51 protein-coding genes, 1 tRNA gene, 1 other RNA gene and 2 pseudogenes (1 of these 55 running past the window's edge) are annotated in these 56,843 nt (G+C 57.5%); 24 read left to right on the plus strand and 31 right to left on the minus strand.

Annotated elements, in window-relative coordinates; translation table 11 throughout:
* Positions 1-171: 171 nt before the first annotated feature.
* On the minus strand, positions 172-921 hold the full coding sequence (locus NW830_RS09425; protein ID WP_414362515.1) for a HEAT repeat domain-containing protein: 750 nt from the start codon (positions 919-921) through the stop codon (positions 172-174).
* 542 nt (positions 922-1,463) lie between these two features.
* Entirely contained in the window at positions 1,464-2,267 is an 804-nt protein-coding gene (locus NW830_RS09430) for an RNA methyltransferase (RefSeq protein WP_414362514.1), read from the minus strand.
* A 58-nt stretch (positions 2,268-2,325) separates the two neighbouring features.
* On the opposite strand from NW830_RS09430, the gene NW830_RS09435 reads away from it, so the two are divergent.
* The 6 genes from NW830_RS09435 (at position 2,326) to NW830_RS09460 (ending at position 8,286) form a co-directional block, all read left to right on the plus strand.
* Positions 2,326-2,859 (plus strand): hypothetical protein, encoded by a 534-nt coding sequence (locus NW830_RS09435; RefSeq protein WP_414362513.1) that lies wholly within the window; start codon positions 2,326-2,328, stop codon positions 2,857-2,859.
* Positions 2,860-2,873: 14 nt separating this feature from the next.
* Positions 2,874-3,785, plus strand: a complete 912-nt coding sequence (gene lpxC, locus NW830_RS09440; protein ID WP_414362512.1) for a UDP-3-O-acyl-N-acetylglucosamine deacetylase — start codon at positions 2,874-2,876, stop codon at positions 3,783-3,785.
* A gap of 127 nt (positions 3,786-3,912) precedes the next feature.
* Positions 3,913-4,413 carry a 3-hydroxyacyl-ACP dehydratase FabZ gene (fabZ, locus tag NW830_RS09445; protein WP_414362511.1) on the plus strand — a complete coding sequence of 167 codons (501 nt, stop codon included), beginning with the start codon at positions 3,913-3,915 and terminating at the stop codon, positions 4,411-4,413.
* A gap of 8 nt (positions 4,414-4,421) precedes the next feature.
* Entirely contained in the window at positions 4,422-6,053 is a 1,632-nt protein-coding gene (locus NW830_RS09450) for a CocE/NonD family hydrolase (RefSeq protein WP_414362510.1), read from the plus strand.
* Positions 6,054-6,127: 74 nt separating this feature from the next.
* On the plus strand, positions 6,128-6,385 hold the full coding sequence (locus NW830_RS09455) for a DUF6761 family protein (RefSeq protein WP_414362509.1): 258 nt from the start codon (positions 6,128-6,130) through the stop codon (positions 6,383-6,385).
* Between the two features lie 65 nt (positions 6,386-6,450).
* Positions 6,451-8,286, plus strand: coding sequence for a glycosyltransferase family 39 protein (locus NW830_RS09460; RefSeq protein WP_414362508.1), 1,836 nt, complete (start codon positions 6,451-6,453; stop codon positions 8,284-8,286).
* 263 nt (positions 8,287-8,549) lie between these two features.
* Here the strand turns inward: NW830_RS09460 and NW830_RS09465 are convergent, their stop codons facing one another.
* Together NW830_RS09465 and NW830_RS09470 are read right to left on the minus strand one after the other, a co-directional pair.
* The gene (locus tag NW830_RS09465) at positions 8,550-10,346 is read right to left on the minus strand and encodes a hypothetical protein (RefSeq protein WP_414362507.1); all 1,797 of its coding nucleotides are present in this window, start codon (positions 10,344-10,346) and stop codon (positions 8,550-8,552) included.
* A 184-nt stretch (positions 10,347-10,530) separates the two neighbouring features.
* Complete coding sequence (locus tag NW830_RS09470; RefSeq protein ID WP_414362506.1) at positions 10,531-11,022, minus strand: Tic20 family protein; 492 nt, start codon at positions 11,020-11,022, stop codon at positions 10,531-10,533.
* 249 nt (positions 11,023-11,271) lie between these two features.
* Between NW830_RS09470 and NW830_RS09475 the strand changes: the two genes are divergently transcribed.
* The 3 genes from NW830_RS09475 to NW830_RS09485 all read left to right on the plus strand — a co-directional run bounded on the left by NW830_RS09475 (position 11,272) and on the right by NW830_RS09485 (position 14,341).
* Positions 11,272-11,742 carry a hypothetical protein gene (locus NW830_RS09475; RefSeq protein WP_414362505.1) on the plus strand — a complete coding sequence of 157 codons (471 nt, stop codon included), beginning with the start codon at positions 11,272-11,274 and terminating at the stop codon, positions 11,740-11,742.
* Positions 11,743-11,882: 140 nt separating this feature from the next.
* Positions 11,883-12,905 carry a ferrochelatase gene (hemH, locus tag NW830_RS09480; protein ID WP_414362504.1) on the plus strand — a complete coding sequence of 341 codons (1,023 nt, stop codon included), beginning with the start codon at positions 11,883-11,885 and terminating at the stop codon, positions 12,903-12,905.
* A gap of 98 nt (positions 12,906-13,003) precedes the next feature.
* Entirely contained in the window at positions 13,004-14,341 is a 1,338-nt protein-coding gene (locus NW830_RS09485) for a CCA tRNA nucleotidyltransferase (protein WP_414362503.1), read from the plus strand.
* On the opposite strand, the gene NW830_RS09490 is transcribed toward NW830_RS09485, so the two are convergent.
* Entirely contained in the window at positions 14,338-15,081 is a 744-nt protein-coding gene (locus NW830_RS09490; protein ID WP_414362502.1) for a response regulator, read from the minus strand. The genes NW830_RS09485 and NW830_RS09490 overlap by 4 nt on opposite strands.
* A 211-nt stretch (positions 15,082-15,292) precedes the next feature.
* Between NW830_RS09490 and NW830_RS09495 the strand changes: the two genes are divergently transcribed.
* The gene (locus tag NW830_RS09495; protein WP_414362501.1) at positions 15,293-16,210 is read left to right on the plus strand and encodes a 4-hydroxybenzoate solanesyltransferase; all 918 of its coding nucleotides are present in this window, start codon (positions 15,293-15,295) and stop codon (positions 16,208-16,210) included.
* Here NW830_RS09495 and NW830_RS09500 read toward each other — a convergent pair.
* The 3 genes from NW830_RS09500 to ndhN are packed head-to-tail and all read right to left on the minus strand — an operon-like array spanning position 16,207 to position 19,617.
* A complete protein-coding gene (locus NW830_RS09500) occupies positions 16,207-18,054 on the minus strand; it encodes a R3H domain-containing nucleic acid-binding protein (protein WP_414362500.1) in 1,848 nt (615 codons plus the stop codon). The genes NW830_RS09495 and NW830_RS09500 overlap by 4 nt on opposite strands.
* Before the next feature lie 19 nt (positions 18,055-18,073).
* A complete protein-coding gene (locus tag NW830_RS09505; protein WP_414362499.1) occupies positions 18,074-19,102 on the minus strand; it encodes an LdpA C-terminal domain-containing domain in 1,029 nt (342 codons plus the stop codon).
* A 59-nt stretch (positions 19,103-19,161) separates the two neighbouring features.
* Positions 19,162-19,617 (minus strand): NAD(P)H-quinone oxidoreductase subunit N, encoded by a 456-nt coding sequence (gene ndhN / locus NW830_RS09510; protein WP_414362498.1) that lies wholly within the window; start codon positions 19,615-19,617, stop codon positions 19,162-19,164.
* Positions 19,618-19,774: 157 nt separating this feature from the next.
* On the opposite strand from ndhN, the gene msrB reads away from it, so the two are divergent.
* Together msrB and NW830_RS09520 are read left to right on the plus strand one after the other, a co-directional pair.
* Positions 19,775-20,185, plus strand: coding sequence for a peptide-methionine (R)-S-oxide reductase MsrB (gene msrB, locus NW830_RS09515; protein WP_414362497.1), 411 nt, complete (start codon positions 19,775-19,777; stop codon positions 20,183-20,185).
* A 44-nt stretch (positions 20,186-20,229) separates the two neighbouring features.
* Positions 20,230-21,033 (plus strand): FTR1 family iron permease, encoded by an 804-nt coding sequence (locus NW830_RS09520; protein WP_414362496.1) that lies wholly within the window; start codon positions 20,230-20,232, stop codon positions 21,031-21,033.
* Between the two features lie 125 nt (positions 21,034-21,158).
* Here NW830_RS09520 and NW830_RS09525 read toward each other — a convergent pair whose 3' ends face one another.
* The 8 genes from NW830_RS09525 to NW830_RS09560 form a co-directional block, all read right to left on the minus strand.
* Positions 21,159-21,371, minus strand: a complete 213-nt coding sequence (locus NW830_RS09525) for a CP12 domain-containing protein (RefSeq protein ID WP_414362495.1) — start codon at positions 21,369-21,371, stop codon at positions 21,159-21,161.
* A gap of 213 nt (positions 21,372-21,584) precedes the next feature.
* Entirely contained in the window at positions 21,585-22,295 is a 711-nt protein-coding gene (locus NW830_RS09530; RefSeq protein WP_414362494.1) for an energy-coupling factor ABC transporter ATP-binding protein, read from the minus strand.
* A gap of 25 nt (positions 22,296-22,320) precedes the next feature.
* On the minus strand, positions 22,321-22,590 hold the full coding sequence (locus NW830_RS09535; protein ID WP_414362493.1) for a hypothetical protein: 270 nt from the start codon (positions 22,588-22,590) through the stop codon (positions 22,321-22,323).
* Positions 22,591-22,666: 76 nt separating this feature from the next.
* On the minus strand, positions 22,667-23,551 hold the full coding sequence (locus NW830_RS09540; protein ID WP_414362492.1) for a hypothetical protein: 885 nt from the start codon (positions 23,549-23,551) through the stop codon (positions 22,667-22,669).
* Positions 23,552-23,660: 109 nt separating this feature from the next.
* Positions 23,661-26,864 (minus strand): AAA family ATPase, encoded by a 3,204-nt coding sequence (locus NW830_RS09545; protein ID WP_414362491.1) that lies wholly within the window; start codon positions 26,862-26,864, stop codon positions 23,661-23,663.
* A gap of 2 nt (positions 26,865-26,866) precedes the next feature.
* Positions 26,867-27,514, minus strand: coding sequence for a hypothetical protein (locus NW830_RS09550; RefSeq protein WP_414362490.1), 648 nt, complete (start codon positions 27,512-27,514; stop codon positions 26,867-26,869).
* A 21-nt stretch (positions 27,515-27,535) separates the two neighbouring features.
* Positions 27,536-28,555, minus strand: coding sequence for an endonuclease domain-containing protein (locus NW830_RS09555; protein ID WP_414362489.1), 1,020 nt, complete (start codon positions 28,553-28,555; stop codon positions 27,536-27,538).
* Positions 28,556-28,626: 71 nt separating this feature from the next.
* Positions 28,627-28,698: transfer RNA gene (locus NW830_RS09560), tRNA-Lys, on the minus strand.
* A 100-nt stretch (positions 28,699-28,798) separates the two neighbouring features.
* Between NW830_RS09560 and ssrA the strand changes: the two genes are divergently transcribed.
* The 6 genes from ssrA (at position 28,799) to NW830_RS09590 (ending at position 32,442) form a co-directional block, all read left to right on the plus strand.
* Positions 28,799-29,196, plus strand: a transfer-messenger RNA (tmRNA) gene (ssrA, locus tag NW830_RS09565).
* Between the two features lie 166 nt (positions 29,197-29,362).
* On the plus strand, positions 29,363-29,881 hold the full coding sequence (locus tag NW830_RS09570; RefSeq protein WP_414362488.1) for a DUF4330 domain-containing protein: 519 nt from the start codon (positions 29,363-29,365) through the stop codon (positions 29,879-29,881).
* Between the two features lie 15 nt (positions 29,882-29,896).
* The gene (lpxD, locus tag NW830_RS09575; protein ID WP_414362487.1) at positions 29,897-30,928 is read left to right on the plus strand and encodes a UDP-3-O-(3-hydroxymyristoyl)glucosamine N-acyltransferase; all 1,032 of its coding nucleotides are present in this window, start codon (positions 29,897-29,899) and stop codon (positions 30,926-30,928) included.
* On the plus strand, positions 30,918-31,325 hold the full coding sequence (locus tag NW830_RS09580) for a hypothetical protein (RefSeq protein ID WP_414362486.1): 408 nt from the start codon (positions 30,918-30,920) through the stop codon (positions 31,323-31,325). The genes lpxD and NW830_RS09580 overlap by 11 nt, the downstream gene beginning before the upstream one ends.
* A 144-nt stretch (positions 31,326-31,469) precedes the next feature.
* Entirely contained in the window at positions 31,470-31,721 is a 252-nt protein-coding gene (locus tag NW830_RS09585) for a hypothetical protein (protein WP_414362485.1), read from the plus strand.
* Complete coding sequence (locus NW830_RS09590) at positions 31,696-32,442, plus strand: Uma2 family endonuclease (RefSeq protein WP_414362484.1); 747 nt, start codon at positions 31,696-31,698, stop codon at positions 32,440-32,442. The genes NW830_RS09585 and NW830_RS09590 overlap by 26 nt, the downstream gene beginning before the upstream one ends.
* Before the next feature lie 42 nt (positions 32,443-32,484).
* Here the strand turns inward: NW830_RS09590 and NW830_RS09595 are convergent, their stop codons facing one another.
* The 3 genes from NW830_RS09595 to NW830_RS09605 form a co-directional block, all read right to left on the minus strand.
* A complete protein-coding gene (locus NW830_RS09595; protein WP_414362483.1) occupies positions 32,485-35,178 on the minus strand; it encodes a class I SAM-dependent methyltransferase in 2,694 nt (897 codons plus the stop codon).
* Positions 35,179-35,214: 36 nt separating this feature from the next.
* The gene (locus NW830_RS09600; protein WP_414362482.1) at positions 35,215-36,852 is read right to left on the minus strand and encodes an FkbM family methyltransferase; all 1,638 of its coding nucleotides are present in this window, start codon (positions 36,850-36,852) and stop codon (positions 35,215-35,217) included.
* Between the two features lie 152 nt (positions 36,853-37,004).
* Entirely contained in the window at positions 37,005-37,244 is a 240-nt protein-coding gene (locus NW830_RS09605) for a hypothetical protein (RefSeq protein WP_414362481.1), read from the minus strand.
* Positions 37,245-37,727: 483 nt separating this feature from the next.
* Between NW830_RS09605 and NW830_RS09610 the strand changes: the two genes are divergently transcribed.
* Together NW830_RS09610 and NW830_RS09615 are read left to right on the plus strand one after the other, a co-directional pair.
* A complete protein-coding gene (locus NW830_RS09610; protein WP_414362480.1) occupies positions 37,728-38,957 on the plus strand; it encodes a 2OG-Fe(II) oxygenase in 1,230 nt (409 codons plus the stop codon).
* A gap of 63 nt (positions 38,958-39,020) precedes the next feature.
* A complete protein-coding gene (locus NW830_RS09615) occupies positions 39,021-39,932 on the plus strand; it encodes a glycosyltransferase family 2 protein (protein ID WP_414362479.1) in 912 nt (303 codons plus the stop codon).
* A gap of 75 nt (positions 39,933-40,007) precedes the next feature.
* Here the strand turns inward: NW830_RS09615 and NW830_RS09620 are convergent, their stop codons facing one another.
* Positions 40,008-40,532 (minus strand): type IV pilin protein, encoded by a 525-nt coding sequence (locus NW830_RS09620; protein ID WP_414362478.1) that lies wholly within the window; start codon positions 40,530-40,532, stop codon positions 40,008-40,010.
* Positions 40,533-40,714: 182 nt separating this feature from the next.
* Here NW830_RS09620 and NW830_RS09625 point away from each other — a divergent pair, with 182 nt between their 5' ends.
* Positions 40,715-44,506, plus strand: coding sequence for an FkbM family methyltransferase (locus NW830_RS09625; protein WP_414362477.1), 3,792 nt, complete (start codon positions 40,715-40,717; stop codon positions 44,504-44,506).
* Positions 44,507-44,549: 43 nt separating this feature from the next.
* On the opposite strand, the gene NW830_RS09630 is transcribed toward NW830_RS09625, so the two are convergent.
* Both NW830_RS09630 and NW830_RS09635 read right to left on the minus strand, forming a co-directional pair.
* Positions 44,550-45,068: a phosphoribosyltransferase gene (locus NW830_RS09630; protein ID WP_414362476.1), complete on the minus strand. Its 519-nt coding sequence runs from the start codon at positions 45,066-45,068 to the stop codon at positions 44,550-44,552.
* A gap of 77 nt (positions 45,069-45,145) precedes the next feature.
* Positions 45,146-46,066: a branched-chain amino acid transaminase gene (locus NW830_RS09635; protein ID WP_414362475.1), complete on the minus strand. Its 921-nt coding sequence runs from the start codon at positions 46,064-46,066 to the stop codon at positions 45,146-45,148.
* Positions 46,067-46,203: 137 nt separating this feature from the next.
* Here NW830_RS09635 and NW830_RS09640 point away from each other — a divergent pair, with 137 nt between their 5' ends.
* Entirely contained in the window at positions 46,204-47,667 is a 1,464-nt protein-coding gene (locus tag NW830_RS09640) for a hemolysin family protein (RefSeq protein WP_414362474.1), read from the plus strand.
* 4 nt (positions 47,668-47,671) lie between these two features.
* Here the strand turns inward: NW830_RS09640 and NW830_RS09645 are convergent, their stop codons facing one another.
* A complete protein-coding gene (locus NW830_RS09645; RefSeq protein ID WP_414362473.1) occupies positions 47,672-49,207 on the minus strand; it encodes an aminotransferase class I/II-fold pyridoxal phosphate-dependent enzyme in 1,536 nt (511 codons plus the stop codon).
* Positions 49,208-49,333: 126 nt separating this feature from the next.
* On the opposite strand from NW830_RS09645, the gene NW830_RS09650 reads away from it, so the two are divergent.
* The gene (locus NW830_RS09650; RefSeq protein ID WP_414362472.1) at positions 49,334-49,909 is read left to right on the plus strand and encodes a DUF2854 domain-containing protein; all 576 of its coding nucleotides are present in this window, start codon (positions 49,334-49,336) and stop codon (positions 49,907-49,909) included.
* A gap of 75 nt (positions 49,910-49,984) precedes the next feature.
* Here NW830_RS09650 and NW830_RS09655 read toward each other — a convergent pair whose 3' ends face one another.
* The 8 genes and pseudogenes from NW830_RS09655 to pilM form a co-directional block, all read right to left on the minus strand.
* Positions 49,985-50,113: a hypothetical protein gene (locus tag NW830_RS09655; protein WP_414362471.1), complete on the minus strand. Its 129-nt coding sequence runs from the start codon at positions 50,111-50,113 to the stop codon at positions 49,985-49,987.
* 76 nt (positions 50,114-50,189) lie between these two features.
* A complete protein-coding gene (locus NW830_RS09660) occupies positions 50,190-50,330 on the minus strand; it encodes a hypothetical protein (protein ID WP_414362535.1) in 141 nt (46 codons plus the stop codon).
* Positions 50,331-50,423: 93 nt separating this feature from the next.
* Positions 50,424-50,678: pseudogene (locus NW830_RS09665) on the minus strand (Ig-like domain-containing protein); the annotation flags it as partial.
* 504 nt (positions 50,679-51,182) lie between these two features.
* Positions 51,183-52,334: a type II secretion system protein GspD gene (locus tag NW830_RS09670; RefSeq protein ID WP_414362534.1), complete on the minus strand. Its 1,152-nt coding sequence runs from the start codon at positions 52,332-52,334 to the stop codon at positions 51,183-51,185.
* A gap of 627 nt (positions 52,335-52,961) precedes the next feature.
* Positions 52,962-53,336, minus strand: a pseudogene (locus NW830_RS09675) (AMIN domain-containing protein); the annotation flags it as partial.
* Positions 53,337-53,603: 267 nt separating this feature from the next.
* Positions 53,604-54,353, minus strand: coding sequence for a hypothetical protein (locus tag NW830_RS09680; protein WP_414362470.1), 750 nt, complete (start codon positions 54,351-54,353; stop codon positions 53,604-53,606).
* Complete coding sequence (locus NW830_RS09685; RefSeq protein WP_414362469.1) at positions 54,353-55,054, minus strand: PilN domain-containing protein; 702 nt, start codon at positions 55,052-55,054, stop codon at positions 54,353-54,355. The genes NW830_RS09680 and NW830_RS09685 overlap by 1 nt, the downstream gene beginning before the upstream one ends.
* Positions 55,055-55,102: 48 nt before the next feature.
* Complete coding sequence (gene pilM, locus NW830_RS09690) at positions 55,103-56,260, minus strand: type IV pilus biogenesis protein PilM (protein WP_414362468.1); 1,158 nt, start codon at positions 56,258-56,260, stop codon at positions 55,103-55,105.
* 197 nt (positions 56,261-56,457) lie between these two features.
* Here pilM and NW830_RS09695 point away from each other — a divergent pair, with 197 nt between their 5' ends.
* A protein-coding gene (locus NW830_RS09695; protein WP_414362533.1) for an iron-containing alcohol dehydrogenase family protein crosses the window boundary here: on the plus strand, positions 56,458-56,843 show its beginning. 736 nt of this gene lie beyond the right edge of the window; only the first 386 of its 1,122 coding nucleotides appear in the window; its start codon is at positions 56,458-56,460; its stop codon lies beyond the right edge, outside the window.

The following is a 56,843-nucleotide window of genomic DNA, read 5'->3' on the forward strand; positions in this document are numbered from 1 at the left end:
CAACCGCTCCCCCCACCTCTGTTCTATTTGGGCTTGTTTCGCCCCCACGGGTGCATGGACCCTCCCAAAAAAGTGCCCCCCCCGCCCCCCCCACCCAGCACAGGATTCCCACCAGCTTGGCCACTTTGCCAAACCTAAAGCTTTTCATCCCCGCTCCCCCATCCGCCCGTTTTACCGCAGCAGTTGGGCAATGGAGGCAATGGCTGCCTCCTGAACCAGCTCGTCAGTCTCATGGGCTAGGAGATCATGCAAAGGTTGAAGGGCGCGCGGATCCCCAATCTGACCAAGGGCACGAGCTGCCGCCTCCCGCACTGCCGGCTCCCTATCCGAAAGCTTAGTGAGCAGAGCCGGCACCGCCTCAAGTGCCCGCATCTGCCCCAGGCGGTGAATGGTTTGCACTTGAGCTTCCAGGGGAGTTGCCGCTAGGCTAGGGGGCCCAGCGTAGTATCCAGAAGAAGAACCCTGACCTGTCGAAGCAATGGCCGAGAGAGCCTGCAGCGCCTCCAGAGCACGATACCGCTCTATCCCGTTCAAGTGGGGCAGTTGAGCCAACAGGTTGTCAAAAGCCTGCTGCACTGGATCGGCAGCCACTGCCTGTTCAGCAATGCGGGCAAGACTTTGGTCAGCCCGCAGCTGTTGCCAAGACTGGAACAGGGTTAGGCCGGCAACCACTAAAGCCGCATCGGCCAAAACCGCTAGCAGCGCCAGGCTGCCCCAGATTTTGCTGCGACGGCTGAGCTTGCGCATCTGCTTATCCACGTAGGCAAAAGCCTGGTGCTGCCGCTCCCAAAAGTCAGGGGCTACCTGCAGGGTTTGGGCGCTGAGATCAGGAGACAGAAGGTTTTCTTCGCGAGTCGCCTCCAAGCTTTGCAGCCTCTGGCTCAGGCGAGAAAAGTGTTGTGTCCAGAGCCACGTCAACATTGGATCCCTTCCTCTCTCCGATCCTGCCAGCAAAAGCCTGCCTGAGACCGCGATCCAGGGATCCCTGGTCGCATCCAGGGTCAGGGAAAGTTCGCCGCTTTCCCCCTGGCCACAGGAGAACTTAAGCGCCAGGATAACAAAAGCTTTTGCCCCTCGCCACCCATCTTCGCAAGTTGCAACCTTATTGGTTCAGAGGTGGCAGAATCCTACGTAGCCCGCAAGGAGTGGCAATTCCTTATTTCCCTGCCAAAAGAGCAGCTGGAGGGTCCTGCTTGCCCCCCTGGCCTTTGGGTTATCGTTTGGCCAGGAAATGCAGCCATCAGATCCCTGGCAGCCTCACCAGTTCACCAAGGGAGCCAAGTCCAGGAGTACATGTAACATCCTCCCGCCCTCAGGCCCAGAGTGCGGCCTTCTTGCTGCAACGGGATCTGGCAGTCCCTCTACGCGCAGATACAGGAACTGGACTAGACAGCCGAGACCAACCTACCCTCTCTTGGGGGGGTGTCTGGATCCCGGCCCTGAGGGGCACCCACCCCCAGCAGCTAAGATCTGCCCTTAGCAAGGTGGGGATCCTCCTTCGGGGGGTCTCGAGGAGAGGATTTTTGGCTCCACTCGAGCTGTCGCAGGATCCCGCGCAGTAGGGCCACCTCGGACACAGTCAGGCCGGTGCGGTGAAAGAGGGCGCGCAGCTTGAGCATCTTGCGGCGGGCAGTGTGGGGGTACAGATAGCCAATTTGCAGCAGCAGAGCCTCGAGCTGGCCGAAAAAGCCCTCTAGCAGCTCGAAAGGAGCTGGCTTTGAGAGCCCAGGTCCAGCTGGAAGCACTGGCTCTGGACAAAGGAGGGTACGCAGCTCGTAGCAACAAATGCCTACCGCCTGGGCCAAGTTGAGGGAAGGGTAGGCCGGATCGGTAGGGATCTGGATCTGGCGATGGCAGAGGGCCAGCTCTTCGTTGCTCAAGCCGCGATCTTCGGGGCCGAACACCAAAGCCGCGGGACCAGCGGCGAGGAGATCGGGAAAGGCTTGGCGAGGAGATTGAATTTGCCACTCAGGGGGGTAGGGCTCGCGACGGCCTACTGTCCCGAATACCTGCACACACCCCTGGAGGGCCTCGGCTAGGGTTGGCACCTGCCGGGCTTGGCAGAGTAAGTCGGCGCCGTGCACGGCCATGGTAACTGCTTCGGGATCAAGGGGGTCGCAGTGGGGATCTACCAAGACCCACTGCTGCAGGCCCATGTTCTTCATTACGCGGGCAATGGCGCCGAGGTTGCGCGGTCCTGCTGGCCGCACCAGCACAATCCGCACCTGGGCCAATCGCTCCTGAAGCCGGTGGGAGGGTGTCTGCATTGCTTGGAGCTACGAATCCTCTAAAGTAGAGGAACTAGATCCTGCCACAACTGGGCCTATGGGATCTGTTTACCGCTGCTGGCTATGCCTGCTGTGTCTTCTGCTGCTAGGGTTTTGCTGGGGATCGGCGGGGCTGGCTGCCCAGGAGAGCCCAGAGCCAGCCCAGTGGGTTTCCCTAGCGGAGGCGCAACAGCGCTTGGAAGCCATTGCTGAAGCCATGCACTCAATCCGCCTCTGCAACCGTCCCAATTGCCGCTACCGCGATATCTCCGTCGAGGTGCGGCCCATAGCAGGAGTCGAGCCACCGCAGTACGAAGGCAAGATCGAGGCCACCCTTGACCGTCCCTCTGGCAGCTTGGACAAGGCCCGCTACCGGCTGCAATTGCAGGGCGGACGGTGGCAGTTGCTGGGGGGCGAAGAGGTGTCCGATGTCTCCTCCTTCTTCTTCGAGGGAGATACCTACGAGGTGTTCAGCGCCTACGGCACTCGCAGTCGCAAGGCCAGATTGGCAGATGCCAGCAGTAACCTGCGCGTGGGCTACCGGGAGCTGTACTACCGTGTTTTCGACCAGGGCCAGGAGCGTCTGCGGTAGTTGTGAGGAGCGCCATGAGAAGTCACCAGCGCACCTTGGCCAGCTCTATTTCCCTAGAAGGCATTGGCCTGCACAGTGGCCTGCCGGTTCGCTGTAACCTCCGCCCAGCCCCTGCCAGCAGCGGTCGAGTCTTTGTGCGGGTGGACCAGCCAGGCTCCCCTCCCATCCCTGCCCAGTTGGGATCCCTGGCTCCTGCTGCCCTCTGCACCCGCCTACAGCAGGGATCTGCTCAGGTGCAGACGGTGGAACACCTCCTGGCTGCTCTTTACGTTCTGGGCATCGACAACTGCCGCATTGAGGTAGAAGGACCGGAGCTGCCGATCCTGGATGGCTCCGCGCTCCCCTTTGTGGAGGCGATTGTTCAAGCCGGGATCCTGGCCCAGGAGCAGCCGGCCCTAGTGGGCGTGGTTCAAGAGCCAGTTACCGTCTGGGCAGGGGAGGCTTTTGTTAGCGCTCTGCCCCACCCCGAAGCCCGCTTCACCTATGGCATCGAGTTTGCCAACTCCCCCATCGGCCAACAGTGGCTAAGCTGGCGGGAAGACAGAGCGGATTTTGTCCACTCCATCGCCCCGGCGCGCACTTTTTCCCGCCAACAGGATGCGGAGCTAGCCCGCCACCAGGGGCTGATCCAAGGTGGCAGCCTGGAAAACGCCATTGTCTGTAATGCAACCGAGTGGCTGGGCCCCCTGCGCTACCCCGATGAGCCAGTGCGCCACAAGCTGATAGATTTACTAGGAGATCTCAGCCTGTTGGGCTGCCGCCTGCGGGGGCACATCGTGGCCTACAAGGCGGGCCATTCCCTGCACCACCGTCTGGCCGAGCAGTTGCTAAGAAGTGGATCCCTGCGGATTCAGTCAGACTCAGGACAAGAGCTAGAAAGGGATCCGGTTTGCCACGCCAGGGTGACCTCTCCCCCGCCAGCTTGAGGGGAAACCCAGCTGCTTGCAGAAAGTTGCACTGCCCGCTATCGTGCGACTAGGCTAGCTCGGTGCAGCTTGGATCCTCTCTCCCCTCCAGGCTTTGAGGTTTGTCTTCCGGCTCTGTGGGTCTGCCATGTCCTCCGATGTCTCTCCTCCTCCCCCTCTCTCGGCTGAAGTAGCGGCTCAGTTGGCAGCCGCTCCCCCCGTTTTCACCACGGAGCAGATCCTGGAGATTCTGCCCCACCGCTATCCCTTCTTGCTGGTGGATCGCGTTGTGGAGTATCTCCCGGGGCAGCGGGCAGTGGGCCTTAAAAACGTCACCTTCAATGAGCCTTTTTTCCAGGGACATTTCCCCAATCGCCCCATCATGCCCGGTGTTCTCATCGTTGAGGCCATGGCTCAGGTGGGAGGGATCGTCCTAACCAAGCTGCCGGATGCAGCGGGGCGTCTGGCTCTTTTTGCCGGCATCGATGGGGTTCGCTTTCGCCGCCCTGTCTTACCCGGGGATCAGCTGCTGCTGTCGGCTGATCTACTCACCATCCGGCAAAAACGCATTGGCAAGATGTTCTGCCGGGCCCAGGTGGGGGGGCAATTGGTTACTGAAGGCGAGCTGATGTTTTCCCTAGTGGATTGAGTGAAACCATGCTGCCTGTGCGTCCCCGGGAAACCGTTTCCATGTTGACCCGCGACGGGATCCAACTGGATGCGGATATCTATCGCCCAGAAGGCGGGGGGAGCTACCCGGTTTTGCTCATGCGGCAGCCCTACGGGCGGGCCATTGCCTCGACGGTGGTGTACGCCCATCCGCGCTGGTATGCGGCCCACGGCTACATCGTGGTCATCCAGGATGTGCGGGGACGGGGCACCTCCAAGGGCTCCTTCTACCCTTTTCGCCATGAAGCCGAAGATGGGTTCGACGCGGTCAACTGGGCGGCTACGTTGCCAGGGAGCAACGGTGTGGTGGGCATGTACGGCTTTTCTTACCAGGGCATGACCCAACTCTATGCCGCCTCCAGCCGTCCCAGCGCTTTGAAAACCATCTGCCCGGCGATGTTGCCCTACGATCTCTACGCCGATGCCGCCTACCCGGGGGGAGCCTTTGCCTTCTCCAACAACCTCAGCTGGGCGCTGCAACTGGAAGCTGAGGGAGCCCGCCGGCGGGGAGAGGCCAACGCTTACCAGGCCCTCTTCAAAGCCTCCCGCAACTTGCCCCTCTACGATCCCATCCCCCTCAAGCCGGGCGTGCTGCAGCAATACGCGCCCCAGTCCTACTACTTCGACTGGCTGGAGCACAGCGAGCCCGACGACTACTGGCGCCAGCTCTCCCCCCGACTAGAGGCGGTGGATCTGCCGATGTTGCACATTGGCGGCTGGTTTGACAGCTACCTGAGTGGCAGCCTGCGCCTCTACAAGGAGATGAGTGCCCGCAGCCGCAACCCTCAGTACCTGGTTGTGGGGCCCTGGGCCCACCTGCCGTGGGGGCGCAAGGTAGGAGCGCTGGACTTTGGCCCCGAGGCCGTCAGCCCCATCGATCGGCTGCAGGTGCGCTGGTTTGACCAGTTCCTCAAAGGCAAGGACACCGGGATCCTCCAGGAGCTGCCGGTGCGCCTATTCGAGATGGGAGCCAACCGCTGGCGCAGCTTTGCAGCCTGGCCCAACCCAGAGCCAAAAGCTTTTTACCTGCACAGCACTGGCCTGGCTGCCCTTTCTGAGTTCGAGGGATCCCTCCGCCCGGAACCCCCACTGAGGCAACAGTCGGATACTTTTGTTCACGATCCCTGGCGACCGGTGCCAGCCCTGGGGGGTCACCTGGTTTATCCTGCCGGGCCGCAAGAGCGCTCTGCCCTCGACTGCCGCACCGATGTTCTCACTTACACCACTCCCCCTCTGGAAACCGACCTCCTCCTGGCGGGGGATATCACGGCAGAGCTCTACGTCGAAGCCGACAGCCCCAGCTTTGATCTCTGTGCCGTGCTCTCCGTGGTCAGGCCGGACGGCCAGGTGTACAACTTTTCCCAGGGCTACCGCCGTCTGCGGGATCCCCAGCCCGAGGCTCCCATTTCAATCCCCTGTCAGCCCACCTGCATCCGCATTCCCCGCGGCCACGCCCTGCGCCTTAGCCTCAGCGCAGCCTGTTTCCCCGCCTACCCTGTTAACCCAGGCACAGGCCTACGGGAGGAGCGGCAGAGTGAAGCCCGCATTCTCACCCTTACTCTTCACAGCGGCGGCAACACACCTTCGCGGTTGAGCCTGCCTATTCTTGAGGAAAGCTAAAGCCTTCTAATACTACTGCAATCTCTGCTTACAAACAAACGCTAGGATGGGAACAGGTGGGGCAAGGGAGCGCCATGTTGCAAGACCCAAAGCTAATCCGGCACTATCAAGCTCTAACCGACGCGCTGGTGGACAGTTGGCATCGCGGCTATCAGCGCGCTGATGAGCTACGGCTGTTGGTGGACGGTTACCTGCTGGCCTTGCGAACTGGCAAACAATTGGAGCCCTTTGAGATCTACCGCCTTGAGGATGAGGTCAACCGCTTCCTCTACGATCCGTCCAACTTCAGGGAGCCGGAACGGGAGCTGGAGAAGGAGCCAATGCACGGCTAGGGACTGGCTTTGAGAAGGAGGAGGGATCAAGCAGCGGTAGGCGGCTAGTAGGCTATTCCAGTCCTATGGCAGTTTGGGATACCCTGGCAACCTCCCGGCGCCCGGCCCTGCTGGGATCTGGCCTAGGCTTGGGAATAGCCCTGACCCTCTGGTACGGGGTGTTTGGCTACCACGTACTGCAGATGGGTATCTGGCTGCTGAGCATCCTACTGGTGGGGCTGTATGTAGCCCAGTTTCCCCCGGCTCGGCCCCCCTGGGATCCGACGCGGCTGCGCTGGCGTCAGGAGTTGCTACACCTGGGGCTGCTGGCGCTGGTTTTTGCCCCCATCTACCTCTACGACCTGGCCAACATCCCTTTTCAAATCAACACCGACGAGATTGTCATCACCTCCATGGCGCGGCGGGCCTCAGGGGTGCGCTACCCCGATATCTTTGGGCTGATGCCGGAGTGTTTCTATTTCCCCCGCTTCCTGTTCAGCCTCTTTGGCGGCCTGACGCGGCTGATGGGGGGAGTCACGCTGGTGAATGTGCGCACCGTGCATGCCGCCTTCGGGGTGATCACCACCCTGGTGGCCTACGGGTTTTTTCGGTCGTTCTGGAACCCCCGGCTGGCCTTGGCAGGAGCGGCCCTCCTGGGATCCAACCACGCCTTGTTAGGCATCAGCCGCATGGCGATGCGGGAGAATCTGATTGTGCTGGTGGAGTGTGCAGCGCTAGCCTTGCTCTTAAAGGGCGTGCGGGAAAAAAACCCCCTGCTTTTGTATTTGGGGGGAGGGGCGGCGGGTTTCTCCCTCTACGGCTATCTGCCGGGGCGGGTGGTGATCCTGCTGGGGTTGCTGTTTGGCGGCCTCTACCTGCTCCTGGGCCGGGAGGAGCTGCAAGGAGGGGATAAGCAGGTTAACCCCTTCTGGACTTTGGCCAAGCTAACCGTGCCGGCGGCGCTGGGGTTTTTCCTGGTGGCTGCGCCCATTCTGGTGGCCACTGCCACTGCTCCCCCAGAAAGCGCCGAGTATGCCCGCCAGCAATTTCTCTTTTTCCCGGAAGGGCGGGCGCTGCAGCAGATGTGGGTCAATGCGGCTACGCCGGCAGAGGCGGTGTGGCGCAACCTCCGCAACGGCCTAAGCATGTTCAACGATCCCAGCCAGCACGACCGGGGCTACATCTACCCTAACTACGGCCATGCCTTTGTGGATCCGCTGACGGGGGTTTTGATCTGGCTGGGGCTGGGATCCGGACTCTACCGCCTCCTTAGAGGGCGCAGCCAGCCCCACGACTGGCTTTGTATGGGCAGTTTCCTGTTTCTTTACCTGCTCTTTAGCTTGGCCATCACCAAAGCCCCCAACTACACCCGCCTGCTGGTAATCCTGCCCTTTGTAGCCTACCTAACTCTGGAAGGGATCCAGGCACTGGCCGGTCTCCTGGAGCGTTGGGGATCCCCAAGGAGGAAGTGGCTGCCGGCAGTGGCGATGGCGGGGGCGATGCTGTTGATTGGCGGATGGAACTTGGCGATCTTTGGCGACTTTGTCCGCAAAGGCTGGACCCAGGGCAATGATGTGGGAGCCACCGGGCGCTACGTGGCAGCTCGACAAGGGGATCCCGACTACCGCTTCTACTTGGCTGCCAGCGCCGCCTACCCCTATTTCAGTTGGGGAGAGCCCATCTATTGGCAGAGTTGGATCCAGTTTTTTGCCGGCTCGGGACAGGAGGTGCAGGTCTTTTCCCCCGAGACGTTGCCCACCCAAGATCTACAGCCGCCATTTACCCTGTTCCTAAACGAGGAGGTATGGAATCAGCAAGGGGCAGCGCTGCAGCGGCGCTTTCCCCGGGGACAGTTGCATCGGATCCCGGCTGAGCGGGGGCTGTGGGCATTTGAGGTGGCCGCTCCTTTGCCTGGGCTTTGAGCCAGCTATAGCCATTGTCGTTGCCTTCTTGTGCCACCCTCGGGGATTGGGGAGAGGGGTTGCTCTACATCCATCCCGGCAGGCTGACCCGCAGGGCCCTCGAAAATAGTGCTCGGCGTGGCGGCGCAACTGCTTCACCTCTTGATCGGGATCCCAACGGCGGTAGCGAGCGGGTGACCCTGCTGCCTGCCCCGATCCCCTAGAACGGCTGCTGTTCTCGGCCCGCTCCACGTTGAGCCAGGAGAGGGAATTAGCCACGCGACTCAAGATGGTGTTGCCTCCTCTCTTGTCCTCAACCCCAACCGACGGAGCAGCCGCCGCAGCTCCACCAGCAGCACTCCTGCCACGCCGGTCAAGATCCAGCCCAGCCAGTCCGCCGCCGTGCCCAGGTAGCGCACCTCCACGCGATGCTCCCCCGGCGGGATGCGCACCTGCAACAGGCCCGTCTCGTTGTGTTCAGCCGCTCTGAACCGTCCATCGATTTGTACCCTCCAGGCGGGGTAGTAAAACGTGCGCAAGACTACGGATTGCTCTTGGGAGGTGGGGTTAAGCGCCCGAAAGCGACGGTAGCCGTAGCGCCACTCTTCCACCTGGAGCCGCGCCGCCGGATCTTCCACCCTGCCTTGCCACTGCAGCAGCGGATCCACCTGCGGCGGCGGCATAGGCAACGTCGCCTGGCGGGGCCGGTATTCCAGTGCATCCACCAGTGCCAGCCCATCGGGAAAGCGCCAGTGCAGGTGCAAGAAAGCAATGCCCGGTCGCTCCTGGGGCTCGTTGGGGAACTGCTTGGCTGCAGCGAGTTCTTGAAAAGTTTGGACAAGCGGCGGATCAAAGCCGGCTTTGGACACCAGTTGCAAGCCCTGCCAGGTTTGGACTGCCATGGCCAGGCCGAGCCCCACCAGCAAAGGGAGCCGCAGGCGCTTGTGCCCCCACCCCCAGCTAGCTAAAGATCCCACTAGCCAAGGCACGGTTACCGCCGTTACCGCCATCCAGCGCCAGGAGAACTGAATCCGCCGCAGGGGCAAAACCCACTCGTAGAGCCAAGCCAGCAGATCCGTCATCATCAGCAGCGCCACCAGGCTAGCCCCCAAGCTGTAGAGCAGGGTGGCTCTGGCAAGAGATTCGGCAGCGCCACTTTCCTGGGATGGGAAACTCCTCCCCGACCGGCGGGCTAGCCACTCCAGAAAAACCAGGATCCCAACCCCCCCTAGAACCGCCGCCATCCAAACCCAGTACCCCACCAGGTTGCTCTCAAACCAGTGCTCTGTCCAGCGCGGCTGCAGCTGCATGAGCCCGCTCACCATCAGGCGATGGCGGGGTGTATACTCGTCGGCAAAGTTGACAAAATCCACCTGGACGTGCCGCTGATCCCAAAAGGCTGGCAGCAGATAAAACGCCGTCCACCCTAGCCCCAGCCCAAACCCCAGGTAGCAGCGCCCCACCCTGGGCCAGAAGGGATCCCTTCCCCCCACCACCCAAGGCAGAGGTAGCCAAATCAGGGTAAACACCAGCAAGGTGGGCAGGTGGGACAGCGCCAGCAGGCCATAGCTCAGGGCCAAAGCCGCAACCGGCCAAAGGGCCTGCAACTGGCAGATTGTCTGCAGCGAGGCCCAGAAAATCCAGGGGGAGAGGGCAATGGCCCACACTTCCCCTATGGCTCCCCTTTGGTAGATATCCACCAGCCAGTAGGGGCCGGCCATGCTTAGGAGGGCCAAGACCAACGCCAAAGCCCAAGGAAGTACCTGCCGCAGCAGAAGGTATAGCCCCAGCCCCAAGACCGCCATCGCTAGGCCCATGCTGGCCACCAAAGAGCCGAGCATGTCCAGCCCCAGGGCTCGAAAGGGCAAAGTGGCCACCATACACAGGGGCGGATAGAAGGCAAAGGTGGGGTTGCCGTAGCCGAAGTTGGAATACTCCAGCCAGCGGGGGTAAAGCTGCCCGCCGAAAAATTGGCGCTGATACTGAAAGGCCCAGCTGAGGTTAAAGTGAGTGGAATGGGTGATGGGATAGCCCCGCTGCAGCATCGGCCAGAGCAGGGCCAGCACGCCAGTCAGTAGCACAAGCCCAACCAGCAGTCGCGCTTGTCGCAACGCTTTTCCCCTCTCACCGGGCCAAGCTCTCCCGCTCCAAAGGCCCGCCCCCTCTCCCATACTTGCTTGCGTACCAGGCGAATGTTTTCGATAGCCCCAGGCTGCAGGGCAGTTTCTGCCCTTGCTGCCAGGTGTTGGCCCAACGGACGGCTAATTAATAGCGAAGCCAAGCGTAGGCCGCCTCAGAGAGCACTGGCACCTCCGCATAGTGGCCCCGCAGGTTCTGTACCCAAGCGTAGAGAGTGACAGCAATCACTCCCAGAAGGGCAGTGTTGGCCAGAATGCTGCTCACTTCCACTAGACCCAGGCTGCCAAAGAGCATAGCAAACACCTGCATCAGCACCTGCACCAGAAACAGGGCTATGTTGAGCAGCAGTGCCTGCATGGTGTTGAAGCGAACAAAGTGGGCGATGCGGCTGTTGCGGATTACGAAAAAGAGGAGGGCAAAAAACAACCCCACCCCCAGCCAGCCGGTGGCTAGAGGCAGCAAACGCAGCAGCGGACTAAAAATGGGGATCAAACCTGGCAGAGATTGAAACAAGCCAGAGGGCACAAAGCCGAAGGGGAGAGCCGCTACCAACGGCAAAAGATAGGGAAGGGATCCCCACAGCCGATCCAGGGGGGTGATGTTGCCGCGCCAGGTCATAGTCTTAGCTGCTCATTGAGGTGAAGTTTGCGGGTCGGTGCGCTCCCGGGATCCAACAGCAACACCCAAGCTTTGGGCCCATTGTAGTCGATAGATTTTGGCACCTCAACATGCTCGATCACAAGCCGGTCTCAGCTTTCGAGTGAGCAGAACGGTCAGTGGGCAAGTGTTCAGGATGAGCATCCTCCTTCATCGGGGCTGGTATAATTGCTGGCAATTCCCTCCCCCCTCACCTTTTCGGCTTTGACTATGAAGATCTCCTCCTTTCCTGTTGCCCGCCTTGTGGGAGCTTTCCTCTGGCTAGTTTGGTCTGGGCTCATCGGCTTTCTCAATGACCGCCTGTTACCGGAGCGCTTCCACGTTCGGCCTGAGGCTTTGCCAGAGGGGCTGGCCCAGCTTTGGGGGCGTTATCTGCGCTACCGACAAGCCTCGCGTCCAGGGGCGATCCAGTTTCGCGGCCTGACGGTGGATCCCGGCCAAGGTGGGTACTCGGCTTATTTTGGTGGGTCTGGTCTGCTCCGCTACCGGGGCTGCCCGCTAGAGACGGTTGCCCCAGCTCGGGATCCCTCCGTTGCTGCCCCAGCCATTGCCAAAACGGCTTTTGTGCCCTCCTACCAGAGGCTGCTCAATACACTTCGCTTGAAGTTGAGCCTGGCCGATGTCGATTGCCATGGGGTCGCGCCGGCCTTGCAGAGAGTTTACCGCGGCCAAGCGTTCTAGGCCGGCCTAAGCAGCGGTGGAGGGGGACGGGATCCCCAGGTGGGGGGCAGGAGCCAAGGGAAAGCTGAGAAAGTTCATCCCCCTTTCCCGCTGGGGGACAAGACCCCCTAGAGTGGATAAGGAAGGTCATCGAGCTTGTTATGTCCAAAAGCGGCGTGCTCCTGCTAAACTTGGGGGGGCCAGAGACCCAGGCGGATGTGCAGCCCTTTCTTTACAACCTCTTTGCCGATCCGGAACTAATCCGTCTGCCCTTTCCCTTTCTCCAGGGAGTGTTTGCCTGGGCCATCTCCACGCTGCGGGCGCCCAAATCCCGGCGCAACTACGCGGCTATTGGGGGGGGATCCCCTTTACGGCGCATCACCGCTGCGCAGGCGCAAGAGCTACAGGCACAGCTGGTGGCGGAGGGCTACGATGTGCCGGTGTATGTAGCCATGCGCTACTGGCACCCGCTTATTGAGTCGGTGGTGCAGCAGATCAAGTTAGATGGGATCACCCGCCTGGTGGTGCTGCCCCTGTACCCGCAGTATTCCATCAGCACGACTGGCTCCAGCTTCAAGCTGCTGGATCGCCTCTGGGCTGAGGATCCGGAGCTGGCCCGCATCGAGCGCCGCCAGATCTGCTCTTGGTATGATCAGCCCCAGTATGTCCAGGCCATGGCTAGGGCCATCCGGCAGCAGTTGGATGCGTTTGCAGATCCAGCAAGCGTTCACGTGCTCTTTAGCGCCCACGGCATTCCCGAAAGCTATGTTACCCAGGCCGGGGATCCCTACCAGCAGGAGATGGAGGCCTGTGTCCGGCTCATCTGGCGCGAAGTTGGGCGCCCCAATCGCTACACCCTCTCCTATCAAAGCCGAGTGGGCTCCGTGCGCTGGCTGCAGCCCTACACCGAGACGGTGATCCCGGAACTGGCCGCGCAGGGGGTAAGGCAACTCCTAGTGGTGCCAATTAGCTTCGTGTCGGAGCACATCGAAACCCTCCAGGAAATCGACATCGAGTATCGGGAGCTGGCCCACCAGGCTGGGATCCGCGAGTTTCGCCGCGTGCCAGCGCTGAATGCCGACCCCCTGTTTATTGCTGGCCTGGTGGCGCTGGTGCGGCCCCATTTGCTCCCTCCAACACCTGCGCTTGTGCCGGCGGCGGTGGGCAGCTCGCTACTGGAGTGATCTCTGGGCCAGCAAGGGCTAGATCCCCCAAAGTAATTGCTTGTTTTTGTGCAGCCTAGGGATAATCCTCCGGGAAGTTTCCCCGCTCTACCCAATCGATGAGCAAAGGCCTGCTGACCGAGTGGCTGCTGGACTATTTCTACCAACGGCTGCCCTTTCCCAAAGAGTGGCTGCCCCAGGGGAGCTACTGGGTGGGGGGATCCCTGCGGGATGCCTACCTAGCTTGGCTGCGGGGCCAGCCTAGCGACCCCCAGGGGCCGTTGGATCTGGACTTAATGTGTCCAGCCGATCCCGTGGGGTGGGCGGCGGGGGTGGCACGGCGGCTGAAGGCTGGCTTTGTGGTGCTGGATGCGGAGCGACAGATTGCCCGCATTGTGCTGGGCCAAGGAAGGGCTTCTCCTCCCACGGCGGCGACGGTGGACGTAGCCCTGCAGGTGGGCCCCACGCCAGAGGCGGATCTGCGCCAGCGGGACTTCACCTGCAACGCCCTCGCCCTGGCGCTGCAAGAGGGGCAACTGTTGGATCCTACGGGCGGTCGGGCAGACATTGAGCAAGGGTGCCTGCGTATGGTTCACCCCGACAACCTCAGCGCCGATCCAGTGCGGCTGTTGCGGGCCTATCGCCAGGCAGCTCAGCTGGGGTTTGCGCTGGATCCAGCCACGGCAGAGGCGATTGGCCAGCGGGCTTCCCTCTTGGCCAGGGTGGCAGCAGAGCGGGTACGGACCGAGGTGGTGGCCCTCTTGGAGACCCGCATCCCGGGCCTGGCCCAGCTGCAGGCAGCGGTGGCGGCAGGGTTGCTGGTGGCTTGGCTGCCCCGCCTAACGCCCCAGAGCTGCGGCTTTGCCCAGGCTCAGGCAGTGTGGCAATGGGCTGAGATCTGGCAGCTCCAGTACCCCCGCACGCTGGCGGAGCTGGCCCAGCCTTTGGCGGATCGGCGCAGCGCCCTCTTGGCAACGGTGGTGGCAGCCCTACTGTGGGATCCGGCGGGCACCCCCGCCGAGACAGTGGAAGCGGAGCTGGAACGGCTGCGTTTCAGCCGGGCAGAGATGCGGGCCATTCAAAAACTGCACCAGCTTCTGCCCCAGTTCCAGCCCCTCCTAACCCACTCCCCCCCACCCAGCCAACAGTGGCGGCTCTATCACCAGGCGGGATCCCTCTTTGGCGGCCTGGCCCTCCTGGCAGCCGCCACCGGTAGCAGCCCCCAAAAGATAGAGCCCTGGCTCCAGCGCTACGAAGATCCCCAGGATCCCCTGGCCCATCTGGTGCCCCTCCTGGATGGCCGCGACCTGCTGCACACCTTAGGCGGTCGGCCCGGTCCCTGGGTAGGTCAGTTGTTGCAAGATCTCCAGGAAGCCCAAGCTTCGGGTCAGATCCAAACCCGTGCCGAGGCCCTTTCCTTTGCCCGCCGCTGGCGCGAGAGAAGCTCCCAACCCTAGCCAAAGCGATAGCCAAAGCCGCGCACCGTTACCAAATACTCGGGGTTACTGGGATCCACCTCCAGCTTTTCCCGCAGCCAGCGGATGTGGACATCCACAGTTTTGCTGTCACCCATGAAGTCGGATCCCCAAACCCGCTCTAGAAGCTGTTCCCGCGTCCAAACGCGGCGGGGATTGGACATGAACAGCTCCAACAGGCGAAACTCCTTGGGCGAGAGACTCACCTCCACCCCCCGCACCAACACCCGGCACTCCTGGGTAAACATGCAAATATCCCCGTAGCGGAGCACCGTGGCCTCGCTGGCGTAGGCCTGCTGCCGACGGCGCAACACGGAGCGACAGCGGGCAATGAGCTCCCGCATCCCAAAAGGCTTAGTTAGGTAGTCGTCGGCCCCCAGCTCCAGGCCCATCACCCGGTCGGCCTCGCTGCTTTTGGCTGTCAGCATCAAAATGGGGAGGGTGTTACCCTCCCTACGCAACAGACGGCATAGATCCAAGCCATTCAAACTGGGCAGCATTAGATCGAGGATCATCAAGTCCAGCCGCTCAGCTGTATGCACCAGCTCTAGCGCTTCTCGACCATCCGCTGCTTGCAAAACTCGGTACCCCTGTTCTTCAAGGGCAAGGGCAACCGTTTCTCGGATGGCATCCTCATCCTCCACCACCAGCAGGGTCTCCGGGAGGGGGGAAGCTTCCATAGGGTGGGAAAGGTGACTGGTCATGGAAAGGGTTGCTTGCATGGCAAACTCCGCCTCGCTTGCTCACAGGGAAAAGTCATCAGCAGCCGCTGGCTAGGATATCAAACTTGCCAGGCCGGCCAATAGAGGGAAGAAAAGGTGCCAAATCCCACTTCGAAAGTCCGGTGGAACCGCAAGGGTTCCACCAGCGGTTGGTTTAGGATGATTTAAGATCAGGGCGGAGCTGCCTTTAGGCCACTGGCGCAGCCTGCTTATGTCGGGTTCTCGTTCTGCCCTCTGGGCTACTGGCGGAGCAATTTTACGGCTGCTGCGCTGGCACAAGCCGGCGGGACGCCTGATTTTGATGATCCCCGCCCTCTGGGGAGCCTTTTTAGCCGGAAGGGGAACGCCGCCCTGGCCCCTGGTCGGGATCATCATTCTGGGCAGTTTGGCGGCTAGCGGGGCAGGCTGTGTCATCAACGATCTTTGGGATCGGGACTTGGATCCGTTGGTGGAGCGCACCCGCAGCCGCCCTCTAGCTAGTCGCGAATTGAGTGTTGGCGTCGGCATGGCAATGGCAGTGCTGTGCTTGGCCTGTGCGGGGGGACTGGCGCTGTTTCTCAACCCCATTAGCTTTGCCCTCTGCGTGGCGGCAGTGCCGGTGATTTTGCTCTACCCAGGGGCCAAGCGGGTGTTTCCAGTGCCCCAACTGGTTCTGGCCCTGGCTTGGGGGTTTGCCGTGCTCATCAGTTGGACGGCGGTGAGGGGTCAGGATCCCCGACTACCCCTGTGGGAGGAAGGACTAGGCTGGCTGTGGCTGGCCACAGTGCTGTGGACTCTGGGGTTTGACACGGTCTATGCCCTCTCGGATCGAGAAGACGATGAGCGGGCCGGGATCCACTCCAGTGCCCGTTTCTTTGGCCGACAAACACCGACGGCGGTGGGGCTCTTTTTCCTGGGGACCACCCTTGCCCTCTTGGGGGCAGGGCTCAGCCTACGTTTGCACGGGGTTTACTTCCTCACCCTGGCTGTTGCCGCTGGTCTCTGGGCTCGGCAAACCTGGCAGCTTCACCGGCTTAACCCTTCCCCCCGCCTTTACCCAGCTATCTTTGGCGAAAACGTAGTGCAGGGCTTTATCCTGCTGGCGGGGATGATTGCCGGCTCTCTGCTAGGGGAGCCCTGGACCCCCTAGTTGGGATAGATGCGCAGGCGGCGGTTGGGCTCCTCGCCAAAACTCTGAGCTCGCAGGTGATAGTACTCCACTAACTGATGCTGCAGCTTGCGAATGTGGGCAGAGCGGGGGAGGAGTTCCACCGGCTGCGACTTGGGGATAACAATTTGCTCCACCGCCAGGCGAGCTTCCTCCAGAGCTTCCGCTTCTTCCCCAGAGCTAGCTTGAATAAACAGCTCCAGGTCAGAATCAGCCCCCTCCTCAATATTAAGGATGCGGCGCAGGGCGCTAGCCAGAGCAATCAAGGTATTGGCCTTGACGGTGTGAATGGGAATCTGGCGGGAGTGGGCCAGTTGCTGAATCTTGGAGCGGCTGCGCACCTGGGATCGCAAAGCCAAGACAATGTCGGCCTCATCCAAGTCTTTAGTAACCTGCGCCGGCAGCTGCAGGGTTCGGATGACCTGCTCCAGATGGAAACGGCTAACTCCGTAGGGATAGATCCTTAGAGGTCCCTCCGGATCCTGCTGGAGCTCTGCTTCCTCTTCCTGCTCGGCTTTGGGCTCTGACTGAGGGCTAGGTAGAGGCACCGCTGAGGAGGAGACGGCTTCCTCCCCCTTTACTGAGGACAAGCCAGGCTGCTGCAGACGGGTCGCAACCGGCTCCAAAGGTAAAGGCTCCATGCAGCTAGAGCGGCCCCAGCTGCTTCCCAGGGAGGACAGGGTGCTGTCAGCAGGCGGCCACTGCGGTCGAGAGAGGGCTGGGCGTTCGTTCATGGCGGTGGTACTGCGCACAATCACCACTTGGCCGCGTTCGTCCAGGCTGCGTATTTGGATTGACGCCTCGCGGTTGCGCAAGAGGCGATCCACAGTGGCTGCCACATCTTCGTGGATAACCCAGCGGTGCCGCTCCAGCATTTCCACTGCAATCTCAAAAGTCGGGGGAGCCTTGCGCTCCAAGACACTCTTCTGGCAGCCCCGCCGCCGTGCCTCCTCATCCCCCAGGGTGACGGATTGGATCCCGCCTATGAGGTCCGAGAGGGTGGGGTTTTTGATCAAGTTTTCGATGCGGTTGCCATGGGCAGTAGCCACCAGTTGAACCCCCCGCTCGGCAATGGTGCGGGAGGCCAAAGCCTCCTGCTCAGTGCCAATCTCGTCGATGATTACCACCTCCGGCATGTGGTTTTCCACCGCCTCAATCATCACCTTGTGCTGCAGCTCGGGACTGGCCACCTGCATGCGTCTGGCTCGACCAATCCCTGGGTGGGGCACATCGCCATCCCCAGCAATCTCGTTGGAGGTGTCAATGATAATGACTCGTTTGTGCAGCTCGTCCGCCAAAACGCGGGCAATTTCTCGCAGGGCAGTGGTTTTACCCACCCCTGGTCGGCCCAGCAACAGCATTGAGCGGCCCTGCTCCACCAGATCGCGGATCATGTTGATGACGCCGACCACGCAGCGGCCCACCCGACAGGTCAGGCCGATGATTGTGCCCTGGCGGTTGCGGATGGCGCTAATCCGGTGCAGAGTTGAGGCAATGCCAGCCCGGTTGTCGCTGCTAAACTCTCCCACTTGGCTGATGACCAAATCCAGGTCGGCGCGGCTAACCACTTCTTCGGAGAGGTACTCAGCAAAGCCGGGGAAACGAGCTTCTGGGCGGCGGCCCAAATCCAGAACCACCTCCACCAGCCGATCCAAGTAGGGATGCTGCTGCAGCCGCTCCCGGATGGCTGCAGGCAGAACGTCCAGGAGCTTGTTGAGGTCGTCGTTGTAAAGGACTTGTCCAGGGAAGGGGGTGTGTTCACCTAGGGGGTGGGGGTTCCTCTGCAAGTCCACCGCCGGGTTAAAGGGCTGGGCTGAGAAACTCATGGTCGGTCGAGCGACGCTGTTAAACACTGGAAAGACAGCTCTGTCGGAGGGCAACTGGCCGCTGCTTTACCTGCTGCACCAACTGCTTGGCCAACAGGATCCCTGTTGCCAGGCCAGACCCTTCCTCGAGATAGGCAGCCACCAACTGTCGGGCATAGCTGCCAAAGGCAATCCCCGCCACTGGCCAAGAGGGATCCAACAGCGACACCGTTTGCGCATTGGTTCCTCCTGCTAGTTGCACATAGCCAGGCAGGCCCATATCCAACACCTTGCGGGCCAACCTTAGGGTGGCCTTGCTGGTGCCAGCTCCAATGTCTCCACTCATGGGCCGGCCATCCACCTGCCAGATCAACACCTCCGGCAAGGGATCCATCAAGGCCAACACATCCCGCAAATAGGCCTCCAGGCCGGGACCCTCGTTAAAGCTAATCGAAACGGCCTGCAGCTGCCCCAGCCATGGCCGCAGGGATCCCCACACTTGCTCAAACTGCTTCTGCCGGCCAACACGGGTGTGGATTTCCACCGCCTGAACGCCCAGCTCCAGCAAACAGGGCAAGACTTCCGCCACCGCCACCTGGTAGCCGAGGGTGGTGATGCACTGGTAGGGGCAAACAGGCTCGCAGCGGCCACAGCCATAGCACAGATCTGCCTGGATGTGAACCTGAACAGAGGCAGACGCCGGCGCACCCAGCGGCACCACGGCATGGGGGGGGCAGACCGCCACACAAGGCTGTGAGCATTCGGCCGGGCAGGCAGCCTCCGTCAGGACGGCCTTGCGGAAATGGACATCCTCACCGTCGTTGAGGCTAACCATCAGCCATGGGGATCCCGCCTGCGGGTCTTCTGCTTGGGCTCGCTGGATCCCTTGCTGTGCAGCCCGTACAATGGCCGGCTCAGCGGCAACGTCAATGCAGTCGGCACCGGCCAGCGTGTAGAGAAAGGCTAACTCCCGAATTGAGGGCAAGTGGTGGAAACTTGCGCCGCAGATGAGCTTAAACCAAGTACCCTGTTGCAGCGAAGCTTTCGGCGAGGTCACAGATACAGCCACCAGCAAGGCCGCCTACTTGAGATAGTAGCAAAGAATTCTCTGAGAGTCTGAGCCAATCCTCAGGCGCTCTGCAGGGCGTCCTTCAGGGGTTGCCACCGAATTGATCGCTCTCGAGCCAGCTCCACCACAAATTTCACGCCCTTGTCTTCTTGGCTCAGCTTCACCAAGTAGGAGAGCTCTTGCCGGCTGAGGACATGCCCCTCGTAAAACCAAAACACCAGTCCTTTGGCTTTGGGGGGCAGGCTGGCGCGGTACTGCTCAATCAACGAGGGGTAGAAATAGGTGCGCCGCTGCGATTTCCCTAGGGTGGCAGGCCGCACCCCATGGCTGCGCGTTAAATAGCTGGCCAGATCCCCAATTCCCTTGCTGGAGAGGGTAACCACCTCATAGCCGGCTCCGCGCAGCCGCCGCAGGTAGTGCCCTTCGGATCCCCCTTCCGGGGTAACAAACATGGCCAAAGCCCCAGATTGCTCGAGCTGTTGCACAAACTTGGCCCCTGAGCCAACCAGCAACATAAGAAACCTCAAAACCCGCCTTGCCCCTGCCCATTGTAGCGGGAGTGTACCCCCGGCTGGGGATAGAAGTCTCCGATAGAACTCATAGAAACCCCCGGCCTTTCCTGGCTTGCTGGAGGAGTGGTTAGAATGGGGATCGAAAAGAGAGCAACAGCCAATGGCTCAACCAAGTTATCCTGTAACCAAGAGCGACGCCGAGTGGCGCCAGCTGCTTACTGAAGAACAGTACTACGTGCTGCGTCAAGAAGGAACTGAGCCCCCCTTCCGCAATGCCTACTACAACCACAAGGCGCCAGGGATCTATGTCTGCGCTGGCTGTGGGCAGGAGCTCTTTTCCTCGGCAGCCAAGTATGACAGTGGCACTGGCTGGCCCAGTTTTTGGGAACCTATTGCCCCTCATGTGATTGGCACCAAGACAGATTGGAAACTGCTCGTGCCGCGCACTGAGGTGCACTGCTCCCGCTGTGGCGGCCATTTGGGGCATGTGTTTCCAGACGGCCCCCCGCCAACCGGCTTGCGCTACTGCATTAACTCGGCAGCCCTGAAGTTTATTCCAGCCAACGCCTAGGCTTTGCCAAGGGCAGCTTTTTTGAGCCACCTGCTGGGGTGAGCATGTCGGGCTACACCTTTTGGGATGCTGCCTTGGTTCTGCTGCGGGAGGGCCTGGAGGCTCTCTTGGTGCTGTTGGCCCTGGTGGCGCTTCTCAGTCAGAGCGGGCAGTCGGCCCAGCGCCAATGGGTGTGGCTGGGAGGAGCAGTGGGTCTACTGGCCGCCGTGCTGCTTGGCCTCTTAGTCAAGCTGTTTTTCCAGCAGCTCCTTACCCACACCCGCCAAGAGGTGCTGGAGGGGATCACTGGGCTGGTGGCAGCAGGTCTGTTGTTTTCCGTCAGCTTTTGGCTGCACCGGCGGGCCGCCATTGCCGCTTGGCAAACCTTTGTGCAAGAACAAGCCCAGGCAGCGCTTGCCAGGGGCCAGATTTTTTCCCTAGCTTTCCTGGCCTTTACGGCGGTGTTTCGCGAAGGGGCGGAAACGGTGTTGTTTTATGTGGGATTGGCCCCTTCCCTAGCACCCAAGGATCTCTGGCTGGGGATCGGCTTGGGAGCCCTGATCCTAGGGGGGATGGCGGTTTTGCTGCTGCAGGTGGGGCTAAAGCTGCCCTTGAAGGCTTTTTTCCAGGGTTTAAGCCTGCTGATTTTCTACTTGGGCTTTAAGTTCCTGGGCAGCGGCCTCCATGCTTTGCAAGCAGCAAGTTGGTTGCCCACCACTCCTCTAGCTGGGATCCCCAGGCTACGCTGGCTGGGGATTTATCCCACCTGGCAAACGCTGCTACCCCAACTGGCAGTGTTGGCAATAGCTATTGTCTGGTGGCTGCAGCCGTGGCAGTGGACTAGTTCCCCCAAAAAGCCTTCTTCCTAAAGGGAGAAGCTACCCCCCCTGCTTGCTGCTTAGCTCCCCACCCACAGAGAAGAGCGGAGGAGAGCATCTTCCTAGCTTACCAGTACGGCTCTAGCGGCTGCAGCAGTATAAGGCCAGGGACCCCTTCAGGTGTCGTAAACCCGGCACTCGACAGCATCAGGGTTTTCGGCGCAGTGCTGCTCTAGGCTGCTAGGAGCCTTTTGCTGGTGGCTGCGGGCTGCCAACACTTCCTCCACAGCATCCCAGGCTGCACGGCAATGGGGATCCCCTTCGCCGTACTCAGAGCAGATCTTGCGGGCATTTTCCAGCTCTTTGGCAATGACTTCAGACAGTCCCATATGCTCAAGCTCCTTTAGACAGGACGGGGCCTGTAGCCCCCGGATATAGGCGGTTGGCAACGACTTCCGCTAGGGCAAAATCTGTCTACTGGCCCTACCGCTGAGTCTCAAAGAGTGTCTTAACTACCAACCGATCTATCTCGTTGCTTTCACTTTTAATTTTAAGGGACAGCGGCAGGGGGTCGCCGCCACGCTTTTGCAATCTCTTCGGGATCACCTCCAACTGCCAAACAATTGGCTAATCTGTTGCCGCACCTGTTCTGGGGATCCCTGTTGGCGCACCTGTCCTTGCGCCAGAAAGATTGCCCCGTCTGCCCATTCCAGCTCTGTCAGCCGGTGGGTTACCCAAAGGGCAGTGATCCCCTCTTGATCCACCAGGCGGCGGATGCAGCGCAGCAGATCCTTTTGGCTATCGGGATCCAAGAGAGCCGTTGGCTCGTCCAACAGCAGAACTTCGCAGTGCCGGGCCAGCGCCCCAGCCACTGCCACCCGCTGCTTCTGCCCACCGCTAAGGCCGTGAATGGGGCGGCGGATCAAGTGGCGCAAGCCCACCTGCTCCAGGGCCATCTCTACCCGCTTCTGGATTTCTTCCAACGTGAGGGGCTCTGCTCCCAACCCAAAAGCTACATCCGCCCCCACTGTTGGCATAAACAGCTGCTGATCCGGGTTTTGAAACACGTAGCCTAGCCGCCCCTGCACCTCCCAGAACCCCGCCAGGGGCTGGGGATGGGTGAGCACTCCCGACAGCAGTTGTAGCAATGTCGACTTGCCACTGCCATTGGGCCCCAGCAGCATCCACAACTGGCCTTTGGGAATGGCAAAGCTGCACTCCTGCAGAACCGGCGGACGCCCTGGCCAGGCAAAGGTCAAGCCCTCCACCCGGATGGCCAACGAGGATTCTCGGCTAGGGAGGGGAGTCTTCATACAAGAGACTCCTAGAGAGGTGGCCTTAGCTCTGCAGCTGGGCCAAAAACCCAGGTCGGACTCCCAGGGGTGCAGCGCCGGACCTGGAGGAGGTCATCTGCACACCACACAGCTCGCCGGTAAGCAAGAACACCTTTTTGCCAGTGCGGTCGCAGGTTAGCTCCAGGCTCTGCGGGGATCCGTTGCGAAGAGCTTCAACCACACTCTGATAGGCGCGGTTGGCCGCTTCCTCCTCTTTTTGGTGGATGACGATGGGGGCGGGATTTCCCTTCAGAAGCAATTCCAGGGTATACATGGCTAACTGTTCGCGTAGGGGGCTGTGGACACCTGATCCCAGTATCGCAGGTCGGCGGAAGGCCTAGATCCCAGACCTAGGGGCAGGGGCGAGCGGAAGGAGGATCCCCTGGAGTGAGACTGGCAAACCAACTCGACAGGACCGCCGGCAGGCAGAGGCCAGGGTTGCCCTCAATGTGGAGCCGTTCCAGCCGCGGCAGTTCTGCCAAAAAGCCGGGCAGCTCGCCTGTGAGCTGGTTACGGGCCAGGCGCAGATCCCGTAATTGCTTGAGTTGGGCTAGCTCTGGCGGCAGGGATCCGCTGAGGCGGTTGTCCGACAGGTACAGATTCTCCAGGTGGTGCAGTTGCCCCAGTTGGGGCGGAATGGGCCCAGAGAGTTGGTTGCGATCCAAAAACAGGCCCCTCAGGGAGCTCATCTGGCCCAGTTGGCTGGGAATGGCGCCGCTGAGCTGGTTGTCTTGCAAACTGAGGTTTTCTAGGCGGCTGAGCTGCCCCAGCTCGGCAGGAATAGGCCCGGAGAGCTGGTTGTGATCCAAAAACAACCCCCGCAGCTTGTGCAGTTGCCCTAGCTCCGGCGGAATGGGGCCGGAGAACTGGTTATAGTCCAGAAACAGGTTTTCCAACTCGCTCAGTTGCCCCAGCTCGGCGGGGATGGGGCCAGAAAGCTGGTTGTAACTGAGAGACAGAGCCCGCAGGTGGTGGAATTGGCCAATCTCCGGCGGCAGGGATCCGCTCAGCCCGCGGCGATCCAATACCAACTGAACCAGACATTGATCCGCATCGAACAGAGCCACCTCCTCCACCGCCACCTGGGGACGGCCCAGCGCGGCCAGGATTTGCCGCAGCAAGCGCGGCTCCCGCTCCCTACAGGAGGGGGCAGACCAGACCAGTGTCCCCCAGCTCAGCCAAGCCCCAATTGCCAGCAAGAGCAAAATCCGAGCTTGTCTTTTGACTGATCCCATTGCCCCTTCCCGGCCAACGTCTTAAGGCAGCATAACTCCCGTCCAGATCCTTGCCAACTACTAGCTGGGGGAAGGGGCAACCGTTCCAGAGCAGGGCGCCAGGCAGGAGCTAGGATTGGCTGCCTTGAGAGCGCTGGATCACCTCCGCTTCGCTTAGAGGGGTAGGGGCGTGGAAAGACAGGCACCAGGGAGTTTGGACTTTGCAGGGCGGGTGAAGCTCCTGCGAGGAGAGGTAGAATTGCCCCACCTTCAGGATCGCTACATCCTCGCCGCTTCCTCCCCTCTGGGCAATTTGCTCGCGCACCACCTCGATAGCCGCTGGCGACGTGACCCGGCCAAAGAACTGGGTGGAGCAGTTGGCAATAATGTTGTGGTCGATGCTTTTGGGAGCCTGGGTGGCGAAAATGAGGCCCAGGCCGTATTTGCGCGCTTGGGCGGCTAGGCGCAGCAGGCTCTGCTTGCAGGGGGTAGTCCCCTGGGAGGGCACAAAGTCTTTGGCCTCGTCGATGGCCAACAGCCCGCGCACTGGCGCTTCCGGCGGAGCGGGGTTTTTCTTGATCCAGGCAAACAGCGCCATGGCCAGTTGGTTTACAAATTGCTGCTGTTCGCCCAGGGTAGGAAGACCCACCAGGTTGATGACCGACACGCGGGTTTTGCCATAGCCTGCCCCCAGCCCCAACAGGCTGGCCGGATCCAACGCCGTGCCGCTTTGACTGAGCAGCTTGTTGTTGACCATGGCAGCCTTGAGGAGATTGGCCATCTGCAGGGCCAGTTGCGGAGCCTTGCTGATATCGGCTCCTGCTTCTGGGGGCAGATCTGCCAGGAACTCGGCAAACTCGGCCAGGGATCCGGGCTGGTGGGTGGCAAAGTACTTCAAAGCTGCCCTGAGAACTCCCCGCTTCAGTTGGTCGCTGACAGTCTTGCCGGGGGCCACGATTTCCTGAAGGGTGCCCCAGGCGATGTCGACGGCCTGATCCAGCTCTTCAGGATCGTCAGCCAGCGCAGCAAAGTCCGGCAGGGGGGCGAGGGTGAGGGGGTTACCTGCTGCCAGCCCAGGGGTCCAAATCACCACTTCGGTTTGGGCAAAGTAGCGCTCTGCCTTGGCCTGATCCTCCTCTGTCCAGCCTTGGGGGGCAGCAGGCCAGGGATCCCCCAGGCGGGCCAAGTCGTTGGCAGCATCGATAACGATGGAAGGGATCCCTTGCAAAGCTGCCTCCTCCACGATGCGTCGCAAAAGCACCGTTTTCCCGGAGCCACTGCCGGCCAGGATCACGGTGTGCCGCACCAGCTCTGGGGCGGGCAGAAAGACCGGATCCCCTTCTCGGTTGGCCACCCAACGCCGCCCGACAAACAAACCTGTCAGGTGCAGATCCTGCTTGGCTTGAGGGGCCTTGCCGTTCTCTACCCTAGAAAGTGAGAAATCCCCTTTTGGAGTCTCCTGCCCAGGGATCCCTTCCTTCAGCCAGGCGAGGATCTTGGCCAAAGCCGAATCAGGCTCGGCGGCTGCCAGTTGGGCAAGGGGTTGCCGCTCGGCCAGCCAGTCCCTAAAACCGGGCCTGGATTTGAGCTGTTTTAGGGCCAGCAGAACCCTGATTTCCCTTTCGCTGGGCTGCCAGTGGATCCCGCCCTCCGCAAGAAAACTCTGCCACAATTGTTGGCTTACCGGGCCTCTGGGCACTGGTATGGTGCGCACCACCACCAGCTTGCGAGATCGCAGGGCCGGATCGATCCCGGCGGCTGTCTTGGCGGCTCCCAAGCGGGCCTGGAAGGCCTTGGGATTACCTGACTGGATGGCTATCAGACAAAGGTGCTTTTCTCGCTCGTTGGCCTCATGGAAGATCAGGCGCAAACGAGAATGCATCTGGGAAAAGCTTTTGGCTCCAGGGAAATCCGTTTCAATTTGGGTACCGATGCTGGCGGGCAACTTTTCTTGCTCAACTAGAAAGTGACATACAGAAGTCAAAAGTTCTTTCCATGGCTCATCTTTGTTTTCCTGTAAATATGGAGAGATATCAGCATCTTGCTTGAACTTCTCAAACTCGCGATCCAGTTCCTGCAGAGAAGCACTTGAAGTAGTAAGAGGAGAACCGGAGGCTCCTAACTCAATAACTTTCCCTTCTTTCAAGCAGTTCTCTCTGTGCTCATGGCATTTTTGCAAAAGAGCTCGAGGAGACAGAAATTGATTGCTTTCAAAAAACTCCGGCTTAAAGGGGTAGGAGGAATAGGGAGGGGTAAAGCCAACCTTGCGATAGGCTTTTTCTAAGCGAGAGACAACAACAGCCTTAGCAGTATCTGCAGCAGTATCTTCACGGGTATGAAGCGTTAAGACCAAATCGGACTCAAAGCGACCTGAAAACGTAGAAACAGCCATATTTTTTAGGATTTCCCAAGACTCGTATAGGCAGGAGACAACCACAAGAGAGCGAGAGAGATAATCTCGTAGCGCAATAAGACCGCCCCCAATACTGTGAATGATATTTTCCGTGGCCTTTGCTTCTGCCCCTGGTTCTTCTGAAGCTATATGAAATTGCATAATGATTGGATCCAGCTGATCCAAAGCAACTACAGTGGGCCCCCTCAGGCTCATGAGCCAAGAAAGCCCCGCGACGATCTCGCTGGGAGTTAAGCCTGGCGAGACAAAGCCAAACCTTTGCTTCGTCTCCGGATCATCTACACCTAGGCCCTCTATCCAGCTAATTCCGGCTGCAGCTATGGCAAAGTCGGCAGAGTTGGCCAAAATCATGGCCCGCACACAGTCTTGATACTTAAGTGTGTTACTCTTATCTTGAGTAAACAGCCATTGCAAAACTCGATTGACAACTCTGACCAAGAGGTCAGGAGGAAATTCGGCAATCTCTTCTGCCTTCTTAGGACTGGCCAGGGCTTTCAGGAAGATTTGATCGAGAACCTTTCTTAACTGACTTCTTCCATCTGGCTCTTCCTGCATCAAGGATGTAAGGTATCCTTGAACTACCGTTTTCCAGAAATCTTTCACATCTGTCATGTCCACCAGGACAAATCCCACGCCCCTTTCAAAGCAGCGCTGTCTCAATACCCTGAGCAGGTGGGTCTTCCCAGTACCGCCGCTGCCGACGACAGGGATCCCCAGCGGAGACTCGCTTTGGGGGGATTGGATCAACTTCTCCAGCCGCTCAAATAGCCGCTCTCTAGCGTCTCGATGAAGATCGGGAACGTCAAACTCTGGTGGCTGCCAGATTTTCTTCAGGTGAACCGTCCAATCAAAATCAACTTCCCTGAGAGCCTCAAGGGCCTTTTGTTGTTCCGATGAGTTCCGGGTTTCTGCACTCTGCATGCTTAACTCCTAATTCGCAGAAAGTATCTTTTGGCGCCGGAGAGGGTAATAGCTGCCGCCTCGATTGCGGGAGTGATAGATAAGGGATCGTCAATAGGCATCAATACAATCTTGGTCTGGCGATCTAAAGCCACAAGAGCCTGATCCAATTGCTGGCGTGGCACCTGGGGAAATCTTTGGCGCAGATCTGATAGGTAAACCCGGGAGTGGCGTCCTCCCATCTCCTCACAAGTTTGAAAGACCTTCTCGAGGAAGGCGGGATCGACTTTCGCTTGGCCAAAATCGGAAGGGGGTTGGCCAGAGCCGGCTGGCTTGAGGACATGGGCCAAGGGAACGCTCTCCCGCTGCACGTAGTCCACCAAAATTTCCAAGACCTTTTGCAAAACGACTGCTGCCTCCGGTGACTTGGAACGGGCAATGGCCGTTGGAGGTGTGGTAGAGGCCCAGTCCCAGGCCTTGTCAGTTAGTGCAAGCCGAGCTACTTTCCTTCCCTTTTCAACTGTGGTCTTGTATTCAATGAGGCCCCTTTCCTCCAGCAGCTTGAGCTCCTTGGCGCTGTGCTTTGGCTTCAGCTGGGACTTGGCCGGTTCTTCCCCCGTTAGCAGAAGCTTCCAGAGCAAAATTTCGCTCTTGGGCAACAAAGAGGTCATCTTCTCACTCTCCAACTCGCCTCAAAGCCGGCTCCGTTGCTGTTGAATTACCTTGCGGATCATCTCCACCGCCCGCTCGCAGTCGCTCATCACCAGGTCGTTGGGGATCCGCAACACCAAGTAGCCGGAAATCAGCAGTTGGTAGTCCCGCAGGCGATCCTGGTAGTAGCGGTCTCGGCTGCAGTGCTCTGGCCCGTCCACTTCCACCACCACCTTGCCCTCCCGCCAAAGGAGATCTGCTCGAAAGGATTGCCCGGTTACACTTTGTAACACTTGGTTAAACTCTAGCAGATCCTTGAGCTGCGGGTCCGCTGCCACCCGCTCGGCTAGCTTCTTCTCTGCTAGGCTAAAGGGGTGAGGGGATCCCTTGCAACCCACCACCACCTGCACCGAACTGTCGAACTCCTCCCGCCTCTCCGGGAGCGGCAACTGGAGGGCGCCGTAGCTCACGGAAGCCAATTCAGGGTGAGCGGCCAAAGCACTCGGCACCACCAGCACCAGCCGTGCTTGACTGTGGTCGGCCAACCAGGTAGCTGCCTTGGCCAAGCCAAGGAGGTAGCTGGGCGCCGGCTCTGGCTCATCGGTTGCTAAAGCCAAGGTTAGCTCGCGAGGGGCAATGGCCTTGGCCAGTTGCTGCACCTGGATCGCCCGCTGGATCCCTGGCACCACAGGCAGGCGTTGCTGCTGGCACAAGTGCATTGCTGCCCTAAGCCAGGTACTGGAAATGGCGGGATCCCGTTTTGCGGACAGCTCTCGGGCGCGGAGGCGATTGAGAACCTGGGCCTCTGCCGTTCTGCCCGGCTCAAACTTTTCTCCATACCAATAGGGCCAGAGGGATAGAGCTACCTCCGCCAGCACCTGCAGACACTCGTCAAGGATGACATCCTGGGCCGGAATTCGGTGCCAAAGCTTGGAGACAAAGACCGTCTCCCGAGTTTCAGCCTCTTCCGCCAAGATTGCCAGCGCCTCCTCCACGCACGGCGCCAGCAACAGCTTTACCTCCCCCTCTTTGCCCAGGTCTGGCCACAAAAGAACGGCCACCTCGCCCTTCCCCCCTGCCTTTCTATAAATCCTGCCTCGGGATAGGCCGAGGAAGCAACAGTATCGAAAGCTGGGTCGGCAGGGATTCGAACCCTGGGCCAATCGGTTAAAAGCCGAGTGCTCTACCGCTGAGCTACCGACCCAAGTTTGCAGCTCTGACAGAATAGCACAACTTCTGTCATATTAGCAGAAGCTCTAGCCAGATCCCCAAGGATTTTGCTATTCTAGGTTTAGCCAAACCCTGGGGCTGTAACGGTTTCGACGGGGTGGCGAACAAGGGTTCATGATGCAGGTCGGGCTTGAGCTTATCCCGCTACCACTAGGCTCAACAAAGTAGGTGCGAACAACGTCGTACCTTTTGCTCGTAAAGCAGCCGCTCTGGCTGCCTAAGGCTCAGTAGAGAATTACCCTGAGCTCGAGGATCCTCCCACGACCCCGTTAAGTGGGCGGATCACAACCCCAACGGGTGCAGCTCTCTTCTCCCGCTCCGTCGAGGGAGAGCCTAAGCTGAGGCGGAGAACTCCCGTCGCCGGGATCTAAACGGCGATCCCCGCCTCGAGGGTCAGAGAGGCTAAGCCTGTGAAGGAGTGAGCCCCCAGTACCCATCTCGGACACGGGTTCGACTCCCGTCAGCTCCATCTTCAGGCCAGTCCTACTTGCCCAGGTCCAGCTAATCCTCGTCCAAGAGGGCACCAGAGCCTTCGAGCCCCTCTGGAGGTGGGTTCAACCTCAACCGGCTTGGCGGGCAGAAGAGCTGCTATTGCTGTGCCCTACAATCAAGGGCAGTGGGTTGGAGAAAAGAGGGCCATGCGGCTCATCGATGAACGGGGGCGTCTTCTAGGAAAGGTCAGCCTCCTGGATCTGGGGGCGCTGGCAATTGTGGTGGCGGCGATCGTAGCTGTCCTGTTTTTCCCAGGGCGGCAGGCGGGCAGCGTCGTCCAGGTAGGGGGTGGCCCCACGCTGCCAGTGGAAGTGGATATGATCGTGCGGGGGGTCAGCAGCCGATCCCTGGAACCCTTTCAAGTGGGTCAGAAGGCCGACTTGATCATACGCAACCAACCCTACGGCCAGGTGGAGGTGGTGCGGATAGAAAATGTCAGCCGCACCGTGCCAGTAGTTTTTCCGGATGGACGGGTTGAAAACTTGCCTGACCCTGAGCCCTATCGTTTTGATCTGGTGTTTACCTTGCGGGGACGGGGCCAGAAGACGGAAAATGGCATTGTCCTGGGCAACAACCGCGTCAAAGTTGGCGTTCCCCTGGAGGTGGAGACTTTTAGCTACAACTTGCGCGGCACCGTGATGGAGGTGCGGCTGCTGCAATCGTAGAGAACCCCCGCCCTAATGCAGCTACAGGAGATTGCCCAAAGATTGGGATGCACCTACGAAGGGGATCCCACCCTGGAGATCCACGGCGTGGCCAGCCTGGCAGAAGCTCGCCCAGGCGAGCTGAGCTTCCTCAGCGAGGTCCGCTACCTGCCTCTCCTAGAGCAAACCCAAGCCAGCGCCGTCATCGTAGGCGAATCTGTAGTTTTGCCCCGCCCCATCCCCTGCCTGCGGGGCAGGGATCCGCGCTTGCTCTTTGCCCAGGCCATCGAGCTGTTTTACCAACCCTACCGCCTGCCCGTCGGGATCCATCCCACAGCCGTGATCGATCCCAGTGTGGAGTTGGGGGAGGGGGTAGCCATTGGGCCGCATGTGGTGGTGATGGAAGGGGTGAAAATTGGCAACTACACCCAGATCCACCCCAACGTAACCATCTACCCCCACGTGCGGATTGGATCCCGGTGTCAGCTTTTGGCTAACTGCGTTATCCACGAACGCACGGAGATTGGCGACGATTGCCTCATCCACAGCGGCGCCGTGATTGGCGACGACGGCTTTGGCCACATTCCTCTCCCTGATGGATCCTGGCGGCGCATGCCGCAGGCGGGCCGGGTGGTGCTGGAAGACGGCGTAGAAGTGGGCAGCAACACCACCATTGACCGGGCTGCCGTTGGCGAGACGCGCATTGGCCGCGGCACCAAGATCGACAACCTGGTGCAGATTGGCCACGGTGTGCGCACGGGGTCCCACTGCTTGATCGTCGCCCAGGTGGGCATTGCCGGCAGTACCCAATTGGGCCACCACGTCATCTTGGGCGGGCAATGTGGCTTGGCGGGGCATCTGCACATTGGCGATGGCGTGCGTGTGGCTGCCCAGACAGGGGTGACCAGCGACATTCCTCCTGGCCAAACAGTAGCCGGCTACCCCCACCAACCCATTGCCGAATGGCGTAGGAGCATGGCAGTCCAACGGCATCTGCCCGAGCTGCAGCGGGCCCTGCGCAAGCTGGAAGCGCGGGTAGCCAAGTTGGAGCAAAACAGTGGGAGATAGGGGATCAAGGGTTAGCCTGCTGACAGCCAATTCGCTTGCTTGCCCCCACCGCCTAGCCCAAGAAAACACTCCCCTCACCCGCCGGCAACTGGCGGAGCTCATGCCCTCGGCCCAGGGGCTGCTCAGCGATGAACCCGAAATGGAACACTCCCTCCACGCCCTGCAGCTTTTGATTTTGGTGAGCTGCCTCAATCGTCCCTGGCAAGACCGCAACGACTACTTCCTCGCCTGGAACCTCACCGTTTACTACAGCCGAGAGCAATTCAAAAACAAAGACTTGCGCGGCCCGGATCTGTTTTTGGTCAAAGGGGTAGAAAACCGCTCTCTGCCTTCTTGGGTGGTGTGGGAAGATCATCGAGCTGCTTTCGGAATCAACAGCCAAGGTGGATCGGGATGAAAAGCGGGAGCTTTGCGAAAGGGTTTTTAGGACGCCGGAGTACTTTTACTTTTCTCCCGAAACGCAGGAGTTTACGGGCTTGCAACTGAGGGGGGAACGGCATGAGGAGATTGAGCACCGGAGCAGAGGTGGCGCTGGAGCGAGGTGTTGGGGCTGTACCTGGGCATTCACGCCGGACGGCTGCGGTACTTTTTCCCCAATGGGGAGCTGGTGCTCACACCAGAGGAGGCCGAAAAGATCGAGCGTCAGCGGGCTGAGCAGGAACGGCAACGGGCGGAGCGCCTGGCCCAAAAGTTGCGAGAACTAGGAGTGAACCCGATACTTTGTAAAGAAAACTGGCCAGCCCAAAATACCTCTCGGAGAACTGGCAATGACCAACCCCAAACCGATTATTGAGGTGCCGGATCCGGTTGATCTACCCGACTGGCCCCCTACCCAAGACGAGCTCCCCTACGACGACGGCGTACCCATGGAAAGCTGGCGACACAAGTGCCAGATGGACTTGCTCATCTCCGTCACCCAAACCTGGCTGCAACAGCGCCCTGATGGCTTTGTCAGCGGCAACATGTTCCTCTACTACAGCTTGGAGCAGACCCGCAGCCGCAATTTCCGAGGGCCTGATTATTTTGTGGTGCTGGGAGTGCCCAAGGGCGAGCGCAAAAGCTGGGTGATCTGGGAGCAGGGCAAAGGGCCAGACGTGGTGATTGAGCTTCTTTCTCCCAGCACTGCCCAGGATGATAAGACAAGCAAAAAGCAGCTTTACGAGCAAATTATCCGGGTGCCGGAGTACTTTTGGTTTGACCCGTTTGAGCCGGAGGACTGGGCGGGGTTTCGGCTGAGGGGCGACCGCTATGAGCCGATTGAAGTCGATGCAGAAGGTCGCCTGCCGAGCGCAGTTCTGGGACTGTACCTGGTAAAATGGGAAGGCAGGTTTCGGGACATCGAAACCACATGGATTCGCTGGGCCACCTCTTCTGGTGAACTAGTGCCCACCGAGGCCGAACTGGAGCGGCAAAGGGCTGAACAAGAACGGCAACGAGCCGAGCAGGCCGAACAGCGGGCGGAGCGTCTGGCCCAAAAGCTGCGAGAACTGGGGGTGGATCCCGATGCACTTTAAAGCCTCCCCCCCCTCAAGAGGGTTGAGGATAGGCGGCAAATCCTACTGAGCAATCAACAAAACAGGCAGCTTCTGGACAGCTGGCCGTAGTCCTTTGGGAAAACGCTCCCGCTTCAGAGGGTAGCGGTAGTTCATATGCTGAATCAGCCTCTCCCACTGCCAAGGGTTCAAGCCAGACACCACAGAACAAAGCGGCTCCTCAGCTACTTCCTCTCCTTTCTCCATGAGTTTGAGGATTACATTCCCCGCCGCCATTTCTAGTATTTGATTGGCTAGCTGTGGATCCGGATCCCCGAGTAGGATAAGAGCATAGTCTTTTGGATTTGGACTAAGCAAGATTTGCTCCAGCAGCTTCTCCAACTCCTGCACAAGCTGCTCCGTTTCCAGCTCCCAGTAAGGAAAAAGAACGACGTTAAACTTGCTCAGGCAGATCCCTTGCGGAAGTGTAGTTTCTGTTAAGCTATCTCTCACTACTGGCAGGTTCTCAGCCAGGCTCACCCAGACTCCGGTATAGTCAATACTATGCAACCGAAAGAAAGCCCCAATTTCTCGTTCAAAGTCGTGGACAGCCTCTCGACATCCCTGCCAATGTCCGTAATCATCGATTTGGATAAATCCTTGGGAGTTAACCTGCTCATAAAGATTCTGAAAGATATCCATTGTGGACTGGTACCAGTCAGCGTCCGCGTGTAGAAAAGCGATCTCGCCGACCTGGTCACGGTAAGCTGGCAATGTGTCAGCAAACAGTCCTTGAACAGGAACAATGAGATCCCAAACTCCTAACTCCTTACTGATCACCTCCAAGTTCTCCGAGATAGGAGCACCCAAAGCTCCAGCTCCATAGGGAGTATCATTGGCAAAAACTCCTCTGTAATCTCGGTCTACTTCTGTTGGCTGAGGCATCCCTGAGAAGGTGTCAAAAGCGTAAACCTTGCGAGGTCGGCGGCTGTAGTTTTTGATCACCCAAGCTAGCAGTGCAGAGCTGCCTCCTTTGTAAACGCCACACTCAACAAAGTTCCCAGGGATGTCTTCTTGGCAGACTCGCTTGGCCAAGGTGTAGAGATTCCAGAGACGCTCAAAGCCCAAAAGGGTAAAGGCCTTAACCTTTTCCAAAACTCTCGATAACTCAAGGTTGCATACCGGGTATCCCTTCAAATGCTCTGGCAGTGTCCAATCAACAGCAGGATCCGGAATATGCTCCACAGGCTGGACGTTGCCTCGCCAAGCGACGCCCATGATCTGCATGGTTTGGTAAATCATCGTGTTCCAGCCTCGATCCCTCAGGTAGTTTAGGCCCTCGGCTACGTCCGGTGAAGCAAGGTCGTGAAAGAGAATTAGAGCATCTTCAGCAGCGTAGCGGTCTGCCACCTGAGCATCCAGCAGAGGAGCTGGCGCGTCGTGATTTCCATCGATGTAGATCAAAGACCAGCGGCGGTTCTTTTCCCGAGCAATCTCTTCTGCCTTCTCTGGGCTGTAGCCGGGATACAGGTTGACATTAGAGCGAACTCCTGCCAAGCGGAGAGACTGATCCACACTTTCATAGATCTGAGGATTGGCCAGAGCAGGATCCACTACATCAAGAACAACTCCTCCTGATGCGAGGTGAGCAGTTGACCAACCTAGCCAATACCCAATCTCCAAAGCAGGTTTTCCTTGGAACTTAAGAGCGGTATTGTACAAGATATGTGCTTCATCTCGGCTAACAAAGCCAATAAGAGGTTGACGTAAGTCTGCGTGCAAAAGATGGGGAATCTCTTTTCGCAAGTAGGGCCAAGGGTGAGAGCTTGGATCCACTACAGTCATTAGAGGAAAGCTATAGTCAAGATGTATTCTCCTCTGGTTATTCGATACATAGTCATATCTTTTAATCGGGGGAGAGTTCTTGCCTGGATATCGTAAGCTGGCTTCAACCTTAAAACCTTCAGTTGTAAGTACAATATAAGTTGGCCTTGTCTTAGCATCGACCGTAAGATGTACAATCCCTATTGGTTCGTGAGGCAAAAAAGGATCCACCCATAGCCTCTTTTGAGGATCCCATAAAGGTAGCTGATAGTGAGCCAACCAATTACAATTGAGTGGTAGAAGCTCAACTCTATCCAAACCTAAATCCTTGTAGATAGAAACATTTAAAGCAAACTGATCCGTCCATAAATCGAAGCATCTGAGGATAGCTTGCTCTAGTCTTTTTCTCCATGCCGACCAGTGAATAGATTGTCTAGCTCCGGAGAATACACCAGCGTTCAGCAATGGCTCTATATCTAGACGATTAAACTCGGTGTGATGGAAGTATTTCTGGTAGTGCCAGGTTATCCAGGTTTGCACCCGCAATCTGTTGACAGTCTTAGCTACTAACTCGGCAACTATTGAAAATCCTTTTCTTTTTGCTCCTAGGGTGAGTAGCTCAATTGCAGACCAATCTTGGAGCCAAGCGTCTGCGTCAATCCAAATATAAACCTCGTAACCTGGAAAATACTCAGGTAAGAATGGCCTGGATGCCAGAGCTTTAAGGTAGTTAGGTAGGCTGTTACTACTTGGGATATCGTAATTCCAACCTGGCTCAATAATATGGTCAACGTACTGACTTATCCACTGCAACTGTTCTGGAGTGAGGCCTACATCAAAGAATCCAATATCGACGGAGTAGCCCTGTGGCTTCTCTCGGATAGAGAGGATAGTCCCCTGGACTAACTCAAAAAACTTGCTGTCTGCACTTGTAACAATGATAGTTGAGTTCATAACTTTCGCATCTCCTCTCTTTTCAAGAGTCTACTTCTAAGCTCTGCGCAGATAGCAGAGGGATCCTCTTTGACCAGCTATGATCTCCCCCTGCCAGATCATGTGAGAAGGATCCAGCATCTGGTCAATCTGCTTGCGGTCTTGCTCCGAGCCAAACTCCACGTAGATGACTTTGATGTCCTTGAGCCATGGCCCCAAGCTGGTCAACACCTCTATCTCTTGTCCACCTGTAGCCACCCTGAGCACATCGATGCGCTCCAGACCGAGCTCCTGCAAGGCTGTCCTGGCTTCTCGAAAGACCAACACCTGCTCCACTCCCCACTCTGTTTGAGAGTCTTCTGGCCAGAGACGACGAGTTTTATAGCCATCCTCTCCTGCCAAGCCCACTGGATGTACATGGCAGTTGTCCAAAATAAGAGCATTCTGCTGCAGCAGGTGCAAGGCCAAGGGATCCGCCTCAAAACAATGAATAACTGCATTCGGGCAAAATCCATGAAAGTAGACACTAGCAAGCCCCACACCAGCTCCTATGTCAGCAATAGTTTTCACTCCAGAAATAAATGAAGGAAGGTTATAGTTATTGAGATAGGCGGCTTTATGGAAAAATATCTCCTCGTAGAGCCATACCACAAAACTACGCTGGTTTACGGTAAACTCTCGCCTATAGCTTTGCATCAACCGATTACTATTGGCAAAGATAAGTTGATGGTTTTCTCCGAGAACAAATGCAAAGTTGGCTTTGAGGGGCTGCTTCAGTCTTTGGAGATCCTCAACCGTGCATACGGCCAGATCAAATACCGGCCAGCTTGCTGGTTCTTCTGTTAGCTCATGCACCCGTCCAGCCACGTCCCTCTGCTGCAAGAGAGCACAGGGATCCACAAAGCTCCCTTCCCCATACAGCTCCAGGCGTGGCAAATCCAGCAAATCAGCGGCAATAACTTCAGGACAACTTCGACCAACAAACACCTTGAGCCGCTCTTGCACCCGATGCAGCTCTTGCAAAGGCTCATACACAGCCAGGCGGGTGTCTATCAGGTGAGAGTTAGCCGTGCTGACAAAGTGACGCACCTCGGAACGAGGCGAGTAGCGGAAGGGTTCGGGCAGCTCTCCGCTAAACACCCAGTCCAGCAGATTCTGGATGCGGTGGCGGGGGTGCCACTGTTTGTCGAAGGCTTGGTAGGCGCGGCGGGCAATCTCGATGGCTTCTTGTGGATGGTCGAGGTAGTAGCGAACCTCTTCCAAAAGTTCGCCTTCGGAGTCGTAGGTCTCGCAGTAGGTTCCCGGCACCAGCAGCTCGTCGAAGCCCGAGGCAAAAGAAAGACGGTCTGTCAACAAAAAGCCACCTGCTGAGATCACTTCCAGGTTGCGGAGATTGAGATCCGCATTTTGGCTACAGTTAAACGAAATCAGCGAGTTGGCAAAGCGTTCGGCTGCTTCTATGCGATTGGCAGCTTTGATGAGGATAGGCAAACCCGCTTCCTTCAAAGCCTGCACAAGTCGGGAGCGTCTGGGGTGCCGAGAGCCTTGCTGGCCAATGAAGACAATTTGGTTTTCTCTCGCTTCTACCCACTCGTGGGTGATAGGGCGCATGGAGATAAGGGGCAGCCAGGCCAGGTTTTCCAAGCCTGCTGCAGCAAACCAGTGCAGGTGCTGGCGGTTGTAGGCGGTGGCCACGTAGTCAAAGCCTTCAGTAGCCCAGTAGGCTAGGAGGTGATTGATGGGGAACTCCCAATGGTGAGTATCGCCAGCCAGTAAGACGGTTGGGCAGCTAAACTTTTTGGTGCTGAAAGGATTACTGTAGTCGAAGCTAGAGGTCCAAACAGCAACTAAAATTCCTTATCTGCAATCTGTTCAGATTGCTGTACAAAGTCGTAGAGGTCATAATCCCCTTCTGGGCACTCCACTAGGCCGCCGGTGAAGTTGACAAAGCCTAACCCAAATCCCTTTGCTCTTGCCTTGGGACAGAGGGTTACCTGCCGGTCTGAAAGCAGAGGGGGCGGGATGTAGTCGGGTGGAGCTGGCCAGTTGAGAAGAATACGCGAAGCTGCGGCCTTGGTACCCTTCATTTTTTGTTTGATCCTTCGCTCGGGCAGTCCGTAGGAGCTTAGCAGTCCTAGGTTATGAAACGGTTATAAAGCCAGCTCTACTCCTCAGGGATCCGTCAAAACCCTTGTTTAGCCCGTCCCTGCAGCTTTCTCGAGCTGGATCGATAACTGGCAACCCTAGCTTGCCCTGGAAGTCAGGCTAAAGAAGAAGGGATCCCTTGATCCTCTATCTACGATAGGCCATGGGCAGCCCCGCCGTTGATAGGCCGGATCTGACCTACCTACCCAAGCGGCCACCTGCCGAGGTCAAGTAGGAGCAGCGACGAGCAGAGCACCTGGCCCAAAAGCTGCGGGAACTGGGGGTGAATCCGGGTACATTAGGCTAGAGAGAACGGAACGCTAGGGATCCCTTCCATGCAGTGCCAAGACCTTACTCAGGAGCTTGCTTCCGAGCTGGAGCAAGTCGGTAGTCTCGCTCAGCTATTGGACTGGGCTCTAGGTCGCATGCCTGAACAGCAGATCTTTTGTCAGATTGGCTGGGAAGACTCAGGGGCTGTGCTAGAGGTGATGCTTCGCCACTCCGAAAAGTTAGCAGTAATTCTACGGGATCCGCTCCAGAATTCTTCTAAAAAATTGCCCAGCACGGAAGATCTCCAAGCCCAGATCCTTCGGCTAGGGTTAGGGGAACGGGTTTTGCTGCTCGAAGGATCCATCCCCGCTCTTCTGGCAGATTTGGGGGAAGGGTTTCCCGATGCCCGAATTGGCGTTTGCTTCTGGGCGGAGCTTGTTGACTATCGCACCCATTTGCTCCAGTCCCTGCTTCTGCGGGATTACCTGGCTGAGCCGGCCCTGTACTTGGTCGATCACTGCCGCTACGGATCCCTTGCCCAATCAACCTTAGACTTGATGGGGGTGGATCTCGCTTTTCATCTGCAAAAAGCTTTTCCCAAGCTCAGCCAAGGGATCCATCTCTTGAGCTGGGATCCCCAACACAGAGCTTTAACTGAGCAAGATTTGGCTTACATCCGGGAACTCGGCCCAGGGTTGTTGCTGAATGCCAACCCAGTATCCCTCACGTTTTCTCAGCCAGATCCGCCGGAGCAGCCCCGGTTCTATCCTTGTAAGTACGTTAAGCTAGATAACTTCCTACCAGCTGAAGTCAACCAAGCCATCTTGCAGCATGCCATTGCTCACCAAGATAAGTTTATCCCTTCGAGAAGCTATAGCCAAAACAACACTGAGGCTGAGTCTCTCAAGTTTCGGCGCTCCCTAAGGCTAGATTTGGCTTACTTTCAGGAGTATGGATCCTTGCTGAAAGAGAGGATCGCCGCAGTGGCTCCTCAAATCTTTGTGGAGCTGGGCATCGAGAACTTCGATATCCAAATTTTTGAGATGGAGATGATTGCTAGCTATGATGGCTGCTACTTTACTCCTCATACCGATAATTCTTATCCCCAAACTGCCTTTCGTCAGGTAAGCTGTGTGTACTACTTTCACAAAGAGCCCAAGCCCTACCGAGGGGGTGAGCTGCGTATTTACGATACCCAAAGGCAGAAACCCCATCCGCCAATTCTCCATGGAGCCTACGACGAGGTGATCCCAACCAACAACAGCATCGTCTTCTTCCCCAGCAGTTGCATACACGAAATCCTGCCGGTGTTTAGTCCCAGTCAAGCCTTTACCGATAGCCGCTTCACCATCAACACTTGGTTAGGAACCAAGCAACTTGCCTAAAGGCTCGAATTCGATATGGCCAGAGTCTGTATTGTTACCACAGTTCGGGATCCAGGAGTTTGCTTGGAATCCTTCATTCGCTACCACCTCGCCATTGGGATCGCCCACATCTATATCTTCTTTGACGATCCAGAGGATCCCGCTGCTCAGATAGCACTTAGATTCTCCGACGTAACAGCTATTCCCAATGATGAAGCTTTGCAAGTCCAGCAAGCGCTAGGCAATATCCTCTATGCAAAATATGGCCCTCATGTTGGCTACGAGGTCATGGCCCGCCAGATTTTAAATGTGGAAACTGCTATACAGCTTGCCCTTGAGCAAGGCATGGATTGGATCATTCATATTGATGGAGATGAGCTCTTCTACCTCGGCGAGGCGCTTACTTTGGACTGGTTTGACCAGCTAGATAGCGACATACTTCAGGTTCGCTTCTTAAACTGCGAGGCAGCCCCCGAAAAGTTTGAGATTGAAGATTACTTTCGCGAAGTTACCCTGTTCAAGCAAAACCCTGCTGTTCTAGATCCCCACTTTTATACTAAGTTTGAGAGTATCTCTGGCAAGGGCCAATACTTTTTAGCCTATCAAAATGGGAAATCAGCAGCTCGGATTTATCCTAATCTTTTGCCCAACAGCGTACATAGTTTTGACATTCCAGAGGAGCATACCCTAGTCACCTCATCTCCCGCTGTTTTGCACTACTTGAATTGCGGCTTCCAGAACTACTACAAGAAGTACGCTCAACTGGGAAACTTTCCCGACTACTGGTGGCGCTCAAAGTCCAATCCCATTCGAGTTCCCTTCCACTTGGCCTCAAGGGATGCATACTGCTCGGGAGATATCAACCAAATGGTGGCTCTTTACCAAAAGTTTGTACTCTACAGCAACTCTATGATTAACCAGAGCTTGATAGAAGAGGGTATCCTCACCCGCATCTGCTATCCTTCCCAGTTGCTAGCAACTGTACTTACCCCCTGAGAATCTCAGGTTGTTTCAGAGGACTAAAAAAAAGCTCCCCAAAGGGAGCCAAGCAAACAGTGGAACCCGCAAAAACTATTTAAACACGTTGCAGCTGTTGCCTACAAAAGTGTCGAGAGTAGCTACAACTTTCTCCTCCCCTCCTAGGCCAATGGTGCATTGAATGGGGTTACCCGAGGAATTGACATATGCTGTTGCACTTGAAAGCGCAGTCGTGTCCCAACGGACGCCCCGTCGGAGGTCGTTAGTAGTACCCGGACTTGCCACTGGTGTGTCGTAGTTAGGTGCACTCCAGGGGTCGTTCAGGTATTTGCCCTGGTTAGGCCCAGGAGCTTGGATCCTAGAGTAGGCATCCGGGTAACTACTGGTGTCCAGCCGATAGGCTTCAGAAGCCCGCCCTACTGCAGTGAGAGCAGCTTGAGCCTCAGCAGTGCGAGAGCGGCGCACTTGGTTCAGGAATTGAGGGATCGCCACTGCAGACAGCACGCCCACAATCACGATCACTACCAGCAGTTCAATCAGGGTGAAGCCCTTGGCTTGGGAGAGAAGTTGCTGAGCCAGCTTGGCCCGCAGCAGAGACTGACGAGACTTTGCGCTCATGGTCCTCGATCCTCAGTTACTAGAGAGTTACTTGGGCAGGTTACCTGCCAGTCTTAACCTACCCAGCCTGAGGGCTATTCATAACAGCCTGTCCCCAAGCAAAATTGCGGATCTTTGGGGGGGTGGCTCCAGAAAGGTTCCGTAGTCATGGCAGATTAAGACCAGCGCTCTCCTTTCCGCCCATGAACTTCGCCCTACAAGCTCGGATCCTGGAAGCCAAGCAACTGCTGCAGCAATCGCCGGATGTCTTTGCAGAATGGCTGGCGGCTTTCTACCCACAGCAAGATCCGGAGGCATGGCGAGAGTTCTTGTGGGGCCTCTTTGACCTTGGGGTGCCTTCGCCGGCTGAAGAAGAAGCTTTCCCGGCTGACCACGCAGCGATCGCCCTCACGGCGCTGGAGCAAGTTTTGATTTCGGGCCGCCTAAACCTTGCCTACCAGGTCTACACGTCGCTGATCAAGGCCGGGATCCTGCCGTCGGAGAAGGTGATAGAGCTATTGCTGTCTTTGGCAAGCCGTCTGGAAAATACACCCACCCAGGATCCGCAGCAGCGTTTGCGGATCTGCCTGAAGCTGCGGGAGATGGCTTTTGAGTTGGATCCACACCAGCGGGATAACACCCAAGTTCTGCTGTTGCGGGCCTTGCAAGCTCAAGACGAGCTGGCCGTCGGCTTCTACGGGCAGGCCCTGGCGGAGCACTTGGCCAGTCTGGGAGATGAGGAGACCATAGACATTACCCAGGAGTCGCTCCTAACCAAACTCCTTACTCGGCTATGGGATGACGGCTACCTGGATCTGTTCTTCGAAGTGGCCACAGCTCTAGAAGCTCATCTCCTAGAGAGTCAGAAATCCGGCTTTGCCGCTCTCCTAGCTCAGCTAGCCCAGGCGGCAGCTCCGGAGCAAGCCAAGCGCTATCAAGGTTTGTGGACAATAGAAGACTTGATCGGCGACTTCTTTCAGAGGGCAGCTCGTGCCCTCTTTGGAGACTCTACCAGCGACGCTTATTCCATCTTGGGAGAAGCCCTTCTTGCGGCAGCCGATAGCCCCCAGGCACAGGAGAACTTCTCGCTGCGCCTATCCCTTCTCTCAGAATCTTTGGGAAAGCTGATCCACGCTGCTCGGCCAGACAGAGTGAGCTTTGCCATTCAGAAAATTATGGATTTACTCACCTCAAGTTCTATTGATCTAGAGTCTCTAAAAGTAAATGAAGAAAATATGCTTGAGAGCTTAACTGTCGCCAAAGCTATTCTCTTTCGAGTCTGTTTTTGTTGGAGCTATCTAACAGATGATCGGTCTCTAATTCGTCGTTACCAGCAACTTGCTGGCAGGATTTTTAACGACTGCCTCAGCCTCATGGCCTCCCAGCGCGATTTCCTGTGGTCAGAGTATTGGAAAAGAAATCAGCAAGATTATCAAACAGTCAGTGGAGAAAGCCGTAAACTTCGAGTTGGTTTCCTGGGCAGCTGTTTCCAGCGACACTCAGTAGGCTTCCTCAGCGAAGCCACTTTGAGAAACTTATCCCGTGATGTGTTGGACATTTGTTACTACTACTACCAGGGTTGGAAAACCGAGGAAATGGCCAGCCGCGACAACATGTATCGGAAGTTTCGATCCCAAGAGAGCCTTCATTTTCGCTTCTTCTCTGAAGGAGTTAGCGCCCCTCAAGTAGCCGCCCAAGCTCGCGAGGATCGCATCGATATCATGGTCTTCATGGACTCCATCACCAGCCACGACGCCAATATCGTAGCCGCTCTGCGGGCTGCCCCTGTCCAAATTGGCTGGCTGGGGGGAGATGCTGTCGGCTTGCCCGAGTTTGATTACTTCTTTGCCGATCCTTATATTCTTCCCGAAGATGCGCAGGCCGATTACCACGAAGAAATTATCCGCCTACCAAGCTATTGTGCAGTTGACCATCTGGACGTTATCCCGGCCGATGAGGTGGACTTCAAAAGTAAGTTAAGAATAGGCCCAAGAGATGTTGTTCTCCTTACTGCGGCCAATGCCTACAAGCGAACTGATGACTGTATCAATGCTCATTTGCAGATTCTAAAAGCCGTTCCCAACGGAATTCTCATCGTCAAAGGCTCAGGGGAAATTGCCACAGTGGTTAGACGCTACCAAGAAAAATCTAAAGAGCTAGGCGTCTTAGACCGCGTCCGCTTTCTGGCCAAAGCTGGGAGTGTGGAAGAGCATCGTGGTCAACTAGGTTTAGTTGACTTAGTTCTAGATACTTTCCCTTACACAGGTGCAACCCACACCATGGAAGCCCTTTATATGGGTGTGCCGGTTCTTACCCTGGTAGGCCGCCATTACTATGGCCGCATGAGCTACAGTCTGCTGAAAAATATCGGTCTCGAAGAGTGCATCACTTGGTCGGTCGAAGAGTTTATCCAACGCGGGATTCAATTGGGCAACAATCCGGAGCAACTCAACCGAATTAAAGAGCAAATCAAAGATTCTCGCCGCTGGTCGATAATTTGGGATCCGCGCGAGCATGCCCGCAGCATGGAAGCTGCCTTCTTCCACATTCTGGAAGGCAAGCCTCATGAAGCCTATGTCTTTCATCCTAACGACTTGTACTCTAGCCCAGACGAATGGAATCAAGCAGGGATCCAGCTCATCCGTTCCCTAGGTGCCGAGGCTTCCGTTTCAGCACGGCAATCTACTTGGGAAGAAGCGTTATCTTTGTGGCGAAGAGGTCTGGCAAGGGATCCCTATCATGTTCCCTGTTGGCTAAACCGAATCCATGCCCTATTGGTATTGGGAGATCGTTCTCGCGCTTTTGAGGATGCCTATGCTCTACTGGAGTTTTTGTCTGCGGAAGCCCAGGGTCTGCGGCCTTCGCAGTCGATAGATGTTCCTATTTGGGTTCAAAGCGAAGGTTTTGCCGATCCCAGTGCTTGTACAAAACACACCTACCTATACTATCTAGCCAAGTGGATGGCCACCCACATTGGGGTTGTGTATAGCCCAGAAGCCATGAGGTTTTGGAACCTAACTTATTCTATAAACCCAGATGACATACAGGCAGCCTTGGCGGTGGGAGTTGAGCTCCTCTCGCAGAGAAAGATAGAAGGACTAGTGCCAATCAACCGCGTGCTCAGTCTCGATCCAAACCATCAATTAGCAGGTCTAGTCAAGCAAATTGCGATGTGGGAAGTTGTACACCAAGTGCGCACAGCTTCTTTGCCTGGCCAGCCGGATCTTTATCTCGACTACGAAAATTGTAGGCTTTCACTAGAACCTTCATTCTCAAGTATCGTGACCCGAGTCCTGCTTACCCAAGGGGAGTGGTTTGAGGAAGAAGTAGATTTCTGCCGTCACTTCCTAAAAGCAGGCATGAATGTTATTGACGTGGGCGCCAATGTTGGGGTGTACACTTTTCTTGCTGCACGCCGAGTCGGCCCGGCAGGCAGTGTGATTGCAGTTGAGCCGACCCCTTCCTGCATTCAACACCTGCAAAAGACAATCAGTGCTAACTCCCTAGACAATATTGTTTCCCTTGTTGAGTCTGCTGCTGGAGACCATGAGGGTACCGTCCAATTTCAGGAAGAAAGGGCTACCGTATTTAACTCCATCAGTGCTTCAGGGCCGGTGTCAGAACAAAGATCAAGAGATGAAAAAGTAGTAAGTCTTACTACTTTGGATTCTATCTGGCGCTCGCAGGGAAAGTCGCAAGTTGATCTCATCAAGATCGACGCAGAAGGCGCCGAAGAGCAGGTCATATCCGGCGCGCTAGAGTTGGTTGCTGCCACCCAGCCTATTGTTATTTTTGAGAATATCAGCGGTTCTAAAGTTACGGGATCTGCTACCGCGAAGATCCTGGAGTCGCTAGGATATGGGTTTTATACCTACAACCGTTTCCTAAATAAACTCACCAAAGTCAAACCCCAGCAATATCCAGTTTCCGCCTTAAATATCATCGCAATCCACCCCTCAAGCTTGGAAAAAGTGGCAGATATGATACCAGCCTAGACTTACCAAATTCCTTGAAGAAGCAAGCCTTGAGCAAAATTAACTAACCCGAAGAACGCAGCGACTCCATCAACTGCTGGGGCGTCATCTGCTCGTAGGGCTCGAAGGGCTGGTGGATCCAGGGGTTATCGGGCAGGTAGTCCACGTAGTAGTCGGGCTGGTAGACAGAGGCCGCTTTGTACCACAGTACGCCAGTGCGGATTTCCTCGATGTAAAAGCCGTAGTGGTGCTTAAGCCAGTGGACGGAGCGCTTCAGGGTCATGCCGGAGTCGACTAAGTCGTCCACCAGCAACACGTGGCTGCCTAGGTTGGCAGTGGTCATGGCCAGATCCCGCGAGAAAATCAGCTGCCCCCGTTGGCGATTGCCAGGGCCGGAGTAGGAGGAGGCGGCGAGAATGGCTAGGGGGAGGTCAAAGAGGCGGGCCAGGGTATCGCCGATGCGCAGCCCGCCTTTGGCAATGCAGACAATTTGGTTAAACTCCCAGCCGCTTTCGTAAACTTTGACGGCCAGCTCTTCGATTTTGCGGTGGTAGTCGGCCCAGGTAATAGAAATCTCGTGCAAGGGATCCCTCTCCCGCAGTCTGGATTGGTCAATTCTAATTCTCCCCTTCGGCAGCCTGCCGATGGCAAGCTGAGGGTCTAGCTTTCTTTTAGCGGGATCACCTTCACCCAATGGGCATAGGCAGGATCCCGATTTTCGGTGATGGCCGTCAGCTTCTGCCGCAGCTGCTCGGTGATGGGGCGAGAAGGGGGCAGGACATACTGCTCAATCTGGCGAATGGGGGTAATCTTGGCAGCAGTGCCAGTCAGGAAGGCTTCGTCGGCAATGAACAGCTCCGATTTGTCGACGGGCCGCTCCTGGGTGGGGATCCCCAGGTCGCGAGCTATGGTGAGGACACTGTCGCGGGTGATCCCTTCCAGGATGTCTTGGTCAAAGCTGGGGGTAATCAGCACGCCGTTGCGCACAATGAAGATGTTCATGCCCGAGGCTTCGCTTACCTTGCCTTGAGAGTTCATCAAAATGGCCTCGTCATAGCCGGACTGTACTGCCTCGGTTTTGGCTAGAGAAGAGGTGATGTAGGCGCCGGTGATCTTGCCCCGCAACGGCAAGCTGCGATCTTCTTGGCGGGCCCAAGAGCTGATGCGGCAGGTAACTCCCTCGGGGGAGAGGTAGTCTCCCAATTCCAACCCGTACACGAAAAAGTCTTTCTCGATGTTGTGCAACCGCGGCGAGATGCCCAGGTCGGAGGTGTAGACCAGGGGGCGGATGTAGAAAGAGGTGGAGGGACGATTTTTGCGGATCAGCTCGATGATCACCTGCTCGATCTTCTCGGCGGGCAGATCGAAGCAGAGCAGGCGGGCACTCTGGCTCAGCCGTCGGCAGTGGCGATCCAGACGAAACACCAGCACTTGATCCGGATTTTGCGGGTCGGGGATCCCGCGTAGACCGCCGAAGGCTGCCGTCCCGTAGTGCAGAGCGTGGGTGGCAATGGAGATCTTCGCCTCAGCAAAGGGGACAATCTGGCCCTGAAAGTAGGCGTAGGGCAGAAAATCGGGCATGGCCGGCACCTACTGCAGCAGGAACAAGGGGTAGGAATATTATCGCCGATTGACGCAGCAGCAGAAGCTCGCTGTTGGGCGAGGAGGGTAGCCAAAGAGGGCCAGAAAGTCAAGGGCCGGAGGCGCTCTAAGCTAGAATGCTGTCTATCCGTCTTCCTGCTCCCCTGATGGACGACCCTCCTTTAGACTCGTCCCCCAGCCCTGAGCTTGCCTGGGGAGAGGCGTCTCTCAGTCTCCTCTGGGTTATCGCCCTTCTCCTCGTCAACGCCTTCTTTGTGGCAGTGGAGTTTTCCTTGGTGTCGGCGCGGCGCTCCCGCATGGTGCAGTTGGCTAGTGAGGGGAACCGCCAGGCGGCAATTGTGCAAAAAGCCCAGGAGCAGTTGGAGTACGCCCTCTCCACCACCCAGTTGGGCATTACCCTAGCCAGTGTGTTGTTGGGCTGGATCGGGGCCACCCAGGTTGCGCCGACGCTGTTTTTGGCTTTGAGGCAGCTGCCCTGGTTTCAGGGTGTGGATCCTGCCCTTGTCCAAGGGGGGGCGGGGGTGGTGGTGTTTTCGCTCCTCACCTACTTGCAGATTGTGGTGGGGGAGCTGATTCCCAAGACTCTAGCCATTCTCTATTCGGAGCCAATTGCCCTGAAACTGGCCTGGCTCAACCGGCTGGTGAGCCGCTTTTTACATCCTTTTGTGGAGCTCCTGCGGTTTTCCTCCCGCTGCTTGCTGCGCCTCCTGGGTGTCCGCATCCCAGAGGCTACTTCTTTTTACAGCACCATGACGGTGGAGGAGCTGCAACTGCTGATTGCCTCGTCAGTGGAGTCGGGCAACATCGAGGCGGAGGAGCGGGAGCTGTTGAGCAATGTCTTCGAGTTCGGCGAGACGGTGGCTAGCGAGGTGATGATCCCGCGCACTAGCATCGACGCGGTACCGGAAACCGCCACGGTCCAGGAGGTGCTGGCCGAGGTGGCCGAATCGGGGCACTCCCGCTACCCGGTCTACGGCGAGTCTTTGGATGACATCCGCGGTCTCATTCACGTCAAGGAGCTCATTGGCGAGCTGGCCAAGGGATCCCTAGACTTGCACAGCCCCATCACTCCCTTTATTCGGGAGGTTCACTTTGAGCCGGAAAACAAGCTAATTGCCGAGCTCTTGCCGGAGATGCAGCAGCACCACTGGCCAATGGTGGTGGTGGTGGACGAGTTTGGCGGTACAGCAGGCCTGATTACCATTCAAGATTTGGTGGAGGAGATTGTCGGCAAGCTCTCCGATGGCCCGGATCCCAAAACGAAGGAGCCGGATATCGAGGAGCTGGACGAAAACACTCTCCTTGTCCAGGCCCAGTTGGACATCGAAGAGGTCAACGAGCGTTGCCACCTTAACCTCCCCTTACATGAGGACTACCAAACGCTGGGAGGTTTTTTGATTTATCACTTACAGAAGATCCCGCGCGTAGGGGAAAAGTTTACCTACCAAGGCATAGAGTTCCAAGTAGTGCGCATGGAGGGACCCCGGGTGGATCGGGTGAAGGTTGTCCGCCACCGCCGCAGTTCTCCCAACCCCCTGCCTTCCCTTCCTCCCCCCCAGACAGCGCAGCCAGGCAGCTGAGGGGCTAGGTTTCGACAACCTTAAGGGTCTGCAGCCGTACATCTTCAGGGCCGTTGATAAAGCCGCCTGCCTCGTGCACTAGCAGCAGATAGTCTACCGCTTCCTGCGTCACTTCTTCGCCGGGCACCAGGATTGGGATCCCAGGAGGGTAGGGGGAGATGATCTCAGCACAGATGTGGCCTACGGCCTCCTGGAAAGGGATCCGCTTGATGGGGGCAAAGAAGGCCTGCCGCGGCGAGAGCCGTTGGGGCGGCAGGGGAGGGCGTTTTAACTGAGCGAGGCGCCGCAGTTTCTCGGCCATGGCTGGGGAGGGTTGGGATCCCTGGGCATACTTTGACAAGGCGGCAAAGCTCTCCACCAGCCGGTCGATGTCCCGCTGGGTGTTGCCGAGGCTCACAATAAAGACCACGTTGTGCAGGGTGGACATCTCCGGCTGCACGTGGAAGTGATCGTTAACCCAGTCGTGGGCGTCGAAGCCAAAAAGGCCCAGCCCCGACACCGTCACTGTCAAGCGGGTGCGATCCAGATCGAAGAAGCCAGGTGTAGAGCCGATGCGCTCCGGACCAAAACAGTACAGCCCTGGGATGCGGTTGAGGCGGGCGCGGGCTTGATCGGCTAAAGCCAGGGCTTGGCCCAGCAGTTTCTCGCCTTCTAGGGCCATCTGCCGCCGCGCCACGTCCAGCGACATCATCAGCACGTAGCTGGGGCTAGTCGATTGCAGCAGTTGCAAGATGTTACGCACCCGGTTGGGATCGATGCGGGATCCCTTGAGGTGGAGCATCGAGGCTTGCGTCATGCCGGAGATTACCTTGTGGGTGGACTGCACCACCAGATCGGCACCGGCTTCCAAGGCGGAGATGGGCAGTTCTGGGTGAAAGCCAAAGTGGGGCCCGTGGGCCTCGTCCACCAAGAGGGGCAGGCCGTGGCTGTGGGCGATGGCCGCCAAGGCTTCTAGGTCGCAGCAAACCCCGTAGTAGGTGGGGCTGACCACCAACACGCCCTTGGCGTCGGGGTGCTCGGCTAGGGCCCGCTCCAGGCCGGCAGGAGTGATGCCGTGGGCAATGCCCAGCTCTGAGTCAAAATCCGGCTCAACGTAGATAGGCACCGCCCCGGAGAGGATCACGCCGGCAATGGCCGACTTGTGGCAGTTGCGCGGCAGCAGGATCTTGTCCCCTGGGTCGCACACGGCCATCACCAGGGTTTCTACGCCACAGGTGGAGCCATTCACCAGAAACCAACTGCGATCCGCTCCGTAGGCAGCTGCAGCTAGCTCCTGGGCTTCCCGGATCACGCCGTCGGGATCGTGGAGGTTGTCCACCTCCGGCAACTCGGTGAGATCCGACCGGAAGACGTTTTCTCCCAAAAACTCCCGCAGGTCGGTGGCGATCCCGCGTCCCTGCTTGTGGCCTGGCGTGTGAAAGGGAGCCTTGTCCAAGCTGCAGTAGTGGCGGATGGCCTCAAAAAGAGGGGCCCGCTCTTGAGCTTTGCGATCCAGCAGGCGCAGACGACGGGACGCTTTGGACAGAGGCGACAAAACCATGAGCCACTCCCCAACACACCAGCGTCCAGCCATTATCCACCCCCAGCGGAGCCGAGTCCACCCCCAAGGTCACCTCAGGGAGCGTCTTTCCTGCTAGCCTGGGTTCAGGTTGCCCTTCCTGCTTGTATGTTTGAAAAGCTGCCCCTCCCCCTGAGCACCCTGGTGTTGTTGGCAGGCGTTGCCGCCACAGCTTGGGGCTTTGCCCAGTACAGCGATCCCACCCTGAACCTCATCGGCCTGTTTGCCGGGATCCCTCTGCTGCTGGGGGGGATAACCCTGAAGGTGGTGGAGCTCAAGCCAGTGCCTGCCCTGACGCTCCCTTCGCCAGAAGTGCTCCAAGCCCGTGCCCAGCAGGCCACGGAAATTCAAAAACAAATCCGCGCCGACATCACTAAATACAGCTATGGGGCCAACGCCCACCTGGAAGAGGCCCTGGGGTTCCTCGGCCTGCGCGGCCCTCTGGAAGCAGACCTACCCAAAATTAGAGGCTATCGAGAAGAATTGCGGGATGGCCGCTACACCTTGGTACTTCTCTTCGATTCGCCGGCCGTTCCCTTCCAGCAATGGCAGGAGAGCTACCAGAAAAAAATGCAGGGCTTCTTTGGCCGCGACGTGGAGGTGCAACTGCAGCAACCCCGAGAGCATCAGGTGGAGCTGGCGCTCATCGCCTGTCCCGGATCCCAGGCTACCGGAACAGGGTGAGAGGGCTTGGATCCCTTCACGCTAACTTCTGTCGGTCTCAGCGGCCCAATCCTAAATAATCCAAGTACGCAAGATCTAGATTTCCTCAGGGCTCAAGTGGCCCAAGCGATCCATGCCGGTGCCGTTGCGGCGAATATAGGCCAGTTCGGGAGAGCCACTGTGTCCGATAAACGATCCGGGAAATTCTCCTTGGGGATCACCCACAGGGGGTCTCGGCGTCGGCACAGTTCCCGTCCCAAGCTCCGATAAGGGATCGGGGGCGTCGGCCCCTTCTCCTTCCCTAATTCAAGGGGATCCCTGCCGACCGCTGAATAACAGCATGGCGAGCCAACCAGCGCTGTTTCAGCAACTCGCTACTTTCCGATCCCGGTGTTACGTAACGCATCACCGCGGCATAGCTATCCAAAGAGCTGCGACGCATCCGACCGGTCCGCTGATGACAACCCACACAGCTAGCATCCAGTAGGGGCTTAATATCTCGCTGGTAGGTGTATTGAGGCTCGGTACGGAAAGTCAACTCTATGGGACTCTGTAAATCTAGCTCTTTGGTGGCAGGCAAGATTACTCTGTAATCAGTGCTGTAACTGAGTAGCTGTAAAGGCTTGATGATCAGCTCGTTTCCCTGAATATCAAAGGCCACTTCCAAAGGAGGCTGGATCCCAAAGGCTAAACTTGCTATTCCTATCGGAAGTTCTCGATCAAAACGTAGGCGAATGCTTTGATCAACCCGGATCCCCCTTTGGCCATCGGAAGGATTGCTAGGGACCAATGAGAAAGAGAGGTAAATTCTACCTGAGCTTTTTGGGTTAGCGACTTTGGCTGTGAAAGAGTTAATGTATTGGGACAGAAAGTTGTATATTGCTTAACGATGGATTTTACTGCCAGAAACTACGAGGTAATTACACTAGGAATAGAGGCACTTTTTGTTTCTCACCTTGTCCTAGTACTTCTAAGGCAAGCTACCCAGTCTGCGGCTGCGCCTGAAATTGTTGTGACAAAGTCTACCAAACTAAAGAGCACGATTGTTCGGCAAGCTGTGAATAGCTTTGCCCCTGCACCTGCAGAGAGAGATGATAGGCTTGTGGCCATCCCATCTCGCTCGAAGCCAGCACCCAAGCTAGCCCAAAGGTGAGCAAGGGGGATCCCAGCCTCAGCCAAGGCCGGCGGTGAGAGTTCGACATCAGCATTAGGCAGCAACGTATCTTAGGGCTGGCAGTTTCTTTTGGCAAAGCAATCGGTTTGAGAAAATGACAGTCGCTGGTAAACCACTCTCCTAGTCCTCTAAAATAGTTGGGGTAATCAAGACAACAACTTCACTCCTGGTGTTAGTCGTGTTTTGCCTACGAAAGAGAGCACCTAGCAGAGGAATCTCAGCAAGAAGTGGAACTTTGTCAACAGACACTCGATCTTCCTCTCGGATCAATCCTGCTAAGAATAGTGTTTCCCTGTCTTTAAGTCTGACTTGCAAAGAGCCAACAGAACGCTGATTAAGCAAGCTAATTACACTTCCATCTGCTAAAGTAACTTGGGAGCCGATAGATGAAACCTGCGGAAGAAGATTTAACGTAACGTAGCCATTGTCATCAATCCTAACATTTTGAATAATTAAATTGACCCCTGCGTTTCCTTTTTCAAAGACAACTGTTGATGCACCTGTTGCAGGGTCCGTTACCAATCTCCTGTTAGTGATAACTTCTTGTCCAACCACAATGGCCGCACCTGTATTGTTGGCAACAACTACTTTTGGATCGGCTAGTATCTTAGCCGTTCCTGAAGCAATGGCTGCATCTATACGGGCTGCAAGAGACTGCTGAAGTCGATTCAGAGTGTTGAACACAAGCGAGCCTCCAGTTCCCGCAGAAGGAACTACGCCAACATCAGGAATTGAGGATCCTGCGGGCTGGTTGAGAGGAGTTCCTCCAAAGACGGTGTTATCTCCGGAGCCTAATGCAAAGTTTCCAGAAGCACCGCCTAACGCAACTCCCAGATCAGAGTTATTATCCAGGTTAACCTCAATAAACCTAGCACTAACTAAGACCTGCCGACTTCTAAGATCAATTTGAGCAAGATAGGCTGCAATTACATCATGCTGGGCAGGCGTGGCAACAATAGTTAGTGAGTTCGTTCTAGGATCCGCTTGAATAGCTGACTCTTGAGCAAGAGGAATGCCCGATGCTTCTAGGATAGCCAAAATTCTACTTCTGATCTCACTTGGAGTAATACTTAATTGTCTAGCACTAATCTCAACTGTTGCTTGCCCGCCTCCAGCCCCCGAAGCAGTAAGATTAAAGGTCTGTGCCTCCTCTTCAATTCTTAGTTGATTAAGCCTATATGTTTTGACAATCTGCTGGCCAACCCCAGGAAGTTTAGTGCCGATGAAAACTGTTTGCCCTACACGGGTTGCTTGCAGTTCCTTCAGCCGCAAGATAAAGTTGAACGTTTCCTGTAAGGGTGAGTCGGCCACGTCTAAGGAAATCGTCAAGTCCGGAGGAACGTCGTTAAGGACTACATTTAGTCCAGCTCGACGTACCAAGAGACTCAACACATCACCTACGGGAGCATCCCTCAGGGTTAAGGTAATCTTGGCATTTGAGCCCAAGTCAACTGGAGGGGGAGCAGGAAGGATGCTGCCGACTGCAAGATCCCCTGCCGGAGGAGCTACTGCTCGACCCTGGAAGGGAGAAGTAGTGGGATCAACGGATCCCGGCGGCAGTTGGGGTTGGTTAAGCTGCCCCACGGAGGGCACCTGAGAAATGACCGGCCCAGGAGAAGCTGGCTGAGCTGGCGGGGAAGGGGGAGGAGTTTGAACAAGCGGCTGAGGAGTAGGGGCTGTTCCCTGGGGAGAAGGAGGGTTTTGAACAGCTGGAGGGGAAGCAGGAGCCGGCGGTGGGGCCACAGGCTGAGGTCGGGTTGGCGAGGCCGGTTGATTGGGCGCTACTTGGCTAGGCGCTGCCGCTACAGGAGCCGGTGGAGCAGAGGGCAAGCTCTCAAACTCGAAGACCAGCTGCGTCGGGCTGCGCTGGGCCAGCAAGCCCTGGGGAGCTGCCGCAACACCGGCAATTTCTATCCGCACGCTGTCACTGCCCAGTTGCTTGGCTTCGATGAAGCGCACTCCCGGCAAGGGAGACTCCTGACGATAGCGGCCTTGACCGCCATCCAGTTGGGCATTGGTGATATCTCCAATCCAAGACCGGCCCTGTCGGGTAAAGAACACCTGGGGACGGGCGCCCCCTGCAGTGGTGATCTCCAGCTTCATGCGGTTGCCGTGGGGCACTAGGCGGATATTGGTGATGCGGCTGAGGCTTTGGGGTTTTACGGAGGTCAACCGTTGGGCGACAGCTTCCTCAAGCTGACTTTCTACAGCCAACAGGGGCAGAGAAAGGAACAGGCTCAGTGCCCATCCCCAGGCAACTCGACGCTTCATCATCCTCACACCTCACTCCGTTAGCCGAGCGCGTTCTTGCTTCACTGCAGCACGGGTTACCCAGTGCTTCCCTAATCAAAGCCGAAATCTCGCCCTTTGCCACTACCTGTAGGGGCCCCAAGGCAAATTTTTCCTGAATCTTCGATACAGCGCCACTATCTGTGCTTTCCTAGCGAGGGTTCGCGCTCCCTACCTATCCCCTCAAATTTCAGCAGGATCCCCACAGCAGCAGCGCCCAACCACAGCATGGGCTGCTCTTGCCCTGCTGGGCTATTGGCTGGGTGTTGGCTGTCCTTCCTCAGGGGAAGGTGTTGGCTGTCCTTCCGCAGGGGGGGTTTGTCCTTCAGGGGCAGGAGCAGTGCCCAAGGGAATGTCTTTGTCGTAGTAATAGGCAATCAAATCAAAAGCGGCGTCCAGCTCCCCTGTGTCTTGAACGGGATTTAGGCTAATGTTGCTCACCCGAAACAAGGTGCGTAGGCGCTCTATATCCCTCATAAGACTAATGATGTCGGTGTAGGGGCCCCGCACCGTGACGCGGGTGGTCTGCACCTGGATAGCCGGAGCAATGATCGCGGGCACTTCGGGGTTATCCGAAGAAGCAGGGGTGAGGGGAGAAGGGGCAAAACTGCGCAACTCGCTGTTGGGCTGTCCTCGCACCAGGCGGCTGAGATCGATCAGTTGCGTGTCGGCATTCTCGGGGGCGGCGAGCAAGGAGCTGATCTGCTCTTGCTGCACACGAGCCCTCTCGATTTGGTTGGGCAGATCCTGTAGGCTGGCAATCTGGCCCTGTACCTCCTGCAACTGGCTGGTTTTTTGGGCTACCTCTCTTTCCAAGGCCTGCACCTCTCTAATTAGAGGACGGAGTTGGGTGAAGGCCAAAACGCCTGCTGTACCCAGGCCCAGGATCCCGATCAACAGGCCAATGCGAATAGGGGTCAGCTCGACACCCAGCAGTACCGGCGGCCCCGCCGGAGGTGCCATTAGTTGGTCATCGTGAAAACTGTCCAGCGAGCCGGTCATCAGTTCCCCTCCACTTGACGCAAAATGCGGATCTTTTCCACCAAGCCTATTGCTCCCCGCTGCTCCAGCTCGCGGGTAAACTCTGGGTCGGGATCCCCTATGGTTCGAATAGTAACCGTTAGGCCGTAGGTGACGCTGGGTTCAGTTTCAGGGGTGCCCTCCACTCGAGAGGCACTGTTGATAACGGCGCTGGTTACGAAGTTGGAATCCAGCAGAGTAAGCAAAAAGTCGTTCACCAAGGGAAAATCCAGCGCCCCGCCTTGGATGTTCACAGTATCGCCAGAGGCGCTGATGTTGGTTATCCATACCCCTTGCCCAGGGATCCTGCGCCGCACTTCTTCTAGAATGGCCGACCAGGGCTGGACGGATCCCAGAAAAGAGCGAAACCCTTCTGTCTGGGTGCGAATGGTTTGTAATTCTTGGCTGAGGCCCTGGAGCCGGGTCAACTCGGCATTGGCTGTGCTGAGTTCTCCTTCGAGGCGGCTTCGCTCTGCCCTGAGGACATCTCTCTGGCGGGAGAAGAGGGTCTGGAAGTACAAAAAACCCCCCATGGCCACGGCAGCTACGGCAATCCCCAGGCCAATGGCCAAAGCCCAGCTCTCCGCTCCGGCAGCAGCTGTTGGGGCAGCTACCGCCCCCGGCTGAACGGTGGTAGGAACTTCCGGCCTTTCCTTGAGAAAGTTAATTTCCGGTGTGTACATCACTCGCCTCACTCATTGGTGGACAGTGTCTCCAAGGGATCCCTGTCGTTACTTGCCGGCTTCCCGCATGGCTAGCCCCAGAGCCACCCCCATTGCTGGTCGCTCCTCCAGGGGCACCTCAGTTGAATCTGGTATGAGGATGCTGCCAAAGGGATCCGCCAACTCCACCGCCACGCTCAACAACTGGGATAAGAAGCCATCCATTTGACCAATGCTGGCTCCTGGCCCGGCCAGCAATACTTTCACCACAGGAAAGCTGCTTTCCGTGCTCGTGAAAAAGTCAATCGAGCGCTTTAGTTCATCGGCCAAATCGGAGACGACACGGGCCACCGCTGCCACACCGGGGTTACTGGGAACCGGTTGCTCTCCCGTGGCCAAAACATCGGCGGGGTTGATCAAGGGTAACCTTAGAGTTCGCAACAGGTCGCCAGTGCGGCTAACCGGCAAATTCAGGGCCTGGGCCAGCACCTGGCGCATGTGGATAGTGCCGATGTTGACGGTGCGGGTAAATTGCGGGATGCCGTTGACCAAGATGCTGATCTCGCTGCTGTCGTAGCCGATGGAGCTAAGCAACACTGCCTCTTGGGGGCCGTACTGGAGGAGCTGGTCACGGATGGTGCGAATGAGGGAGAAGCTAGCCAGCTCCACACAGCGCGCCTTCAGGTTGGCTGCTTGCAGCACGGCCAGGTAGTTGTCCACCACCTCCTTGGGGATAGCCACCAGCAGCACCTCAATGCGCTCAAGGCCATCCTGGGAAAGGTCGAGGCCCAGGGGCTGGTAGTCCACATCCGCCTGATCCCGGGGATAGGGGATGTAGAGCTCCGCCTCCTGCTCCAAGACCACCCGCCGCAGCTCATCAGCAGGCAGGTCAGCAGGCAGGCGAAGGAGGCGGACAACGGCCTCTCGTGCCGGCACTGCGGTCGCCACCGGCAAGTTGGTGGGCACCTTGTATTCGTTGAGCAAGTTGGCCAGGGTCAGGCCAACCGTGTCTGGATCGAGGATGCGCCCCTCGACCATGGCCCCCTCTGGCATTTCCACGCTGTGGTAGTGAACTAGACGATAGCGGCCATTGCCCTGTTTTTTCAGTTGGGCAACGGCAATGCGCTCGGCGTTGATGTCCACCCCAAGCAAGGTTTGAGTTCTGGAGCCACCAAGAAAGCCAAACACGCTGGAAACCCCGCCCTCTGCGCTACTGCTAGGACGCATACTACCCAATTTGTCTGGGGGTTACCACCGTTTGCAGTTGACTGCCGGCAAAGATTTGTGCTAGCTGGCCCTCCCCTACCAGGGATCCCAACCCGTTCTAAGCAGGCGAGACTCAGGGGTGGGAAAGGCAGAGCTTGCGGCTAGAATCGTAGTCTGTATTTACGGACACTGGGCTGACCTTATTGCCCCTTTTTGGAATGCTGAGCACTTGTGAATTCGACCTAGCCATTCCGGCGCCGGGCCGGGTGTACCGGGGCAGCGGCATTCTCGAGGCCGTCCCCCTGACGATCCTGGGATCCCGCGTGTTGGTGATCGGGGGGGAGCGATCGCTAGCTGTGGCTGAACTGCCCCTGAAGCGCAATCTGGAGCGGGATCCCGCCGTTCAGGTTTACTGGAGCACCTATGGCGTCGATTGCACCGAATCGGAGCTGGCTCGTCTCCAGGCTCTGGCCACAGCAGAATCCGTAACCGGCATTTTGGGGGTGGGGGGCGGCAAGGCGTTGGATACCGCCAAGCTGGTGGCCCATCGGTTGGGGATCCCGGTGGTAACAGTGCCCACCTCTGCTGCCACCTGTGCCGCCTG

The organism is Synechococcus sp. OH30 (assembly GCF_047462175.1).
Lineage (GTDB): Bacteria > Cyanobacteriota > Cyanobacteriia > Thermostichales > Thermostichaceae > Thermostichus.

Excerpts from the sequence above, each read along its gene's own strand:
- NW830_RS09425 (WP_414362515.1), bottom strand. The coding sequence starts at position 921 with ATGTTGACGTGGCTCTGGACACAACACTTTTCTCGCCTGAGCCAGAGG.
- NW830_RS09430 (WP_414362514.1), bottom strand. The coding sequence starts at position 2,267 with ATGCAGACACCCTCCCACCGGCTTCAGGAGCGATTGGCCCAGGTGCGG.
- NW830_RS09435 (WP_414362513.1), top strand. The coding sequence starts at position 2,326 with ATGGGATCTGTTTACCGCTGCTGGCTATGCCTGCTGTGTCTTCTGCTG.
- lpxC (WP_414362512.1), top strand. The coding sequence starts at position 2,874 with ATGAGAAGTCACCAGCGCACCTTGGCCAGCTCTATTTCCCTAGAAGGC.
- fabZ (WP_414362511.1), top strand. The coding sequence starts at position 3,913 with ATGTCCTCCGATGTCTCTCCTCCTCCCCCTCTCTCGGCTGAAGTAGCG.
- NW830_RS09450 (WP_414362510.1), top strand. The coding sequence starts at position 4,422 with ATGCTGCCTGTGCGTCCCCGGGAAACCGTTTCCATGTTGACCCGCGAC.
- NW830_RS09455 (WP_414362509.1), top strand. The coding sequence starts at position 6,128 with ATGTTGCAAGACCCAAAGCTAATCCGGCACTATCAAGCTCTAACCGAC.
- NW830_RS09460 (WP_414362508.1), top strand. The coding sequence starts at position 6,451 with ATGGCAGTTTGGGATACCCTGGCAACCTCCCGGCGCCCGGCCCTGCTG.
- NW830_RS09470 (WP_414362506.1), bottom strand. The coding sequence starts at position 11,022 with ATGACCTGGCGCGGCAACATCACCCCCCTGGATCGGCTGTGGGGATCC.
- NW830_RS09475 (WP_414362505.1), top strand. The coding sequence starts at position 11,272 with ATGAAGATCTCCTCCTTTCCTGTTGCCCGCCTTGTGGGAGCTTTCCTC.
- hemH (WP_414362504.1), top strand. The coding sequence starts at position 11,883 with ATGTCCAAAAGCGGCGTGCTCCTGCTAAACTTGGGGGGGCCAGAGACC.
- NW830_RS09485 (WP_414362503.1), top strand. The coding sequence starts at position 13,004 with ATGAGCAAAGGCCTGCTGACCGAGTGGCTGCTGGACTATTTCTACCAA.
- NW830_RS09490 (WP_414362502.1), bottom strand. The coding sequence starts at position 15,081 with ATGCAAGCAACCCTTTCCATGACCAGTCACCTTTCCCACCCTATGGAA.
- NW830_RS09495 (WP_414362501.1), top strand. The coding sequence starts at position 15,293 with ATGTCGGGTTCTCGTTCTGCCCTCTGGGCTACTGGCGGAGCAATTTTA.
- NW830_RS09500 (WP_414362500.1), bottom strand. The coding sequence starts at position 18,054 with ATGAGTTTCTCAGCCCAGCCCTTTAACCCGGCGGTGGACTTGCAGAGG.
- ndhN (WP_414362498.1), bottom strand. The coding sequence starts at position 19,617 with ATGTTGCTGGTTGGCTCAGGGGCCAAGTTTGTGCAACAGCTCGAGCAA.
- msrB (WP_414362497.1), top strand. The coding sequence starts at position 19,775 with ATGGCTCAACCAAGTTATCCTGTAACCAAGAGCGACGCCGAGTGGCGC.
- NW830_RS09520 (WP_414362496.1), top strand. The coding sequence starts at position 20,230 with ATGTCGGGCTACACCTTTTGGGATGCTGCCTTGGTTCTGCTGCGGGAG.
- NW830_RS09525 (WP_414362495.1), bottom strand. The coding sequence starts at position 21,371 with ATGGGACTGTCTGAAGTCATTGCCAAAGAGCTGGAAAATGCCCGCAAG.
- NW830_RS09530 (WP_414362494.1), bottom strand. The coding sequence starts at position 22,295 with ATGAAGACTCCCCTCCCTAGCCGAGAATCCTCGTTGGCCATCCGGGTG.
- NW830_RS09535 (WP_414362493.1), bottom strand. The coding sequence starts at position 22,590 with ATGTATACCCTGGAATTGCTTCTGAAGGGAAATCCCGCCCCCATCGTC.
- NW830_RS09540 (WP_414362492.1), bottom strand. The coding sequence starts at position 23,551 with ATGGGATCAGTCAAAAGACAAGCTCGGATTTTGCTCTTGCTGGCAATT.
- NW830_RS09545 (WP_414362491.1), bottom strand. The coding sequence starts at position 26,864 with ATGCAGAGTGCAGAAACCCGGAACTCATCGGAACAACAAAAGGCCCTT.
- NW830_RS09550 (WP_414362490.1), bottom strand. The coding sequence starts at position 27,514 with ATGACCTCTTTGTTGCCCAAGAGCGAAATTTTGCTCTGGAAGCTTCTG.
- NW830_RS09570 (WP_414362488.1), top strand. The coding sequence starts at position 29,363 with ATGCGGCTCATCGATGAACGGGGGCGTCTTCTAGGAAAGGTCAGCCTC.
- lpxD (WP_414362487.1), top strand. The coding sequence starts at position 29,897 with ATGCAGCTACAGGAGATTGCCCAAAGATTGGGATGCACCTACGAAGGG.
- NW830_RS09590 (WP_414362484.1), top strand. The coding sequence starts at position 31,696 with ATGACCAACCCCAAACCGATTATTGAGGTGCCGGATCCGGTTGATCTA.
- NW830_RS09595 (WP_414362483.1), bottom strand. The coding sequence starts at position 35,178 with ATGAACTCAACTATCATTGTTACAAGTGCAGACAGCAAGTTTTTTGAG.
- NW830_RS09605 (WP_414362481.1), bottom strand. The coding sequence starts at position 37,244 with ATGAAGGGTACCAAGGCCGCAGCTTCGCGTATTCTTCTCAACTGGCCA.
- NW830_RS09610 (WP_414362480.1), top strand. The coding sequence starts at position 37,728 with ATGCCTGAACAGCAGATCTTTTGTCAGATTGGCTGGGAAGACTCAGGG.
- NW830_RS09620 (WP_414362478.1), bottom strand. The coding sequence starts at position 40,532 with ATGAGCGCAAAGTCTCGTCAGTCTCTGCTGCGGGCCAAGCTGGCTCAG.
- NW830_RS09625 (WP_414362477.1), top strand. The coding sequence starts at position 40,715 with ATGAACTTCGCCCTACAAGCTCGGATCCTGGAAGCCAAGCAACTGCTG.
- NW830_RS09635 (WP_414362475.1), bottom strand. The coding sequence starts at position 46,066 with ATGCCCGATTTTCTGCCCTACGCCTACTTTCAGGGCCAGATTGTCCCC.
- NW830_RS09640 (WP_414362474.1), top strand. The coding sequence starts at position 46,204 with ATGCTGTCTATCCGTCTTCCTGCTCCCCTGATGGACGACCCTCCTTTA.
- NW830_RS09645 (WP_414362473.1), bottom strand. The coding sequence starts at position 49,207 with ATGGTTTTGTCGCCTCTGTCCAAAGCGTCCCGTCGTCTGCGCCTGCTG.
- NW830_RS09650 (WP_414362472.1), top strand. The coding sequence starts at position 49,334 with ATGTTTGAAAAGCTGCCCCTCCCCCTGAGCACCCTGGTGTTGTTGGCA.
- NW830_RS09660 (WP_414362535.1), bottom strand. The coding sequence starts at position 50,330 with ATGCGTCGCAGCTCTTTGGATAGCTATGCCGCGGTGATGCGTTACGTA.
- NW830_RS09680 (WP_414362470.1), bottom strand. The coding sequence starts at position 54,353 with ATGACCGGCTCGCTGGACAGTTTTCACGATGACCAACTAATGGCACCT.
- NW830_RS09685 (WP_414362469.1), bottom strand. The coding sequence starts at position 55,054 with ATGTACACACCGGAAATTAACTTTCTCAAGGAAAGGCCGGAAGTTCCT.
- pilM (WP_414362468.1), bottom strand. The coding sequence starts at position 56,260 with ATGCGTCCTAGCAGTAGCGCAGAGGGCGGGGTTTCCAGCGTGTTTGGC.